The organism is Marivivens sp. ABH4_498 (assembly GCF_056160585.1).
Window position 1 is genome coordinate 504,669 of sequence record NZ_JBSWXL010000002.1, and the last position, 55,557, is coordinate 560,225.

Below are 55,557 nucleotides of genomic sequence, written 5' to 3' on the forward strand. Positions count from 1 at the left end.
GCAGTTCGTCGAAAATCGCCTGTTTCACGGTTTCGCGTTCTGTCGCGGCTTCGATGATCAGGTCACACGGGCCTAGGTCGGTCAGCGTTGTGGTGCAGGAAATACGGGCCAGTGCATCAGTTTTGTCAGCGTCGGAAATGGCGCCTTTGGACACCTGACGGGTCATGTTTTTGTCGATCAGTGCAATCGCAGCATCCAGCGCGTCCTGACTGATGTCGGTCATCATGACGGTATATCCAGCCAAAGCGCTGACATGAGCAATACCATTACCCATTTGGCCTGCGCCGACGACACCGATTTTTTCAATGGTCATGTTTCACTGGTCCTTTGCCTTTGCTGCCACACCATAGGGGTGACTAACCACATCATTCAAGGCGCGTTAATTGTTAAACATTGATTGAAATTCCGAGTTTCAGATTTCAGCAATCATTTAGGCCGAATCCTGCCCGAGGTGAGAAATTTTTGGGTGGGAAACATGAAATTCGAATCTTTGTCTGATTCTGCGATCGATTACACGCCATGTCGCTATGGGTCGTCGCGGTTGTTTTTTCGGGGACCGAAACGGGACCTGACCGAACCATACGCTGCCTTTATGGGCGGAACGGATGTGTATGGCCGTTATATGAAAACGCCCCTTTCGGATTTGGTCGAACGGGCGACTGGAATGACCTGCGTTAATTTTGGCGTGCCGAATGCATCAATTGATGCCTATTTCCGTGATGGGGTGGCCATGGGCCTGGGCCGCCGTGCAGAGGTCACGTTTTTTCATATCACGGGAGCGCATAACCTATCGAACCGGTTCTATCAGGTTCATCCGCGCCGCAATGACCGGTTCTTGCAGGCGTCTAGCGTTCTGCGCGCGCTATATGATGATGTGGATTTCATCGATTTCGCATTCACACGTCATCTGTTGCAGGCGCTATACGAAAACTCGGCTGCCAAGTTTGATATTGTCGTACATGAATTGCAGGCAGCGTGGGTGTCGCGGATGCGGTCGGTTATTGATCAACTGAACACCAAAGTTGTTTTGGTCTGGTGGAGCGAGCGTCCCCTGACGAACGATAGTTGGGACAGCGCCGATGATCCGTTTAAGGGCGATCAGCTGTTCATCACCAAAGAAATGGTTGATCAAGTGTCTCAAAAGGCGATCGAGGTCGTCGAGCTGCGGCCAAGTTTGCGTGCGCGGCAAAATCGGACGTCGGGGATGCAGATCCCGATGATGCAGGTCTCTGCTGCGGACGAACAGCTGTCATTTCTGGCTCACACCGAGGCGGCGCAAGCGTTGGCACCTGTTCTGGGGCGCAACATGAAAAAAGGGCCCGCCTAGGCGGACCCTTTCAAACCTTGGATCGCAGGTGCGATTACAGTTTTTCGGTCAACGCTGGAACAGCTTCGAACAGGTCAGCGACCAGACCAAAGTCCGCCACTTGGAAGATCGGAGCCTCTTCGTCTTTGTTGATTGCGACGATGATTTTCGAATCTTTCATACCTGCAAGGTGCTGAATCGCGCCCGAAATACCTGCAGCGATGTACAGTTCCGGTGCAACAACTTTGCCTGTCTGACCAACCTGCCAGTCGTTCGGAGCAAAGCCCGAATCGACCGCTGCACGGGACGCACCAACAGCAGCGCCCAGTTTGTCAGCCAGTTTTTCGATGATTGCGAAATCTTCTTCGGAACCAACACCGCGGCCGCCCGATACAACGATCTTAGCCGAGGTCAGTTCAGGACGATCGCTTTCGGCGACTTTGTCTTCGACCCATTCGGACAGGCCAGGGTTGTCGCTAGCTGCGATGGTTTCGACAGCAGCCGAACCGCCCATGCCAGCCGCGTCAAAGGTCGAGGTACGGAAGGTAATAACCTTTTTCGCGTCCGACGATTTAACGGTCTGGATTGCGTTGCCCGCGTAGATCGGACGTTCGAATGTGTCAGCGTCCACAACTGCGGTGACGTCCGACAGGACCATTACGTCCAGCAGGGCCGCAACGCGTGGCAGGATGTTTTTCGCGTCAGTGGTCGCAGGTGCAACGATGTGCGAATAATCTGCAGCCAGCGCAGCCATCAAGGTTGCAACTGGTTCAGCCAGACGGTGGCCGTACAGCGCGTCTTCGGCGACCAGAACTTTGGCAACGCCGTCGATTTTTGCAGCTTCTGCAGCGGCGTCAGCAGCGGTGGCACCAACGGCCAGAACAGTTACATCGCCCAGCGAAGCCGATGCGGATACAGCTTTGGCGGTTGCATCAACGGACAGAACACCGTCGTTGATTTCAGCAAGTAGAAGAACAGCCATTAGATTGCTCCTGCTTCTTTAAGTTTCGTCACCAGTTCGTCGACCGATTCAACTTTGATACCAGCCTGACGGACAGCAGGTTCAGCGGTTTTCACGATTTCCAGACGTGGGGACACGTCAACGCCGTAGTCAGCCGGTGTTTTTTCATCCAGCGGCTTTTTCTTGGCTTTCATGATGTTCGGCAGAGTCGCGTAACGTGGTTCGTTCAAACGCAGGTCTGCGGTCACGATGGCAGGCAGGTTGACCTTGATGGTCTGCAGGCCGCCGTCAACTTCGCGGGTTACAACAGCTTTGTCGCCGTCGATGTCCACTTCGGAAGCGAATGTTGCTTGGCTCCAGCCCAGCAGTGCCGACAGCATCTGGCCGGTTGCGTTCATGTCGTTGTCGATGGCTTGTTTGCCCGCAACAACCAGACCTGGCTGTTCTTCTTCGACCACTTTGGCCAGCAGTTTTGCAACTGCCAGTGGTTCGATGTCGGTGTTCACATCGTCAGCGGCTACGATCAGGATTGCGCGGTCAGCGCCCATTGCCAGCGCGGTGCGCAGCGTTTCCTGAGCCTGCTTTACGCCGATCGACACGACGACAACTTCGTCTGCCTTGCCGGCTTCTTTCAGGCGGATGGCCTCTTCGACTGCGATTTCGTCGAATGGGTTCATCGACATTTTTACGTTCGCTAGATCGACGCCCGTACCGTCCGCTTTGACGCGAACCTTTACGTTATAGTCGATCACGCGTTTTACCGGCACGAGTACCTTCATCGGCGTATCTCCCTCAAACTGTGCCACGTGGCACCTATTCCCGCATTTGTTAGCAAGCGCAGCACAGATAAAATAGTGCAAAATCGACGCGGAAAGCGCATAAGACGCCACGTTTTCATGTATTATGTGGCGCAATACGACTAAAGTTTTGCGACTGCTTTGCGAAATTTTGTTGCGAGGCGGATTTTTTCGCTGCGCTGCGACATGATTTTGCGACTGAAAGAATCAGGCGCAAAACCCTTTATCGGTTGGCCCCTGGCACCCACAGGATGTCATCCGCGCCATTGTTGTTGGCAACGCGCGAGGCCACAAAAAACCAGTCCGACAGACGATTTAGGTATTTCACGCCGATGTCGTTGACTGATTCCATGGATGCCAGTTCGACAGACAGGCGTTCAGCGCGGCGGGCAACGGTTCTGCACATGTGTAGATGCGCCGCCAATGCAGACCCACCTGGCAGGATAAAACTGCGCAGCGGTTCAAGGTTGGCGTTCATCGCGTCAATTTCGGATTCCAAACGGTCCACTTGTGATGCAATCATACGTAGAACGGGGTATGGCGCTTCGTCGTCTTTTTCCATGTCGGGGCGGCACAGGTCTGCGCCCAAATCGAACAGATCGTTCTGAATGGCGGCCAGCTGATCGGCCATGTCGCCGGTGGCGTGCAAACGGGCCAATCCGACGGTGGCGTTCAGTTCATCTACGGTGCCATAGGCTGTCACGCGGGCCGAATGTTTTGCAACGCGGCTGCCATTTCCCAATGCGGTTTCACCAGCATCACCCGTGCGGGTGTAGATTTTGTTCAAAACAACCATCAGAGCCTCGGATTATTTTTTAAAGTAGAACAAGACCGCAATCAGCGCGACGGCAAAGCCTTGGGCATAAATGCGATACCGCATGATTTTGTTCGACTGTTTGCCTGTGTCGGTGCCGAACCCAAACGTGCCAAGCCCCCACATCAAAATCACGGCGACCGCTAAAACGGCGACCATGATTGCAATATTCCACGGATCGTTAAACAGCATTGGCGTGTCCTTTGTATCGTTGGCTGCGATCTAACACGATTGGCGTCAAAGGAAAGGTTCAGCCTTTGGAAATGACCCAATCCAGCGCCCGCGTGGGCAGTATACGCCTTAGTAATCCCATCAGATATGTGGGTGTTGTGACATAGTAGCGCGGTTTTGGATTCTTCGCGGTCAGGGCCTTTAGAATTTTGCGCGTGACCTCGGATGGGGGCAGTTCAAATGCGTCTGGGCCGCTGTCCTGATACAGGCGTTTGGTCAGCACGCGGTATTCGTCCGCTCGCGCCGCGTTTTCCCAATCTATCCATTTTTCGAAATGAGGGATCGCGTTTTCGCGGATTTTCGACGTGATTGGGCCAGGTTCGATCAGGATGACCTTGATCGGGGTGTCGCGCATTTCGATACGCAAAACGTCGGTCAGACCTTCCAGTGCGAATTTCGTCGATACATATGCGCCGCGCCATGACAGACCAACCAGCCCCAAAACCGAACTACAGTTGATAATCCGCCCGTGACCTTGGGCGCGCATGATTTTGATGACTTCGCGGGTCAGATCGTGGGTGCCAAACACGTTGGTTTCGAATACCGACCGGAGCGCGTCCGGCGGCAAATCTTCGACGGCGCCGGGGCAGGCAAAGGCGGCGTTGTTGTATAACGCATCCAATGTGCCGTCCGTTTTTGACAAAACGTCAGCCAGGCCCGAACGGATGCTGTCCGCGTCTGCAAGATCAATCAAAGGTGAATCAAAACCTTGGGCAATCAGTCGATCACAATCGGCCTGTTTGCGGCAGCTGGCGAACACGCGCCAGCCTGCTTGTCGTAATCCATGGGCTGCATCATATCCAATGCCAGAAGAGCAACCCGTTATTAAAATGGTTTTTGCTGTCATAGCGCCTTTGTGGCGATGAAAGCGCGGCGGCTCAAGTCCCTGCTTGCGCCACGAAACGCGCCGACATCCAGCCAACTTGGCCGTTTTCCATAACCCGCAAACGTGCCCAGCCGTTCGATGCCATTTCCAGCACCTCAACTTCGGTGCCGCGGCGCAGGGTGCTAACGACGCCATATTGGGTGCTTGGCCCAAGGCGCATGTTCACAGCACTACCCGTGACGGTGGCCAATTCGATTTGTGGCGCAGGTTGCACCTGTGGCTCGGGTGCTTGGTCGATATTTTTGGACGAAATTTGAACGATGACAGCGTCGTTCGCATTCGCAGATCGTTGTGCATCCAACGCAACGGCCGTGACAACAGGTTCTATGACGCGCGAAGCCGGAGCAGATACCGCCTGCAACTGAACACTATTACCTTGATCGGCAAAGCTAACGTCAAAGACCTGTCGTTCGACCGGTTCAAAATCAGAACCGCCGGAAAGTTCATAGAAACCAACACCCAACAACACGAAACTTAGTAATATAAACGTACGCATGAACATTCCCCAAAATATACACACTGGTAACGCTTTGTAGGCAGGCAGAGTTCCGCCTATCAGGGGAAAAAACTGAAAAACATCTCGTTTCTGAGTTTTGTTAACGTTTCTTTGGAATGTGAAATCGGTCTGGAAAGCGCAGAGGCGAGTCGCTACAGATATGAAATGACCGACAGCACAGATGACGCCGCAACCGGCCTTCCAGAATTCAAAGAACCGCTTCGCCGTGCGATTGGCGAACGGTATCTGCAATATGCATTGTCCACGATTATGCACCGTGCGTTGCCGGATGCGCGGGACGGGTTGAAACCTGTTCACCGCCGCATTCTGTTTGCGATGCGCGAACTGAAACTGTCCCCCACGGGTGGTTTCCGTAAATCGGCAAAGATCAGCGGCGACGTGATGGGTAACTATCACCCCCACGGCGATATGGCGATTTATGACGCGATGGCGCGTTTGGCGCAGGATTTCAACGTGCGCTATCCACTGGTGGATGGTCAGGGTAACTTTGGCAACATTGACGGCGATAACCCTGCGGCCAGCCGTTATACCGAAGCCCGTATGACCGCCGCCGCCGAAGCATTGCTGGAGGGGCTGAACGAAAACGCTGTCGATTTCCGCCCGAACTATGACGGCACGCTAGAAGAACCCGTGGTTCTGCCTGCGGCGTTCCCGAACCTGCTGGCGAACGGGTCGTCCGGTATCGCTGTGGGTATGGCGACGAACATTCCGCCTCATAACATCCACGAATTGATCGATGCCTGTTTGCACCTGATCAAATCACCCGATGCCCATGATGAAACGCTGCTGAAATATGTGCCGGGTCCGGATTTCCCGACGGGCGGTGTGATCGTCGAATCGCGTGACAATATCGCGGACGCCTATCGCACGGGTCGCGGGTCCATCCGACTGCGCGCACGCTGGGAGAAAGAGGACCTAGGCCGCGGTCAATGGCAGATCGTTGTCACCGAAATTCCGTATCAGGTTCAGAAATCGAAACTGATCGAAAAACTGGCCGAAGTGATCCAGCTGAAAAAGGTGCCTTTGCTGGCGGACGTGCGTGACGAATCCGCCGATGACGTGCGTATCGTGCTGGAACCGCGCGCCAAAACGGTCGAACCTGACATCCTGATGGGCATGCTGTTCAAAAACACCGACCTAGAGGTGCGGTTCAGCCTGAACATGAACGTGCTGATCGATGGTCTGACGCCCAAAGTCTGTTCGATGAAGGAAGTGCTGCGTGCATTCCTTGATCACCGCCGCGACGTATTGCAGCGCCGCAGCCAGCACCGCATCGACAAGATCGACCACCGTTTAGAGGTGTTGCAGGGTCTGATCATCGCGTTCCTGAATCTGGACCGCGTGATCGACATCATCCGGTATGATGGCGACCCCAAGGCGGCGTTGATGGCCGAAGACTGGTCGCTGAAACGGGCACGCGCCACGGATGAAAGCGATTATGTATCGCCGCTGCCAGCCAAAGGCGCGGGCGAACTGACCGAGGTTCAGGCCGAAGCGATCCTGAACATGCGTCTGCGCAGCTTGCGCCGTCTAGAAGAGATGGAGCTGGTCCGCGAACGTGATGCGCTGATCGCCGAACGCGCGGAATTGGCTGAACTTTTGTCTGATGATGGTTTGCAATGGGCAAAAATCGCCGAACAACTGCGCGAAACCCGTAAACAGTTCGGTCATTCCGCACCGCGCGGCGAGCGCCTGACCACCTTTGCCGAAGCAGGCGAGGTCGAAGACGTCCCGATGGAGGCCATGATCGAACGCGAACCGATCACGGTCATCTGTTCGAAAATGGGCTGGATTCGCGCGATGAAGGGCCATCAGGCGCTGGACGGCGAATTCAAATTCAAAGACGGCGACGAAGGCCGCTTTGCCTTCCATGCGGAAACCACGGATAAATTGATCGTGGTCGGCAATAACGGTCGTTTCTATACGATCCTTGGCGCCAACCTGCCTGGTGGTCGCGGCATGGGCGAACCTGTGCGTCTGATGATCGACCTGCCGAACGAGGCCGAGATCATCGACATTCTGGTTCACCGCGCTGGGCGTAAACTGCTAGTCGCGTCGTCGGCTGGTGATGGTTTCATCGTCCCAGAGGAGGAAGTCATCGCCCAAACCCGCACCGGTAAACAGGTTCTGAACGTCAAAGGCGACGTGGTTGCCCGCGTTATCAAACCTGTAAACGGCGACCACGTGGCTGTTGTGGGCGAAAACCGCAAGGTTTTGGTATTCTCGATCGAAGAACTGCCCGAAATGGGCCGCGGCAAAGGTGTCCGCCTGCAGAAATACAAAGACGGCGGCATGTCCGATGCGACGACCTTTAATATCGCGGATGGCCTGACGTGGCTGGATCCAGCGGGCCGCACCCGCACAGAAAGCGATCTGGCGGAATGGCAGGGCAAACGCGCCGGAACGGGCCGCATGGCCCCACGCGGGTTCCCGCGCGATAACAGGTTCACGTCGTAAAACGATCGGGCGCCTAACGACGGGCGCCCGTTTCCTTTTAGAAAATGGAGCTTTCGATGCGTGCAATATTTGCGATGCTGGCCCTTGCTGTTTTGACCGCGTGTGGTGGTGTGCGGGATGATCTGAATGAACGTCCAGACCAGATCGGTCAATTCCAATTGGCGCATAACATCGTCGTTGCCAACGATCCGCAAAAGGGCCCGTTTTCCCGCGACGTCACGAATGATGAATGGAAAGACGCGATTAAAATAGCCGTTCAGGACCGTTTGGGCCGCTACGAAGGAGGCGCGTGGTATCACACGGCTGTTGTGGTGCAGGCCTATGTTGCCGCGATGCCGGGCGTGCCGCTGGTCTATTCGCCGACCTCGGTACTGATCGTAGACGTGACATTCTTTGAAGACGCAACGCAAACCAAACTGAACGAAGAGCCCATTCGCCTGACGGTGTTCGAACCGTGCTGCACCCCCGTTTTGGGATCTGGCATGTTGCGTACCAAAGAAGAGCAGGTCGAAGGCCTGTCGTTCAACGTCGCCCGCGCGATTGAACGGACCATGCGCGAAAACGCCGAATGGTTCGGCGGCATGCCCGAAACACTGCCCGAGGACCCGACAATCATGACCGGTGATGTCGATAATGACGCAATTGCGGGTTTGGGCGCTAATTCGACCAACTGACGCTTGATTTTTATGCCAATAGCCAATACATCGCCCGCGATGTTGAAACGGGCCGGATATTAAGGCCCCCAAACGACGAGGCGCCAAGAGATGGCTAAGGAAAAGTTTGAACGCTCTAAACCGCACGTCAACATTGGCACAATTGGCCACGTTGACCACGGTAAAACCACGCTGACCGCTGCGATCACCAAATACTTTGGTGACTTCAAAGCCTACGACCAGATCGACGGCGCACCAGAAGAAAAAGCACGCGGCATCACCATCTCGACCGCTCACGTTGAGTACGAGACCGAAAACCGTCACTACGCTCACGTTGACTGCCCAGGTCACGCTGACTACGTGAAAAACATGATCACCGGTGCGGCACAGATGGACGGCGGCATCTTGGTTGTTAACGCAGCTGACGGCCCTATGCCTCAGACTCGTGAACACATCCTGCTGGCACGTCAGGTTGGCGTTCCTGCACTGGTTGTTTTCATGAACAAAGTTGACCAGGTAGACGACGAAGAGCTGCTGGAACTGGTTGAAATGGAAATCCGCGAGCTGCTGTCCGAATACGACTTCCCAGGCGACGATATTCCAATCATCGCAGGTTCGGCACTGGCTGCTATGGAAGGCCGTGACGAAAACATCGGCGAAAACAAGATCAAAGAGCTGATGGAAGCGGTTGACTCGTACATCCCAGAGCCAGAGCGCGCGATCGACCAACCATTCCTGATGCCAATCGAAGACGTGTTCTCGATCTCGGGCCGTGGTACTGTTGTAACCGGTCGTGTTGAGCGCGGCGTGATCAACGTTGGCGACGAAATCGAAATCGTTGGTATTCGCGACACTTCGAAAACCACCTGTACCGGCGTTGAGATGTTCCGCAAACTGCTGGACCGCGGTGAAGCAGGCGACAACATCGGCGCTCTGCTGCGTGGTGTTGACCGTGAAGGCGTTGAGCGTGGCCAGGTTCTGTGTAAGCCAGGTTCGGTTAAGCCACACACCAAATTCGAAGCAGAGGTCTACATCCTGACCAAAGAAGAAGGCGGTCGTCACACCCCATTCTTCGCAAACTACCGTCCACAGTTCTACTTCCGTACAACTGACGTCACCGGTACTTGCATTCTGCCAGAAGGCACCGAAATGGTCATGCCAGGCGACAACCTGAAACTGTCGGCTGAACTGATTGCACCAATCGCAATGGAAGAAGGCCTGCGCTTCGCGATCCGCGAAGGTGGCCGTACCGTTGGTTCGGGCGTTGTGTCCAAAATCATCGAGTAATCTGATCTAACAATCAGACTACTGAAAGGGTCGCCAAAAGGCGGCCCTTTTGCTTTGGATCACGTGGGGATAGGGTGTGAACAACACGACCCCAAGGACCAGCCAGATGCCCCAGTTAGTCAAATTTTCGCGCATTTTGGACAATGGTAAATGGATTGATCCCACGGCCGAGGAAACGATTTCCATGGCGTTACGAGAGGATCGTCTGGCGTGGGCGCATTTGGATGGTAAGCATCCTGATGCGGCAGAGTGGGTTTCGGCCGAACTGGATTATTTGGACCTACAAGCCCGCGAAGCTTTGCTGGATGTGGACACGCGCCCCCGCATCAAGGTCGTAAAAGACGGCGTCATTCTGATTTTGCGCGGTATTAACTATAACGACGGCGAAGACCCCGAGGACATGGTGTCGATCCGGATTTATGTGGACGCACACCGCATCGTCACCGTTGCCCGTAAACGCATCATGGCCATTGAACGGATTGAAGCCGAGATGGACGCAGGACAAGGCCCGTCATCGGCAGGTGATTTTTTGGTCATCCTGATCGAAGATTTGGTCGGTCATATCGCCGAATTTCAGGCGGAATTGGATGCAATCGCCGAAGATCTGGAATTAAAAGTTGTCAGCGAAAAGGGCAGGGAGCTGCGCCATGACGTTGCAGCCTTGCGCCTGCAGGTTATCGCGGCACGGCGCTATGTTGGTCCGCAGCGTGATGCCCTGCGGTCGTTTGCCGATACGTCTGTTTCTTTCATAGATCCAGAAACGCGGCGCGAAATCGACGAAGAAGCGCAGAAAATGACGCGCATCGCCGAAGACATGGACGAGCTGCGCGATCAAGCTGTGGTGTTACGAGAAGAATTGTCAGGGCAGTTAAGCGATCAGGTCAACAAGAACACGTTTGTCCTGTCGGTGTTGTCGGCGATCTTTTTGCCGCTGGGATTTATCACCGGATTGTTTGGGGTGAATGTCGGGGGGATGCCAGGCGTGGACAGCCCGATTGCGTTCTGGCTGCTATCGATTTTATGCGCCGGTTTATTCGCCTTTCCTTTGCTTGGGTTGTGGATTTTCCGACGGATCAACAGAAAAGCACGTTAATGTTGGAAAACCACGCATTTCGCCCCTTGATTCCCCGCAATGCGTAGCTTAATCACCGCCGTCAGTAGGGGTATAGCTCAGTTGGTAGAGCGACGGTCTCCAAAACCGTAGGTCCCGGGTTCGAGCCCTGGTGCCCCTGCCACTCCGGCACGTTGACCGCGAGGATGTACCGATTGCCCAGACCTGTTGAACTGACACTCCACCTTGGTGCGCATAAAACAGCGTCGACGCATTTGCAGCAGTCGATTTTTTCCTACGAACAGCAGATTATCGACGCAGGCGTGCGGCCTTATGGGCCTGACTATTTGCGCAGCCGCGGTCGAAATATCCCCAGTTTGTTCGGGTTAAGCCGTTGGACAAACATCAAACTGTCGCAGCGCACCCCCGCAGAGCAGATTGAGTTTCTGTCAAAAGGCGATCGCCGCATTTTCCTGACCGAGGAAAATTTTCTAGGCGCATTGCACGAAGGCAATGGCAAGCTGGCGCTGCCGGTCTACCGCGAAGCGGCTGAAAGAATCAGTGATTTGGTCGGCGTTCTGGACGGTGTTGATGTGCGTATATTTCTGGCGATCCGTTCGCCCGATACGTTTTTGGAATCGGCCTATAGCCAGACCGTCTATAACGGTCACTTTTTGGATCCTGACGATTACATCGCGGCGCACCCCTTTTCGCAGGTCGAATGGGCGGATGTCGTTGGTCAAATCGCGGACGTGGACGGTGTTCAGTCAGTGCATGTCTGGCGGTACGAAGACTATGCATTGGTTTTTAAGACGTTGATCAGGCGTATGTTGCGCTGGAAATTGGGCGGCGTGGTCGAACCAATTGACCGGGTAATCCACGAAGGCCTAACCGATCGCGCGATGGCCGAAATTATGGCGGACAAAGCTGCGGGTCGCCCAGTGAATTCGGCACAGACGCGTCGTCAATTCCCGATGAAAGATGGCTATCAGAAATATCGGTTATATAACGATGGTGCGCGACAAGACGCGCAGGCGCTGTACGACGCGCAGGTAGAGGCCATTCAGTCGATGGATAAAGTAGAGTTCTACGCAGTCTGACACGCGAAGGGTTGAAAACCGCGCGATATCTGCGTACATCCCGCCCGTTACCGATAAGGAAAAGACGATGGCACGGACGAATCCCGTACAGTTCATTCAGCAAACCCGCGCGGAAATCGCCAAAGTTGTTTGGCCAACCCGCCGCGAAGTCATTTTGACGACCATCATGGTTTTCATCATGACCGTTCTGTTGGCGCTGTTTTTCTCTCTGACCGATTTGGTGATCCGTTTCGGATTGTATGATCTGATCCTGAACCGGTAATTGGCCGTTAGGTAAAAAACCGCCTAGCCCCCTTGTATTAAAGGGTTTTTGGCGGTAATAGCCAACCATTCCGGTATGGCGTGCGGCGAATCGCGTTGCGCGCCGATTTTATTTTTCCGGAGTCTGGTGCCGCAAGGTGCTGTATTAATTGGAATTCTGGTCCTTTGTGGCCAAAACGACAGGGTGTCGAAGACTATGGCGAAACGTTGGTATTCGGTAAGCGTGCTCTCGAACTTCGAGAAAAAGATTGCCGAGCAGATCCGCGCCAAAGCTGAAGAGCTGGGTCTCGAAAACCAAATTGACGAAGTTCTGGTCCCCACCGAAGAGGTGATCGAAGTTCGTCGCGGTAAAAAAGTGACCACTGAACGCCGGTTCATGCCGGGGTACGTTCTGGTCCACATGGAATTGTCGGACGAGGCTTATCACCTTGTTAACTCGATCAACCGGGTCACCGGTTTCCTAGGCCCGCAGGGTCGCCCAATGCCAATGCGTGACGCAGAGGTTCAGGCGATTCTGGGTCGCGTCGAAGAAGGTCAAGAAGCGCCGCGCGTCGAGATCAGCTTTGAAGTGGGCGAGAAGGTCAAGGTTAACGACGGTCCGTTCGAAGGCTTCGACGGTATGGTCGAAGAAGTTGATGACGTGAACCAGCGCCTGAAGGTGACGGTTTCGATCTTTGGCCGGGCTACCCCGGTCGAATTGGAATTTACTCAGGTCACCAAAGGCGCCTGAGTTTATCTGTGGGAGGTTCGGCGGGCGCGCCCGTTTCACCGGACCACACAACATTGTCCTGACGGCACGCGTGCCTGAGGGGTTGGAAAAAGGAGAGGCCAATGGCCAAGAAAGTAATGGGCTCGCTGAAGCTGCAGGTTCCTGCAGGTCAAGCAAACCCTTCGCCGCCCGTAGGTCCTGCGCTGGGTCAGCGCGGCATCAACATCATGGAATTCACCAAAGCGTTCAACGCGAAAACGGCTGATATGGAGCCGGGCGCACCTTGCCCGACCATCATCACCTACTACCAGGACAAGTCGTTCACTTTTGAAGTGAAAACGCCTCCTGCGTCGTACTACCTGAAAAAAGCTGCAAAGCTGAAATCGGGCGCGAACAACCCCGGTAAAGAAACCGTGGGCTCCGTTACCGCTGCTCAGGTTAAAGAAATCGCCGAGGCCAAAATGAAGGACCTCAACGCTAACACGGTAGAAGCCGCTATGCAGATCATTCTGGGTTCGGCACGCTCCATGGGCATCGAGGTGAAGTAAGATGGCTGGTAAGCGTTACACTGCGGCCGCTGAGGCCTTTGCTGGTAAAGAAAACCTGAACGTAGCTGATGCTGTTGCTCTGGTTAAAGGCAATGCAAAAGCGAAATTCGACGAAACCGTTGAAATCGCGATGAACTTGGGTGTCGACCCACGTCACGCTGACCAGATGGTTCGTGGCACTGTTACCCTGCCTAACGGCACAGGTAAAAACGTTCGCGTTGCTGTTTTCGCACGTGGCGACAAAGCAGAAGAAGCGAAAGCTGCTGGTGCTGACATCGTTGGTGCAGAAGACCTGATGGAAACTGTTCAGTCGGGCAAAATCGACTTTGAACGTTGCATCGCAACCCCTGACATGATGCCAATCGTCGGTCGTCTGGGTAAAGTTCTGGGCCCGCGTAACCTGATGCCGAACCCGAAAATCGGCACCGTTACTATGGACGTTGCAGAAGCTGTTAAAGCAGCTAAAGGCGGCCAGGTTCAGTTCAAAGTTGAAAAAGCTGGCGTTATCCACGCAGGTATCGGCAAAGCTTCTTTCGACGCAAAAGCACTGGAAGAAAACCTGCTGGCTTTCGTTGACGCAGTTCAAAAAGCAAAACCAGCTGGTGCTAAAGGCGCCTACATGAAGAAAGTATCGCTGTCCTCGACCATGGGTCCAGGCGTGTCGGTCAATGTAGAGTCCGCTACTGGCAACTAAGAATTTTCGCCGCCTTGCGCGGTGAAATGGCGGGGCCTTTATTGGCCCTGTCCTGTCCGAGACGGAGGGTTGGGGTTTCCCCAATAATTCCTTCCTGAGATGGGAAACGAGAATAGATATCCGTTCCGTTTGGATCGGGCGATCTGGCCTCGGGACCCTGAAAACGGACCCGAACGGCCCCTGACAAACAGGGGTCAAATTGAGCCGGGGGAAACCCCAAACTTGGAGTGAAACTGTGGATAGAGCCCAGAAAGAGAAGCTGGTCGACGAACTCGGCCAAATCTTTGACAGCTCTGGCGTCGTGGTGGTTGCACACTACGAAGGCATGACAGTTGCAGAGATGCAGGACCTGCGCGCGCAAATGCGTGAAGCTGGTGGTTCTGTACGCGTTGCCAAGAACAAGCTCGCCAAGATCGCCCTGCAAGGTAAAGCATGCGAATCCATCGCTGACTACCTGACGGGCATGACTGTGTTGTCCTATTCCGAAGACCCTGTCGCAGCTGCGAAGGTCGTGGATAAGTACGCCAAAGGTAACGAAAAACTCGTTATCTTGGGTGGTGCAATGGGCGACACTGCTCTGGACGTTGCCGGCGTGAAGGCCGTTGCACAGATGCCATCCCGCGAAGAGCTTATCGCTTCGATCGTTGGTTGCATTGGTGCACCTGCTTCGAACATCGCTGGTGCGATTGGCGCGCCTGCTTCGAACATCGCGAGCATTCTTTCGACTATCGAAGAGAACGCTGCTTAAGCAACTTAATTGCCCTCGTAGAGAATACCTCTCTCACGTTGGAATACACATCAAACGAACGGAAAGCATAAAATGGCTGATCTGAAAAAACTGGCAGAAGAGATCGTTGGTCTGACCCTGCTTGAAGCACAAGAACTGAAAACCATCCTGAAAGACGAGTACGGCATCGAGCCTGCTGCAGGTGGCGCAGTAATGATGGCAGGCCCAGCAGGCGACGCTGGTGCAGCTGCAGAAGAAAAGACCGACTTCGACGTCGTTCTGAAAGACGCTGGCGCACAGAAAATCAACGTCATCAAAGAAGTTCGCGGCATCACAGGCCTGGGCCTGAAAGAAGCCAAAGAACTGGTTGAAGCTGGCGGCAAAATCAAAGAAGCAGCTCCTAAAGCAGAAGCTGAAGAAATCAAAGCTAAGCTGGAAGCAGCTGGCGCAACGGTCGAACTGGCCTAATTGGTTTCTGGTCCCGATCGGGGCCACAAAGATATGGGCTGGATCCGCGATTTCGCGGGTCCAGCCGAACCTGTCTTAGCGGGTCGTTTTATAAGACGGCCGTCTTGGGTAGGTTTCAATGGTCGGGCGGCCCCCCTTGGGAAGGGGGTCAAGAATAGACCGGAACTCCCTTCTCAATGGGAAAATGTCGCGGCCCCGGCGACATGGCCCCGCAGAGATTGAAAGGTGACAAAGCACATGGCTCAGACCTTCCTTGGCCAGAAACGCCTGCGTAAATACTACGGTAAAATTGAAGAAGTTCTTCAGATGCCGAACCTTATCGAGGTTCAAAAATCGTCCTATGACCTGTTCCTGCGTTCGGGTGACAGCGAAATGCCATTGGACGGCGAAGGCATCAAAGGCGTTTTCCAGTCGGTATTCCCGATTAAGGATTTTAACGAAACCGCTGTTCTAGAGTTCGTAAAATACGAGCTGGAGAAGCCGAAATTCGACGTTGAAGAATGTATGCAACGCGACCTGACCTACAGCGCTCCGCTGAAGGTTACATTGCGTCTGATCGTATTCGATATCGACGAAGACACCGGCGCTCGCTCGGTTAAAGACATCAAAGAACAAGACGTGTTCATGGGCGACATGCCTTTGATGACGCCAAACGGTACCTTCGTTGTGAACGGCACCGAGCGCGTTATCGTGTCTCAGATGCACCGTTCGCCTGGTGTGTTCTTTGACCACGACAAAGGCAAAACCCATTCGTCGGGTAAACTTCTGTTCGCTTGCCGCATCATTCCCTACCGCGGTTCGTGGCTGGATTTCGAATTCGACGCCAAAGATCTGGTATTCGCACGTATCGACCGCCGTCGTAAGCTGCCTGTGACCACCCTGCTGTATGCACTGGGCATGGATCAGGAAAGCATCATGGATGCTTACTACGACACCGTTGATTATTCGCTGGATAAAAAAGCGCACGGCTGGGTTACCAAATTCTTCCCAGAGCGTGTACGCGGTACCCGTCCTGCATTTGATCTGGTTGACGCTGCAACTGGCGAAGTTATCGCCAAAGCAGGTGACAAAGTTACCCCGCGCGCAGTTAAGAAACTGATCGACGAAGGCGCAGTTAAGAACCTGTTGCTGCCATTCGATCAGCTGGTCGGTCGTTTTGTTGCCAAAGACATCATCAACGAAGAGACAGGGGCGATCTACGTTGAAGCTGGTGACGAACTGACACTAGAGATGGACAAAGACGGCGATATCATCGGCGGCACCATCAAAGAACTGATCGATGAAGGCATCACCGACATCCCAGTTCTGGACATCGACAACGTCAACGTTGGTCCATACATCCGCAACACGCTGGCATCGGACAAAAACATGAACCGCGACACCGCGCTCATGGATATTTACCGTGTGATGCGTCCGGGTGAACCACCGACCGTTGATGCGGCGTCCGCGCTGTTCGACACTCTGTTCTTTGATTCCGAACGTTACGACCTGTCCGCTGTTGGCCGCGTGAAAATGAACATGCGTCTGGCTTTGGACGCAGAGGACACCCAGCGTACCCTGCGCAACGAAGACATCGTTGCTTGTATCAAAGCGCTGGTTGAACTGCGTGACGGCAAAGGCGAAGTCGACGACATCGACCACTTGGGCAACCGTCGTGTGCGTTCCGTTGGCGAACTGATGGAAAACCAGTACCGTGTTGGTCTGCTGCGTATGGAACGCGCAATCAAAGAGCGTATGTCGTCGGTCGAAATCGACACCGTCATGCCTCAGGATCTGATCAACGCGAAACCAGCAGCGGCTGCTGTTCGTGAATTCTTTGGCTCGTCGCAGCTGTCGCAGTTCATGGACCAAACCAACCCGCTGTCCGAAGTGACGCACAAACGTCGTCTATCGGCGCTTGGACCAGGCGGTTTGACCCGCGAACGTGCAGGCTTTGAGGTCCGCGACGTTCACCCAACGCACTACGGTCGTATGTGTCCGATTGAAACGCCGGAAGGTCCGAACATTGGTCTGATCAACTCGCTGGCGACATTCGCACGCGTGAACAAATACGGTTTCATCGAAACGCCATACCGCAAGGTCATCGAGGGCAAGGTCACTGACGAAGTGTCCTATATGTCCGCGACCGAAGAAATGCGCCACACTGTTGCGCAGGCCAACGCGAACTTGGACGATGATGGCGTACTGGTGAACGAATTTGTATCGACCCGTCAGTCGGGCGAATACACTTTGGCACCAAAAGAAAACGTTGACCTGATCGACGTGTCGCCAAAACAGCTGGTATCGGTTGCTGCGGCGCTGATCCCGTTCCTGGAAAACGACGACGCTAACCGCGCTCTGATGGGTTCGAACATGCAACGTCAGGCTGTTCCGCTGCTGCAAGCAACGGCACCGCTGGTTGGTACCGGTATGGAAGGCAAAGTGGCGATCGACTCTGGCGCTGCGATCACTGCTGCACGTGCTGGTATCGTTGACCAAGTTGACGCAACCCGTATCGTTATCCGTGCGACCGAAGATCTGGAAGTTGGCGACCCTGGCGTTGACATCTACCGTCTGCGCAAATTCCAGCGTTCGAACCAGAACACCTGCATCAACCAGCGTCCGCAGGTTAAAGTAGGCTCGATTGTTACCAAAGGCGAAGTTATCGCTGATGGTCCATCGACGGATATGGGCGAACTGGCACTGGGTAAAAACGTGATCGTCGCGTTTATGCCTTGGAACGGTTACAACTACGAAGACTCGATCCTGATTTCTGAACGTATCGTAAAAGACGACGTATTCACTTCGGTTCACATCGAAGAATTCGAAGTCGCGGCACGTGACACGAAACTGGGGCCAGAAGAGATCACTCGCGACATTCCAAACGTCGGTGAAGAAGCGCTGCGCAACCTTGATGAGGCTGGTATCGTTTACATCGGTGCAGAGGTAGGTCCGGCTGACATTCTGGTTGGTAAGATCACACCAAAAGGCGAAAGCCCGATGACGCCAGAAGAAAAGCTTCTGCGCGCTATCTTTGGTGAGAAAGCATCCGACGTACGTGATACATCGCTGCGTCTACCACCAGGTGACTACGGTACTGTCGTAGAGGTTCGCGTCTTTAACCGTCACGGCGTCGAAAAAGACGAACGTGCGTTGCAGATCGAGCGTGAAGAAGTCGAACGTCTGTCGCGTGACCGTGACGACGAATTGGGCATTCTGGACCGCAACATCTATGCGCGTCTAAAAGACCTGATCCTGGGCAAAGAGGCCGTCAAAGGCCCACGTGGTTTTGCAGCGAATTCGGTTATCACCGAAGAAGCACTGGCAGAACTGTCGCGTGGTCAGTGGTGGCAGATCGCTCTGAAGGACGAAGACGATGCGAAAATCGTCGAAGCCCTGAACGAGCAGTACGAAGCCCAAAAGCGTCAGCTGGATGCACGTTTCGAAGACAAGGTCGAAAAAGTTCGCCGCGGCGACGACCTGCCTCCGGGCGTTATGAAGATGGTCAAAGTCTTTATCGCGGTGAAGCGTAAGCTGCAGCCAGGCGATAAAATGGCAGGCCGTCACGGCAACAAAGGTGTTATTTCCCGCGTTGTACCAATCGAAGACATGCCATTCCTTGCGGATGGTACGCCGGTCGATTTCGTACTGAACCCGCTGGGCGTTCCATCGCGTATGAACGTTGGTCAGATTCTGGAAACCCACATGGGTTGGGCATCGCGTGGTCTGGGTATCCAGATCGACGAAGCGATCCAGGAATACCGTCGTTCGGGCGATATGACCCCAGTACGTGACGCGCTGAAAATCACCTATGGTGACGCTGTATACGAAGAAGGCTTTGCTGATCTGGGCGAAGACGATCTGATCGAGCTGGCAGGCAATGCTACCTCGGGTGTTCCGATCGCGACCCCAGTATTCGACGGCGCAAAAGAAGCAGACGTGAACGATGCACTGGCGCGTGCTGGTTTCGACACGTCGGGTCAGTCGGTACTGTTCGACGGCCGTACGGGTGAACAATTCGCGCGTAAGGTTACCGTTGGCGTTAAATACCTGCTGAAACTGCACCACCTGGTGGATGACAAAATCCACGCGCGTTCGACCGGACCATACTCGCTTGTTACTCAGCAGCCGCTGGGTGGTAAGGCGCAGTTCGGTGGCCAGCGCTTTGGTGAGATGGAGGTCTGGGCTCTGGAAGCTTACGGCGCTGCATACACCTTGCAGGAAATGCTGACCGTCAAATCGGACGACGTTGCTGGACGTACCAAAGTCTACGAAAGCATCGTTAAAGGCGAGGACAACTTCGAAGCTGGTGTACCAGAATCGTTCAACGTTCTTGTCAAAGAAGTCCGCGGCCTCGGCCTTAATATGGAACTCCTGGATGCGGAGGACGACGAGTGAGGCGTTCGCGCCTCACCTCTAGTCTCCCACTGATATGTAAGGACATCCGATGAACCAGGAACTGACCAACAACCCGTTCAACCCACTGACACCTGCAAAGGCGTTCGACGAAATCAAAGTTTCGCTCGCATCGCCAGAGCGTATCCTGTCGTGGTCGTTCGGTGAAATTAAGAAACCAGAAACCATCAACTACCGTACGTTCAAACCAGAACGTGACGGTCTGTTCTGTGCGCGTATTTTTGGCCCGATCAAAGACTACGAATGTCTGTGCGGCAAATATAAGCGCATGAAGTACCGCGGCGTTGTCTGCGAAAAATGTGGTGTTGAAGTTACGCTGCAAAAAGTACGTCGTGAACGCATGGGCCACATCGAACTGGCTGCGCCTGTTGCGCACATCTGGTTCCTGAAATCCCTGCCATCCCGCATCGGTCTGATGCTGGACATGACTTTGCGTGATCTGGAACGCATCCTGTATTTCGAAAACTACGTTGTTATCGAACCAGGTCTGACCGATCTGACCTATGGTCAGCTGATGTCGGAAGAAGAGTATCTGGACGCTCAAGACACCTACGGCATGGACGCGTTCCAAGCCAACATCGGTGCAGAAGCGATCCGCGAGATGCTGTCGATGATCGATCTGGACGCAACTGCAGAGCAGCTGCGCGAAGAGCTGAAAGAAGCCACTGGCGAACTGAAGCCTAAAAAGATCATCAAACGTCTGAAGATCGTTGAATCCTTCTTGGAATCGGGCAACCGTCCTGAATGGATGATCCTGACCGTTGTTCCTGTGATCCCACCAGAACTGCGCCCACTGGTGCCGCTGGATGGTGGCCGCTTTGCGACGTCGGATCTGAACGATCTGTATCGCCGTGTGATCAACCGTAACAACCGTCTAAAGCGTCTGATCGAACTGCGCGCACCTGACATCATCGTACGTAACGAAAAACGTATGTTGCAGGAATCCGTTGACGCATTGTTCGACAACGGCCGTCGTGGTCGCGTGATCACCGGCGCCAACAAGCGTCCGCTGAAATCGCTGTCCGACATGCTGAAAGGTAAGCAGGGTCGTTTCCGTCAGAACCTTTTGGGTAAACGCGTCGACTTCTCGGGTCGTTCGGTTATTGTGACCGGCCCTGAATTGATGCTGCACCAGTGTGGTCTGCCGAAAAAGATGGCGCTAGAGCTGTTCAAGCCGTTCATCTATTCCCGTCTGGAAGCCAAAGGCCTGTCCTCGACTGTGAAACAGGCGAAGAAACTGGTCGAAAAAGAGCGTCCAGAGGTCTGGGATATTCTGGATGAGGTCATCCGCGAACACCCAGTCATGCTGAACCGTGCGCCTACGTTGCACCGTTTGGGCATTCAGGCGTTCGAACCGAAACTGATCGAAGGTAAAGCGATCCAGCTGCACCCACTGGTCTGTTCGGCATTCAACGCTGACTTTGACGGTGACCAGATGGCGGTTCACGTTCCACTGAGCCTTGAGGCACAGCTGGAAGCCCGCGTTCTGATGATGTCGACGAACAACGTTCTGTCGCCAGCAAACGGTGCGCCGATCATCGTTCCTTCGCAGGATATGATCTTGGGTCTGTACTACACCACGATCCAGCGTGACGGCATGAAGGGCGAAGGCATGTCCTTCTCTTCCTTGGAAGAAGTCGAACACGCGCTGGCCGCTGGCGAAGTGCACCTGCACGCCAAGGTAAACGCACGCATCAAGCAGATTGACGAAACCGGTCAAGAAGTGATCGTTCGTTGCGAAACCACCCCTGGCCGTCTGCGCCTGGGTAACCTGTTGCCATTGAACGCAAAGGCGCCATTCAGCTTGGTGAACCGTCTGCTGCGTAAGAAAGAAGTGCAGCAGGTCATTGACACCGTATATCGCTACTGTGGTCAAAAAGAGTCGGTCATTTTCTGTGACCAGATCATGACCATGGGCTTCCGCGAAGCGTTCAAGGCCGGTATTTCGTTCGGTAAGGATGACATGGTCATTCCTGACACCAAATGGGGTCTGGTCGAAGAAACTCGCGATCAGGTGAAAGACTTTGAACAGCAGTACATGGACGGTCTGATCACTCAGGGCGAAAAGTACAACAAAGTCGTCGATGCATGGTCGAAGTGTAACGACAAAGTCACCGACGCTATGATGGGCACCATCTCGGCTGAAAAACGTGACGACGCTGGCGCTGTTATGGAACCGAACTCGGTTTACATGATGGCTCACTCTGGTGCGCGTGGTTCGGTTACTCAGATGAAACAGCTGGGCGGTATGCGCGGCCTGATGGCGAAACCTTCGGGCGAGATTATCGAAACGCCGATTATCTCGAACTTTAAAGAAGGTCTGACCGTTCTTGAGTACTTCAACTCCACCCACGGTGCTCGTAAGGGTCTGTCGGATACGGCGTTGAAAACAGCGAACTCGGGTTACTTGACCCGTCGTCTGGTTGACGTGGCACAGGACTGCATCGTTCGTATGGACGACTGTGGCACCGACCGCGCGATCACTGCCGAAGCAGCTGTTAACGACGGCGAAGTCGTTGCATCGTTGGCTGAACGTGTTCTGGGTCGTGTTTCGGCTGATGACGTTCTGCGCCCTGGCACCGACGAAGTGCTGGTCAAAGCAGGCGAGCTGATTGACGAACGTCGTGCAGATATGATCGACAATGCGAATATCGCGAAAATGCGTATCCGCAGCCCGCTGACCTGTGAAGCAGACGATGGCGTTTGTGCACAGTGTTACGGTCGTGACCTTGCACGCGGTACCAAAGTGAACATCGGTGAAGCTGTCGGTATTATCGCTGCACAGTCGATCGGTGAACCTGGTACACAGCTGACCATGCGTACGTTCCACATTGGTGGTGTTGCGCAGGGTGGCCAGCAGTCGTTCCTAGAAGCGTCCGCAGCCGGTAAGGTTGAATTCCGCAACGCAAACATTCTGGAAAACGCCAACGGCGACCAGATCGTTGTGGGCCGCAACATGGTTCTGGCAATCATGAGCGAAGACGGCGAAGAGCGTGCCCAGCATAAAGTTGGCTACGGCTCCAAAGTCTTTGTGAAAGACGGCGCAGAAATCGCACGCGGCGACAAGATGTTCGAATGGGATCCATACACCCTGCCGATCATCGCGGAAAAAGCCGGTAAGGTGCGTATGGTTGACCTGATTTCGGGTATCTCTGTGCGCGAAGACACCGACGATGCGACCGGTATGACACAGAAAATCGTGTCCGACTGGCGCTCGGTTCCACGCGGCGGCGATCTGAAACCAGAGATCATCGTTGTTGGTGCTGACGGCGAACCAGTTCGCAAAGACGACGGCAACCCAGTGACCTACCCAATGTCTGTTGACGCAATTCTGTCGGCAGAAGACGGTCAGGACATCCAAGCTGGTGACGTTGTTGCGCGTATTCCGCGTGAAGGCGCTAAGACCAAGGACATTACCGGTGGTCTGCCGCGCGTTGCGGAACTGTTCGAAGCACGTCGTCCAAAAGACCACGCGATCATTGCCGAAATCGACGGCTATGTGCGCTTTGGTAAGGACTACAAGAACAAGCGTCGTATCGCGATCGAATCCGCATCGGATCCGGATCACAAAGTCGAATACATGGTACCAAAAGGGAAACACATCCCGGTCCAAGAAGGCGACTTTGTCCAGAAGGGCGATTACATCATGGACGGCAACCCAGCGCCGCATGACATCCTAGCAATTATGGGTGTCGAGGCTCTGGCTGACTACATGATCGACGAAGTTCAGGACGTTTACCGTCTGCAAGGTGTGAAGATTAACGATAAACACATCGAAGTTATCGTTCGTCAGATGCTGCAGAAATGGGAAATCTCTGACTCGGGTGACACCACTTTGCTGAAAGGCGAGACCGTTGATAAGGTCGAGTTCGACGAAGCAAACGCCAAAGCACTGGCACGTGGCGATCGTCCGGCACAGGGTGAACCAATCCTGCTGGGTATCACCAAAGCATCGCTGCAGACACGTTCGTTCATCTCGGCTGCGTCGTTCCAGGAAACCACCCGCGTTCTGACCGAATCTTCGGTACAGGGTAAACGCGACAAACTGGTTGGCCTGAAAGAGAACGTCATCGTCGGTCGTCTGATCCCTGCCGGTACCGGCGGTGCGACCAGCAAAGTCCGCCGTATCGCAGCAGACCGCGACAACGTTGTTCTAGAAGCACGTCGCGAAGAAGCAGAACAGGCACTGGCCCTGTCGGCTCCTTCGACCGAAGACAGCTTTGTTGCTGATGCACCAGAAAGCCGCGAAGAATAATTTCTTTGCATTTTAAACGAAAAGGCCCCTGCGAAAGCGGGGGCCTTTTTGCTTTGGGTTGGCAATCGCGTTCGGCAATTGCTATGCCAATGCTATGGTAAAAAGACTGTTCAAAAAAATCTGATGGCCAAACCAAAGATACAGATGCTGGGGTTGTGTCGGTTTTCGTATCCTGGCGAATTAGGGGCCTTTAAGCATAATTTCCAAACCGACGCTGAATTGCGTGATAATCTGTATGCCGATGACCGTATCAATCAGCGGTTCTGTTTTTTTGAACATCTGAGTGTCCCTTCGCTATCCGTCCAGACGGATACGGATTTTAAACTGATCGTTTTGGCCGGCGACCAAATGCCGGACCATCAAAAATCCAGACTGTTGGACATCTGTGCGCCTGTGCCCCAAATCGAGGTTCAGTTTCACCCCGAAGGACAAAAACCACGCGAGCTGTGCCGCGAAGTGATGATGGCTGCCCGCGATACAACTGCGGATGTGATCGGCGAATTCCGTCTGGACGATGATGATGCCGTCGCGACAGAGTTTATAGAACGCAGCCGCAAGGTCATATCGGCCAATATGCCGATATTCAAAGAACGCCAAATGATGTGCGTTGATTTTTGCCGCGGGTATGTCGTGGCATTCAGTCCCGATTGGGGCGTTCGGGCGGTGCAGGTCACTGAACGCCTATGGACGCCGGGGCAAGTGATTTGCCGCAACCCTGTTGATCCGTCCAGCCTGTTGGACATGAACCATACCCGTGTTTGGATGCACATGCCCGTGGTCAGCGTGCCAAACCGCCCGATGTTCCTGCGCGGTGCGCATTCTATGAATGACAGCAACCTGCTGAAACGCGTGATCAAAGAGGGGCAGGGCGGGCGCATGCGCGACCAAACGGCCTATCGGATCAAGACCCGTTTCAACGTTCAGCCGCCCGAACTCAAGGCGGCTTGGCGGGCATTGACCCAGCACTAAAGGGTTAGTGTTGACAGTATAGGCGACTCTGCCTATACGCCCACCATCCGGGTCATTAGGGGGATTCCCTTTTCACCCGAAATCAGAGCTGAAGTGGACAAGAACCGGACAATTTTGTCGTCCTGTTCCTCTGTAACTTTAACCGCTGCGAACCTCCGGTAAGGGTTCGGTGCGGGCTTTTTGTGCTGCGGCGTATGCGTCGCGCATTCGTCGTGAACCGCGGACCTAAGGGGCCGCTAAACAGTAGGATAGGGGATTTACCTTATGCCAACGATCCAACAGCTGATCCGCAAGCCGCGTCAGCCTAAAGTCGTCAAATCCAAGTCGCAGCACCTTGAGCGCTGCCCACAAAAGCGTGGCGTTTGCACCCGTGTTTACACCACCACGCCTAAGAAACCGAACTCCGCTATGCGTAAAGTTGCGAAGGTACGCCTGACCAACGGTTACGAAGTGATTTCGTATATCCCAGGTGAAAGCCACAACCTTCAGGAACACTCTGTGGTTCTGATCCGTGGCGGCCGTGTAAAAGACCTTCCGGGTGTCCGTTACCACATTCTGCGTGGTGTTTTGGATACCCAAGGCGTCAAAGACCGTAAACAACGCCGTTCGAAATACGGCGCGAAGCGTCCTAAGTAAGGAGATCACACTATGTCGCGTCGTCACGCTGCTGAAAAACGTGAAGTTCTGCCGGACGCAAAGTTCGGTGACCGCGTTGTCACTAAATTCATGAACAACCTGATGATCGATGGTAAGAAATCGGTCGCAGAAAAAATCGTTTACAACGCATTTGACCGCGTTGAAGCGAAACTGAAAAAAGCACCTGTCGAAGTGTTCCACGAAGCACTGGACAACGTAAAACCATCGGTCGAAGTTCGTTCGCGCCGTGTTGGTGGTGCAACCTACCAGGTTCCTGTCGAAGTTCGTCCAGAACGTCGTGAAGCCCTGGCAATTCGCTGGCTGATCTCGGCTTCGCGTTCGCGCAACGAAAACACCATGGAAGAGCGCCTGGCTGGTGAGCTTCTGGATGCTGTTAACGGTCGCGGTTCTGCCGTGAAAAAACGCGAAGACACCCACAAGATGGCAGACGCAAACAAAGCGTTCAGCCATTACCGCTGGTAATTTTAGTCTGAAGGACGAAGCCCAATGGCACGCGAATATCCTCTCGACCGGTACCGTAACTTTGGTATCATGGCGCACATCGACGCAGGTAAAACCACCTGTTCCGAACGCATCCTGTACTACACTGGTAAATCCCACAACATCGGTGAGGTGCACGACGGTGCAGCCACCATGGACTGGATGGAACAGGAACAGGAACGTGGTATCACCATCACTTCGGCTGCGACGACCACTTTCTGGGAACGCACCGAAGACGGCGAAACCGCTGACACTCCTAAACACCGCCTGAACATCATTGACACCCCTGGCCACGTTGACTTCACCATCGAAGTTGAACGTTCGCTGGCGGTTCTTGACGGTGCTGTTTGTGTTCTTGACGCAAACGCAGGTGTTGAGCCTCAGACTGAAACCGTATGGCGTCAGGCTGACCGCTACAAAGTTCCACGTATCGTGTTCGTTAACAAAATGGACAAGATCGGCGCAGACTTCTTTAACTGCGTGAACATGATCGAAGACCGTACCGGCGCGCGCGCTGTACCAGTTGGTATTCCAATCGGTGCAGAATCCGAACTGGAAGGCCTGATCGATCTGGTCACCATGAAAGAATGGCTGTGGAAAGGTGAAGATCTGGGCGCGTCCTGGGTTCAAGTCGACATCCGTGACGACCTGAAAGACATGGCCGACGAATGGCGTGGCAAAATGATCGAAGCTGCTGTTGAGCAGGACGATGATGCCATGATGGAATACCTGGAAGGCAACGAGCCTGACGTTCCAACTCTGCGCGCTCTGCTGCGTAAGGGTACCCTGGGTCTGCAGTTCGTTCCTGTTCTGGGCGGTTCGGCGTTCAAAAACAAAGGTGTTCAGCCTCTGTTGAACGCGGTTCTGGACTACCTGCCATCGCCGCTGGACGTTGTTGACTACATGGGCTTCGCACCTGGTGACGAAACCGAAGAACGTAACATTGCTCGTCGTGCAGACGACGACATGGCGTTCTCGGGTCTGGCGTTCAAAATCATGAACGACCCATTCGTTGGCTCGCTGACCTTTACCCGTATCTACTCGGGCGTCCTGAACAAAGGCGACACGCTTTTGAACTCGACCAAAGGTAAGAAAGAGCGCGTTGGTCGTATGATGATGATGCACTCGAACAACCGTGAGGAAATCGAGGAAGCATTCGCAGGCGACATCATCGCGCTGGCGGGTCTGAAAGACACCACCACCGGTGACACCTTGTGTGATCAGAAAGAGCCTGTCGTTCTGGAAACCATGACCTTCCCAGAGCCAGTGATCGAGATCGCGGTCGAGCCTAAAACCAAGGGTGACCAAGAGAAGATGTCCGCTGGTCTGGCACGTCTGGCAGCCGAAGACCCATCCTTCCGTGTGGAAACTGACCTGGAATCGGGCCAGACCATTATGAAGGGCATGGGCGAACTTCACCTCGACATTCTTGTTGACCGCCTAAAGCGTGAATTCAAGGTTGAGGCGAACATCGGTGCGCCACAGGTTGCTTACCGTGAAACCATTTCGCACGCTGTAGAACACACCTACACCCACAAGAAACAGTCGGGTGGTTCGGGTCAGTACGGTGAGGTTAAGCTGGAGATCACTCCAACCGAGCCAGGCGAAGGTTACTCGTTCGAAAGCCGCATCGTCGGTGGTGCTGTTCCTAAGGAATACATCCCAGGCGTTGAAAAAGGCATCAACTCGGTTATGGATAGCGGCCCTCTGGCAGGCTTCCCTGTGATCGACTTCAAAGTTGCTCTGGTCGACGGTAAATACCACGACGTTGACTCCAGCGTTCTGGCTTTCGAAATCGCAGCACGTATGTGTATGCGCGAAGGCATGAAAAAAGCTGGTGCGAAACTTCTGGAACCTACCATGAAGGTCGAAGTTATCACTCCTGAAGAGTACACCGGTGGCATCATCGGCGACCTGACTTCGCGTCGCGGTCAGGTAACTGGTCAGGAACCACGTGGTAATGCTGTTGCAATCAACGCGTTCGTCCCTCTGGCGAACATGTTCGGCTACATCAACACTCTGCGTTCGATGTCGTCGGGTCGTGCACAGTTCACCATGCAGTTCGACCACTACGAGCCAGTGCCATCGAACATCTCGGAAGAGATCCAAGCGAAATTCGCCTAATGGCGGTGTGGCGGGGGGCCTTGCTCTCCGCCGCTTCGAATTATCAAGCGGGTCATGACGTCCCGTTAGACAAAGACTAAGGAGGCCATTATGGCTAAGGAAAAGTTTGAACGTTCCAAACCACACGTCAACATCGGCACCATCGGCCACGTTGACCACGGTAAAACCACGCTGACCGCTGCGATCACCAAATACTTTGGTGACTTCAAAGCCTACGACCAGATCGACGGCGCACCAGAAGAAAAAGCACGCGGCATCACCATCTCGACCGCTCACGTTGAGTACGAGACCGAAAACCGTCACTACGCTCACGTTGACTGCCCAGGTCACGCTGACTACGTGAAAAACATGATCACCGGTGCGGCACAGATGGACGGCGGCATCCTGGTTGTTAACGCAGCTGACGGCCCTATGCCTCAGACTCGTGAACACATCCTGCTGGCACGTCAGGTTGGCGTCCCTGCACTGGTTGTTTTCATGAACAAAGTTGACCAGGTAGACGACGAAGAGCTGCTGGAACTGGTTGAAATGGAAATCCGCGAGCTGCTGTCCGAATACGACTTCCCAGGCGACGATATTCCAATCATCGCAGGTTCGGCACTGGCTGCTATGGAAGGCCGTGACGAAAACATCGGTGAAAACAAGATCAAAGAGCTGATGGAAGCGGTTGACTCGTACATCCCAGAGCCAGAGCGCGCGATCGACCAACCATTCCTGATGCCAATCGAAGACGTATTCTCGATCTCGGGCCGTGGTACTGTTGTAACCGGTCGTGTTGAGCGCGGCGTGATCAACGTTGGCGACGAAATCGAAATCGTTGGTATCCGCGACACTTCGAAAACCACCTGTACCGGCGTTGAAATGTTCCGCAAACTGCTGGACCGCGGTGAAGCAGGCGACAACATCGGCGCCCTGCTGCGCGGTGTTGACCGTGAAGGCGTTGAGCGTGGCCAGGTTCTGTGTAAGCCAGGTTCGGTTAAGCCACACACCAAATTCGAAGCAGAGGTCTACATCCTGACCAAAGAAGAAGGTGGTCGTCACACCCCATTCTTCGCAAACTACCGTCCACAGTTCTACTTCCGTACAACTGACGTCACCGGTACTTGCATTCTGCCAGAAGGCACCGAAATGGTCATGCCAGGCGACAACCTGAAACTGTCGGCTGAACTGATTGCACCAATCGCAATGGAAGAAGGCCTGCGCTTCGCGATCCGCGAAGGTGGCCGTACCGTTGGTTCGGGCGTTGTGTCCAAAATCATCGAGTAATCTGATCTAACAATCAGACTACTGAAAGGGTCGCCGAAAGGCGGCCCTTTTGCTTTGGTGGTGGGATGGTTCACAGGCGTTGTAAGGTTATTTTCGCATGGGCGCGCTTGCCAAGTTTAGTAGTAGAGGGTTCTGGATGCATGAGTTCCAACGGGTCGATTTTGATCGGACAGCTATTATGGGGAATACAGCGTCGGGTAAAAGCTGGCTCTCCAAACGTTTAGGCACAGCGCTTTCGTTGAATGTTGTGGACCTCGACCAGATACGCTGGATCGACGGCGACTTTAGCCGCAAGGAAACCGTGGCAAACGCAGTTACACAGACCTCGGACATATCGAAACAGGATCGTTGGGTTATAGAAGGGGTCTACGGTTGGCTAATCCGGCCCATTCTTGGACGAACGACATGTCTGATTTGGACGGACATCCCGTGGTCGGAAAGTCGCTCGAATTTATTCAAGCGAGAAACCGCGCGCGGCACCGCGGGGAATTTCAAAGAACTTGAGGCTTGGTCAAGTGAGTATTGGAGCAGGTCCTCGAATTCCTCATATGCCGCGCATCTTGAAATCTATGAAGACTTCGACGGACCGAAATATCGGCTGACCAGCATGGCGGAAACAAACGCCTTTATCGAAAGCATTGAGGTGTCTTGTTGACGGGAATACGGACATATTAGCCAAAGTGGGTAATGATTTCGGCCAATGTGGACGGGGATTTGATCGTTCTGTCGGAGACCAGAACTTTTTTGTTGATTACTACCCCGCGCACGTGTAGTTGGCGCTGGTTCGCTATTGGCGAACGACCGATAGGGGATTCGTTCCCTGTCTAGGTTCGACGTGGGGACGCAATGGTGCGATCTCGACCTCTCAACCGAAAAGAGCCGCGAAAGGCAAATGACATGGCACAAAGCCAAAACATTCGCATTCGGCTGAAGGCTTTCGATTACCGTGTACTGGACGCCAGCACTCAGGAAATCGTAAGCACTGCGAAACGTACTGGCGCATCCGTGCGCGGTCCGATTCCTCTGCCGAACAAGATCGAAAAATTCACCGTTCTGCGTGGTCCACACGTCGACAAAAAGTCGCGTGACCAGTTCGAAATCCGCACTCACAAGCGTCTGCTTGATATCGTGGATCCGACCCCGCAAACCGTAGACGCACTGATGAAGCTCGACCTCGCCGCTGGCGTAGACGTCGAGATCAAAGTATAAGGGGGCATTGATTATGCGCTCTGGCGTTATTGCAAAAAAAGTCGGCATGACCCGCTTGTTCATGGAAGACGGTAAACAGATCCCTGTAACCGTTCTGCAACTGGACAACCTGCAGGTCGTTTCGCAGCGTACCGTTGAAAAAGACGGCTACTCGGCTGTTCAGCTGGGTGCAGGTACTGCGAAAGCCAAAAACACCTCCAAAGCTATGCGTGGTCACTTTGCAGCTGCTAAAGTTGAACCAAAGCGTAAAGTTGCGGAATTCCGTGTTGCTCCTGAAAACATCCTGCCAGTTGGTGCGGAAATCGTTGCTGATCACTATTTCGAAGGTCAGTTCGTAGACGTTTCCGGTACCTCGATTGGTAAAGGTTTCGCAGGTGCGATGAAGCGTCACAACTTCGGCGGTCTGCGCGCGACACACGGTGTGTCGATCTCGCACCGTTCGCACGGTTCGACCGGTCAGTGTCAGGATCCAGGTCGCGTTTTCAAAGGCAAGAAAATGGCAGGTCACATGGGCGCAGCTCGTGTAACCACCCAGAACTTGCAAGTTGTACGCACCGATTCCGACCGTGGCCTGATCATGGTTAAAGGCGCTGTTCCTGGCTCCAAAGGTGGCTGGGTAACCATTAAGGATGCGGTTAAGAAACCAACTCCTGAAGGTCTGGTTCTGCCAGCTGGTCTGAAATCGGATGCTGCGCCTGTAGAGGCTGCTGCTGAAGGAGGCGAAAACAATGAAGGCTGAAGCTATCAAACTTGATGGTGCTGCCGCAGGTTCCGTCGAACTGAACGACGAAATCTTTGGTCTAGAGCCACGCGCAGACATTCTGCACCGCGTTGTTCGCTGGCAGCGTGCAAAAGCACAAGCTGGTACGCACAAAGTTCTGACGAAGTCGGAAGTTTCGTACTCGACCAAGAAGATCTACCGCCAAAAAGGCACCGGTGGCGCACGTCACGGTTCCAAAAAGGCACCGATCTTCCGTCACGGTGGTGTTTACAAAGGTCCAGTTGTACGTTCGCACGCACACGAGCTGACCAAAAAGTTCCGCAAGCTGGGTCTGCGCCACGCGCTGTCCGCGAAAGCAAAAGCTGGCGAACTGGTTGTGATCGAAAACACCGACCTGAACGATGCAAAAACTTCGGTTCTGGCAAAGCAGGTAGCTTCGCTGGGTTGGAAACGCGCACTAGTCATCGACGCAGCAGTCAACGAGAACTTCGCTCAGGCTGCTCGCAACATCGAAACCGTTAACGTTCTGCCTTCGATGGGCGCGAACGTTTACGACATCCTGCGCAGTGACACCTTGGTGCTCACCAAAGCAGGTGTTGAAGCTCTGGAGGCTCGTTTGAAATGAGCGCAAAAGCACAACACTACGACGTGATCCGCAAGCCGATCATCACCGAGAAAGCATCCATGGCGTCCGAAAACGGCGCAGTGGTTTTCGAAGTGGCAATGGGCGCAAACAAACCACAGATCAAAGAGGCTGTTGAAGCTCTGTTTGGTGTGAAAGTGAAAGCGGTCAACACCGTTATCACCAAAGGTAAAGTGAAGCGTTTCCGCGGCACCGTTGGTACCCGCAACGACGTTAAAAAAGCTTACGTTACCCTGGTTGAGGGCAACACCATCGACGTGACCACCGGTCTGTAAGTCGATAGGATAGCAATTTCGGAAAGGCCCTCGCAGTGCGGGGGCCTTTTTGTTTTTGGTAGCGGGTGGTCATTCTGCTTAAAGGCGACTAACGTGCAGCGTGCGAATTTTAAGGAGAGTTTGATGAAGAAAATCGCCTGTTTGCCCGTCGCGCTACTGCTGTCTGCATGCATGTCATCCGAAATGTCGCCAGAGCTGGAGGCCAACATCGCTCGCAACGCGGTTGTAGCTGAAAACGCAACCATGGTGGAAAGTGTAGCAGGGCCAATGCGTATCAACGTTAATAATTCGCGTGTCATCGCGATGGTCACAGGCGTGCCGGGCGTGACGACGGTTGCGCAGATGGAATCCGCGGCTGCAGCACACACAGGGTGCAGCGCACAGGCTCCGACAAACATTACTCAGTTGATGGGTATTGATAAAACGACCCCCGTGTCGGATGGTCATTATCGTCAATTTGGTGGTGCAATTCCGATCCGTCTGAGCTGTTAAGGCGCGCATCGGTTGGCCATCGGGCAGGCGATGTGCATCAGCGCTTGACCTTTGGTTCCCATCCACCTAAGAGACCACATCCGCAAACGCCCCGGATTCGTCCGGGGCTTTGTCTTTGTGCGTTTGCGGTGTTAGAATCGGGGACCTTCGGGGCCCTATAACGCAGGGATTTACCTCCCTCAAAGCTACGGAAGACAGAGAACATGGCACTCAAGTCGTATAAACCGACGACGCCAGGCCAGCGTGGACTGGTACTGATCGACCGTTCGGAGCTTTGGAAAGGTCGCCCAGTTAAAGCCCTGACCGAGGGTCTGACTGGTAACGGCGGCCGGAACAACACCGGACGGATTACTGCACGTCGTCGTGGTGGTGGTGTAAAGCGCCTCTACCGCATTGTTGATTTCAAACGTAACAAATTTGACGTCAGCGCAACTGTTGTTCGCATCGAATACGACCCTAACCGGACCGCATTCATTGCCCTGATTCAATACGAAGACGGCGAGCAGGCTTATATCCTGGCTCCTCAGCGTCTGGCGATTGGTGACAAGGTAATCGCGTCCGCTAAGGCAGACATCAAACCTGGTAACGCTATGCCGTTCTCGGGCATGCCTATCGGTACGATCGTTCACAACATCGAAATGAAGCCTGGCAAAGGCGGTCAGATCGCACGTGCTGCTGGTACCTACGCACAGTTCGTAGGTCGTGACGGCGGCTACGCACAGATCCGTCTGTCGTCCGGCGAACTGCGTCTGGTCCGTCAGGAATGTATCGCAACCGTTGGTGCGGTTTCGAACCCTGACAACTCGAACCAGAACTTTGGTAAAGCTGGCCGTATGCGCCACAAAGGTATTCGCCCAGCCGTTCGTGGTGTTGCGATGAACCCGATCGACCACCCTCACGGTGGTGGTGAAGGCCGTACCTCCGGTGGTCGTCACCCAGTGACTCCATGGGGTAAGCCAACCAAAGGTGCCCGTACCCGCAACAAGAAAAAAGCGTCGTCGAACCTCATTCTTCGTTCGCGTCACGCTAAGAAGAAAGGGCGCTAAGATATGTCTCGCTCTGTATGGAAAGGCCCATTCGTTGATGCTTATGTGCTTAAGAAAGCCGAAGCAGCTCGTGAAGGTGGCCGCAACGAAGTGATCAAAATCTGGTCGCGTCGTTCGACAATTCTGCCTCAGTTCGTTGGCCTGACGTTCGGCGTCTACAACGGTCAGAAGCACATCCCAGTTAACGTCACTGAAGACATGATCGGTCAGAAGTTTGGTGAATATGCACCAACTCGTACCTATTACGGTCACGCAGCTGACAAAAAAGCGAAGCGGAAGTAAGTCATGGGCAAGGCACAAAATCCCCGCCGCGTGGCAGACAACGAAGCAATGGCAAAACTGCGCATGCTTCGCACCAGCCCGCAGAAACTGAACTTGGTTGCAGCGATGATCCGCGGCAAGAAGGTAGACAAGGCACTGTCCGATCTGACCTTCTCGAAAAAGCGTATCGCAGTTGACGTGAAGAAATGTCTTCAGTCGGCAATCGCTAATGCTGAAAACAACCACAACCTAGACGTTGATGAACTGGTTGTTGCCGAAGCATACGTCGGTAAGAACCTGACCATGAAACGCGGTCGTCCTCGTGCACGTGGTCGTTTCGGTCGTATCATCAAGCCGTTTTCGGAGCTCACCATCAAGGTGCGTCAGATTGAGGAGCAAGCCTAATGGGTAACAAAGTAAATCCCGTCGGTATGCGTCTTCAGGTCAACCGCACCTGGGACAGCCGCTGGTACGCAGACACCAAAGACTATGGTGACCTTCTGCTTGAAGACCTGAAAATCAAGGACTTCATCAAGAAAGAAGCCAAGCAAGCCGGTATCGCTCGTGTTATCATCGAGCGCCCACACAAGAAATGCCGCGTGACGATCCACGCTGCACGTCCTGGTGTGATCATCGGTAAAAAAGGTGCTGACATCGAAGTTCTGCGCAAGAAACTGTCGAACCTGACCGACAGCGAACTGCACCTGAACATCGTAGAAGTACGCAAGCCTGAACTGGACGCTCAGCTGGTTGGTGAATCCATCGGTCAGCAGCTGGAACGCCGTGTGTCGTTCCGTCGCGCAATGAAGCGTGCTGTTCAGAACGCAATGCGTATGGGCGCACTGGGTATCCGTGTTAACGTAGCTGGCCGTCTGGGCGGCGCGGAAATCGCACGTACCGAATGGTACCGCGAAGGTCGCGTTCCTCTGCACACCCTGCGCGCTGACATCGACTATGCTCTGTACGAAGCTATGACACCTTATGGTATCATCGGCATCAAGGTCTGGATCTTCAAAGGCGAGATCATGGAGCATGACCCATCGGCACGTGAACGCCGTCAGGCAGAGCTGCAAGACGCACCCGCACCACGCGGCGGCGATCGTCGCGGCCGCTAAGGGAGTAAAGTAAGATGCTTCAACCAAAGCGTACAAAATTCCGCAAAATGCACAAAGGCCGTATCCACGGTCAAGCAAAAGGCGGTAGCGACCTGAACTTTGGCACCTACGGCCTGAAAGCTGTAGAACCTGAGCGTATCACGGCTCGTCAGATCGAGGCAGCACGCCGCGCGATGACCCGCCACATGAAACGTCAGGGCCGTGTATGGATCCGTATTTTCCCTGACCTGCCTGTAACTGCGAAACCAATCGAAGTTCGTATGGGTAAAGGTAAAGGTTCTGTGGACCGTTGGACCTGTAAGGTTAAACCAGGCCGCGTCATGTTCGAAATCGACGGTGTAAACGAAGAGATCGCACGTGAAGCCCTGCGTCTGGCTGCTATGAAGCTGCCAGTGAAAACCCGCACAGTGGTTCGCGAAGACTGGTAATCCCAGCCTTTTAGAAAATTTGAAAACCCCCGTGGCCCCGTGCTGCGGGGGTTTTTCTTTGGTCCGGCCGCGCTATCGTTCCTGTGTAGGGTTAGGAAATTCTGATTTTGGCTTTTTCGTTCGAAAATACCGAACGCAAGTGGCGCGCTGGTTTGGCGGCGTTACTGCTGGGCGGGCTGTTGATGGTGTTCGGCTATGCGGTTCGGCTGGAACGGGCGGATGATCGCTGTCTGTCTGGCGATCACAGTGATTACACGACGTTTGCCGCCTGTCGGACAGCGGTGGAAAATAACGTGTTCCGCAGGCGCGGCCGGCTATCTACGTCTGACTATATCTGGTTGCGCATCAGCTATGCCGAGGCTTTGTCCTATCGCAACGAATTTGCCCGCGCGGAAACGATGTTCGTGGCGGCGCTGGATCGTTTGTCGAATGGTGACGAACGGGTTCTGGTCGCGTCCGACGACCTGAGTAAAGTCATGAATATGTTCCAAACCTATGATGCATCTTCGGTCGAAGGCATGGCCTCTCTTGCGGCTCTGGCGCGGTTTGATCCGGTTCAGCCGTGAAATTGCCCTGCTAAACTTGCGCATCGGGGTCTGAGCCAACATATAGGCCCCATCGCTGACAGGGGACATTTTCATGCGCCAACAGATTTCCGACCTTCTGGATCTACAGATCACCCGTAATTTCATCATGGGGGTTATTCTGTTCAACGCGGTTGTGTTGGGGCTAGAGACGTCGGATCGCATTATGGCGACGGCGGGCGGCGTGATTTCGGCGCTGGATACCCTGTGTCTGACGATCTTTGTCGCGGAGCTGGCGTTGAAAATGTACGCTCAAGGCGGACGGTTTTTCCGGGACGGTTGGAACCTGTTCGATTTTGCGATTGTCGGTATTTCATTATCGCCAGCGGGGGCAGGGCTGTCTGTTCTGCGGGCGCTGCGCATTCTGCGTTTGTTGCGTGTTGTATCGACCGTTCCGTCGCTGCGCCGCGTTGTTGAAGCGTTCATTATGGCGCTACCGGGGATGGGGTCTGTGTTCCTGCTCACGGGGATCATTTTCTACATCGGCGGCGTGATCGCGACGAAACTATATGGCGATACGTTCCCTGAATGGTTCGGCAGCCTTGGCGCGTCGCTCTATTCGCTTTTTCAGGTCATGACGCTGGAAAGCTGGTCGATGGGCATCGTGCGCCCCGTGATGGAGGTGCACCCGACATCGTGGCTGTTCTTTATCCCGTTCATCCTGATCACAGCCTTTGCGGTGATGAACCTTGTCGTGGGTCTGATCGTCAGCACGATGCAAGACGCCCACGCCGAAGAAGAAAACGCCGCGACAGATACCTATCGCGACGATGTTTTGGCACGGCTAGAACGGATCGAACAACGGTTGTCCGAACGCGGCTAGGGTCATTCCCACTTATAGTTAAAGCTGACCGATACGCGGTCGTATTCGGATGTGTTGGCGGGCACTTCGTGGCGCAGCCAGCTTTCCCATAGCAGCACATCGCCGACCTCGGGTTTGCAATAGATAAACGCCTTTAGCTCTTTGCGGCAATCCTTGACGCGGGGCGGGGCGGCCATCATCATGGCGTGACGCGGGTCTTCTAGTTTCAGGGCAGAGGTCCCGTCGGGCATCGATACATAGGTGGTGCCAGAGATCACCGAATGCGGGTGGATGTGCGATCCGTGGTTGCCGCCTTCGGGCAGGATGTTGATCCACAGGTCCTCTAGCACCAGATTGCGGCCATCCAGATTGAATTCCAGATCCTTGGCAAAGGCCGCGACGTGTTTGTCCAGCGCCTCTTTCACGGCGGCGAAAACGGGAGAACGCCATGGCAGGTCGGTCAACGACGCATAGGATGTATAGCCCGGGTAACCGTTTTCTTCGCACCACTCCATGCCGGCATCGTCGTCTTCCATGATGGCATAGCAGTTGTCGTGTAGTTCTTCGGCGTCGATGTTTTCACCGAATTCGTTCAATTTGCCCTGATACAGGCGGGTGACAAACAATGTGTCGATTGCGGCCATGGTCGGCTCCTGCAGAAAATTCTTGATCCGTGATCTGATCCCCGTTTAGCATACCTGTAATGGAAGGCACCCCAAGTTTTATTGGGATATGCCCCCTTTTCCCTTGCCCCAACATAGTCAGTCACGTATACGGCGGCATCTCACGATTCCCGTCCGCGGGATTCGTGTGTTTTGATATTCGCCCACCAGGCACAGGGTAACCCGCATTTAAACATGAGCAGGGCCCTCTGGTGAAAGGAAAGGAAAAGGCTATGAACGCCAACGAACTTCGCGAGAAGACCCCGGAACAGCTTCGGGAAGACCTGACCGCCCTGAAAAAAGAGCAGTTCAACCTGCGCTTTCAACAGGCAACCGGTCAGCTGGAAAACACTGCACGTATGCGCGTTGTAAAGCGTGATGCTGCTCGTGTTTTGACCATCCTAAACGAAAAAGCTGCTTCGGAGGCCTAATCAGATGCCTAAGCGTATTCTTCAGGGTGTTGTCACCTCGAACCAGAACGAACAAACCGTAACCGTACTGGTCGAGCGTCGCTTCAAGCACCCTCTGCTGCAAAAAACCGTTCGTAAGTCGAAAAAATATCGCGCTCACGACGAGGCAAACCAATTCAACGTAGGCGACACCGTCCGTATTCAGGAATGTGCACCTAAGTCGAAGACCAAACGCTGGGAAGTGATCACTGCCTAATGGTAGTGTTTCCAGTTTAATCGAAACCCTGGGGATCAGGACGATACTGCAAGTCCCCCCAAAGGTCGGGAGTAACCCATGATCCAGATGCAGACTAACCTGGATGTTGCTGATAACTCTGGCGCTCGCCGTGTTCAGTGCATCAAGGTTCTCGGCGGTTCGCACCGTCGTTACGCGTCGGTAGGTGACATCATCGTTGTATCGGTGAAAGAAGCCATTCCGCGCGGCCGTGTGAAAAAAGGCGACGTCCGTAAGGCCGTTGTTGTTCGCACCGCTAAAGAAGTACGTCGTGAAGACGGCACCGCAATTCGTTTTGACCGCAACGCTGCTGTTATCTTGAATAACAACGGCGAGCCTGTAGGTACTCGTATCTTCGGCCCAGTGGTTCGTGAGCTGCGCGCTAAGAACTTCATGAAAATCATCTCGCTTGCTCCGGAGGTGCTGTAATGGCTGCGAAACTCCGTAAAGGTGACACCGTCATCGTGCTGGCTGGCAAAGACAAAGGCAAAACCGGTGAAATCACTTCGGTTGACCCTGTTGCTGGCAAAGCAATCGTTGATGGCGTGAACGTCGCTATCCGCCACACCCGCCAGAGCCAAAACAGCCAAGGTGGCCGCCTGCCAAAGGCAATGCCAATCCAGCTGTCGAACCTGGCGATCGTAGACGCAAACGGCAAAGCATCGCGCGTTGGCTTCCGTGAGGAAGACGGCAAAAAAGTGCGTTTTGCAAAAACCACAGGGGACGCAATCTAATGTTGGATACTGCAAACTACTCCCCGCGTCTGAAGGACCTGTACAAGTCGACTATCCGCGCTGCCATGAAGGAAGAGTTCGGATACAAAAACGACATGCAGATCCCTCGTCTGGACAAAATCGTTCTGAACATCGGCTGTGGTGCTGAAGCTGTCCGTGACAGCAAAAAAGCAAAATCCGCAGTTGAAGATCTGACTTCGATTGCAGGCCAAAAAGCTGTCACCACGAAAGCAAAGAAATCCATCGCTGGTTTCCGCGTTCGTGAAGACATGCCAATGGGCGCAAAAGTCACTCTTCGTGGCGACCGCATGTACGAATTCCTGGATCGTTTGATCACCATCGCAATGCCTCGTATCCGCGACTTCCGCGGCGTTTCTGGCACTTCGTTTGATGGTCGTGGCAACTACGCCACCGGTCTGAAGGAACACATCGTATTCCCAGAAATTAACTTTGATAAAGTTGATGAAGTTTGGGGTATGGACATCGTCATCGCGACCACCGCTAACACCGACGCTGAAGCAAAAGCGCTGTTGAAGCACTTCAACATGCCTTTCAACAGCTAAGCGCGGGAGAGAGAGAATTATGGCTAAAAAATCCATGATCGAACGCGAGAAAAAGCGTGAGCGTCTGGTAGCGAAATACGCTGCGAAACGCGCTGAGCTGAAAGAAATCGCGAACGACGAATCGAAATCGATGGAAGAGCGCTTCAAGGCTCGCCTGAAGCTGGCTGAACTGCCACGCAACAGCTCGCCCACTCGTCTTCACAACCGCTGCCAGCTGACCGGCCGTCCTCACGCTTACTACCGTAAGCTAAAGGTAAGCCGTATCGCACTGCGCGAACTAGGTTCGAACGGTGAGATTCCTGGCCTGGTTAAGTCCAGCTGGTAAGGAGGGTTAGATAATGAATGATCCTATTGGTGATATGCTGACCCGTATCCGCAACGCTCAACTGCGTGGTAAGTCGACCGTGTCGACCCCAGCATCGAAGCTGCGCGCGTGGGTTCTAGATGTACTGGCTGACGAAGGTTACATCCGTGGCTATGAAAAAGGCTCGGATGAACGTGGTCACCCAACCATCGAAATCGAACTGAAATACTACGAAGGCACTCCTGTCATTCGCGAACTGAAGCGGGTTTCGAAACCTGGCCGTCGCGTATACATGGGTGTTCAGGACATCCCTTCGGTCCGTCAGGGCCTGGGTGTGTCGATTGTCTCCACACCTAAGGGTGTGATGTCGGACGCAAACGCTCGCAGCCAGAATGTTGGCGGCGAAGTGCTTTGCACCGTCTTCTAAGGAGGGTCTGATGTCTCGTATTGGTAAAAAACCGGTCGAGCTGCCCAGCGGCGTAACTGCCACTGTGTCGGGTCAGACCATCGAAGTTAAGGGCCCTAAAGGCGCTCGTTCCTTCACCGCGACCGACGATGTGACCATTGCTGTTGAAGAAAACGCTGTAAAAGTGACCCCTCGCGGCACTTCGAAGCGCGCTCGCCAACAGTGGGGCATGTCCCGCTCGATGGTAGAAAACCTAGTAGTCGGTGTGACCGAAGGCTTCAAAAAAGAGCTGGAAATCACCGGTGTGGGTTACCGCGCAAACATGCAGGGCAACACCCTGAAGCTTGCTCTGGGTTACTCGCATGACGTTGACTTCGAAGTACCGGCTGGCGTTACCGTCACCGCTCCGAAGCAAACCGAAATCGTTGTGGAAGGCACTGACCAACAGCTGGTTGGCCAAGTTGCTGCTAACATCCGTGAATGGCGTAAGCCTGAGCCATACAAAGGCAAAGGTATTCGCTACAAGGGTGAGTACATCTTCCGCAAAGAAGGTAAGAAAAAGTAAGGATAGCGAAAATGGCAAAAAGCAAACGGGAACTGTTCCTAAAGCGCCGCCTGCGCGTCCGGAACAAACTTCGCAAAGTGAACGCTGGCCGCGTACGTCTGTCGGTTCATCGTTCGAGCAAAAACATCAGCGTCCAGCTGATCGACGACATCCAGGGCACCACCCTGGCTGCGGCTTCGACCTTGGAAAAGGATCTGGGCTTCGTCGGAAAGAACAACATCGAAGCCGCAACCAAAGTTGGTCAGGTTATCGCAGAGCGCGCGAAAGCAGCTGGCGTATCCGAAGCTTACTTCGACCGCGGTGGTTTCTTGTTCCACGGCAAAGTGAAGGCTCTGGCCGACGCTGCGCGTGAAGCTGGCCTGAAGATCTAAGGAGACGAGAGAATGGCAGAACGTGAAAAGCGCCGGGATCGCCGCGAACGCGACGAAGCTCCGGAATTCGCCGATCGTCTTGTTGCGATCAACCGTGTTTCGAAAACCGTTAAGGGTGGTAAGCGCTTTGGCTTCGCTGCTCTGGTGGTTGTCGGTGACCAGAAAGGCCGCGTAGGCTTTGGTAAAGGTAAAGCTAAGGAAGTCCCTGAGGCGATCCGTAAAGCAACCGAACAAGCCAAGCGCCAAATGATCCGCGTGCCTCTGCGCGACGGTCGTACGCTGCACCACGATATGGAAGGCCGTCACGGCGCAGGCCGCGTAGTAATGCGCACTGCACCTGAAGGTACTGGTATCATCGCTGGTGGTCCAATGCGTGCGGTTTTCGAAATGCTGGGCATCAAAGACGTTGTTTCGAAGTCGATCGGTTCGCAGAACCCATACAACATGATCCGCGCAACCCTAGACGGCCTGAAAAAAGAAGGCTCGCCTCGTTCGGTTGCAGCGCGTCGCGGCAAAAAAGTTGCTGACATCCTGCGCAAGGATGAACCAGCAGCCGAAGCTGAAGCGTAAGGAGACTGCACAATGGCAAAAACCATCGTCGTCAAACAGATCGGTTCCCCGATCCGTCGTCCTGCTAAACAGCGTGCTACGCTGGTTGGCCTGGGCCTGAACAAAATGCACAAAACCCGTGAGCTGGAGGATACTCCTTCGGTACGCGGCATGGTCGAAAGCATCCCGCACCTCGTTGAGATCATCGAAGAGCGCGGCTAATTCGCCAACGCATTCAAATTTCGAAAGGCCCTGCCATCTGGTGGGGCCTTTTGTTTTGCGCGGCAGGCGCGAGTCGCCTGTATGTCTGCTTTGCTGCAGTGCAGCGATATGCAGAAAATGCATATCGGGCAGATAAAACTGGAAATTGTTAGCGCAATCTTTTGGGCCTAAATAGGGATCAGGAAGAGGAAATAGAACATCTCCTGCTGAGGCAACTCGGCCTCACATCGCAAAAGGAATACAGACTATGGCTACCATGACCACCAACACCGTCCGCGCTTTCAACTTTGGCGCAGCAGTTCGCAACGTTGCCGCATCCATCGCTGATGCACGTGCACGCCGCGCAAAATACGTAGAATGCGTATCGGAACTGTCGGCACTGACTGATCGTGAACTGTCGGACATCGGCATCGCTCGCACAATGATCCCAGCGGTCGCACGCGAAGCTTCTCTGCAAGCCTAATCGCAGCCCAAATGACCTGACAAGGCCCTGGCATTCGCTGGGGCTTTTGTGTTTTTAGCTAGTGCTTGCAATCGCGGGGGCGGGGGACTATACGCCCCCAGTGGCCCGCAGTGGGGCAAGAATCATTTAACACGCCGTGTTTGGCCCACCGGTCGCTTGGGGGTCAGTTCCGGCAAGGAGAAGCGACATGAAACTGAACGAACTTCGCGATAACCCAGGTGCAGCCAAAAAACGCATGCGTGTTGGCCGTGGTCCAGGTTCCGGCAAAGGTAAAATGGGTGGCCGTGGTATCAAAGGTCAGAAATCCCGCTCGGGTGTAGCTATCAAAGGCTACGAAGGCGGCCAGATGCCATTGTACCAGCGTCTTCCTAAGCGTGGTTTCAACAAACCAAACGCAAAAGAATACGCGATCATCAACTTGGGCCTGATCCAAAAGTTCATCGACTTGGGCAAACTGGACGCAGCGAACATCACCGAAGACACTCTGGTTGATTCGGGCGTTATCCGTCGTAAACTGGACGGCATCCGCGTTCTGGCCAAAGGCGAACTGACTGCAGCAGCAACCATCACTGTTACCGGCGCATCCAAAGGCGCTGTCGAAGCAGTTGAAAAAGCTGGCGGCAAACTGAACGTCGCAGCTGCGGCGGAATAAGGGTTGTGAGCGGGCCTTTGGCCCCTTACTTATCCAACTGATTTCCTTACGCCGCCGTTCGGGATACCGAAGGGCGGCGTTATTCGTTAAAAGAGACACCGCAAAATGGCTTCAGCAGCAGAGCAAATGGCGGCAAACCTCAACTGGTCGACCATCGGGAAGGCCAAAGAGCTACGCCAGCGCATTTTCTACACCATCGGGCTTTTGATTGTTTACCGTCTGGGCACCTACATCCCAGTTCCTGGTATCGACGTCGAAGCACTTTCGAATTTCTTTGCATCCCAGAACACCGGTATCGGTGGCATGCTGGCAATGTTCACTGGCGGCGCGCTTAGCCGTATGGGTATCTTTGCCTTGGGCATTATGCCTTACATTTCGGCTTCGATTATCGTTCAGCTGATGGGTTCGATGTACGAACCATGGAAGCAGCTGAAGAAAGAGGGCGAAAAAGGCCGTCAAAAGCTGACCCAATACACACGTTACGGCACGGTCGTATTGGCGCTGTTCCAAGCCTACGGTCTGGCTGTGTCGCTGGAATCGGGCGATATGGCGCATGATCCGGGCCTATTCTTCCGTATTTCGACCATGATCACCATTTTGGGTGGCACCATGTTCCTACTGTGGTTGGGCGAACAGATCACCAGCCGCGGTATTGGTAACGGTATTTCGCTGATCATCTTTGTTGGTATCGTGGCAGAGCTGCCCGCTGCCGCTGCGCAATTCTTGACGACCGCTCAGCAGACGTCGAACTGGATGCTGGTTGTAGGCGTTGCTGTGATGCTGGCGGCGGTTCTGGCATTCGTTGTGTTCATGGAACGCTCGCTGCGCAAGATCCACATTCAGTACCCACGCCAACAGCGCGGTATGAAGGTCTATGACGGTGGTTCGTCGCACCTGCCGATCAAAGTGAACCCAGCTGGTGTGATTCCTGCGATTTTTGCCTCGGCTTTGCTGCTTTTGCCGACGACTATCGCGACTTTCACCGAACAGACGTCCAACGCGGCGCTTAGCTGGATCTTGGCTTATTTCGGTCCGGGTCAGCCTCTGTACCTGCTATTCTTCACGGCGATGATCGTGTTCTTCACCTACTTCTACACCAAAGAAGTCGCGTTCAAGACCGATGATGTTGCTGAAAACCTGAAGAATCAGAACGGTTTCGTTCCGGGCATCCGCCCTGGTAAACGTACCGCTGAATATCTGGACTACGTGGTCACCCGCGTGTTGGTTCTGGGTTCGGGCTACCTTGCGCTAGTTTGTCTCATGCCAGAGATTATTCGTAGCTTTTCCGGATTCACTTTCTATTTTGGCGGCACATCGGTGTTGATCATCGTGTCGGTCGGGATGGACACCATCCAGCAGATCCAATCGCATCTGCTAGCGCACCAATACGAAGGCCTCATCGAAAAATCGCAACTACGTGGTAAACGTGGTGCAAAGAAACGGAATAGGGGACCGGCTCGTCGATGAATATTATTCTGCTTGGACCGCCAGGTGCGGGTAAGGGAACACAGGCCAAACGGCTTGTGGAGGAGAGAAACATGGTGCAGCTGTCCACTGGTGACATGCTGCGCGAAGCACGCACAAGCGGCACCGAGATGGGCAAAAAGGTTGCGGCCGTCATGGACGCAGGCAACCTTGTCACGGACGAGATCGTTATCGGTCTGATCCGAGAAAAGCTCGAGCAAGGCGCAGAGGGTGGATTCATCTTTGATGGTTTCCCACGCACCTTGGCTCAGGCGGATGCCTTGGGTGAATTGCTGGCAGAAATGAACCAAACGCTGGACGCTGTTATCGAACTGCAAGTCGATGACGAAGTTCTGGTGGGCCGTATTGTTGGCCGCGCAGCCGAAGCCGCTGCTGCTGGTCAGCCAGTGCGCGCTGACGACAACGAAGACGCACTGCGCGTGCGTCTGACGGCCTATTACAAACAGACCAGTCCGCTGATCGGCTATTACCATGCCAAAGGCGAATTGAAGTCTGTTGATGGTTTGGCATCGATGGACGACGTTGCAGCGTCGATCGCTGCGATCCTAGGCTAAGGGCGCTAAGGTGCCTTTTTACAGCATTCTACGGCGCGGGTTATTCCTGCGCCGTAAATCGTTAGAGCTCGCCTCTGGCGCATTTGACCCGAACGATTGGCAGGCTTTGGCGCTGGGTGGCGATGATCCGAACGTCGTTTACATCCCGATACCCAAAGCTGCGAACACGTCGATCCGTCAGGCGTTTCGCCCGTGTTTCGGGTTAGAGAACGCAAAGGTCGACAACATCCATCAGGACAGCCGGATCGACAAACGCGACCTAAGCGCGGCGTTGCAATCCGCCACGGACGACGCGTTTGTGTTTACGGTGGTACGCCATCCTGCGCTGCGGGCGCGGTCGTGTTTTCAGAATAAACTGGGATGGTTTGATCAGCGCGGCAAACTAAAGAGCCGTTTTGGTCATGCGGCGCGGCTGGGTATGGCGCGCGGTATTTCGTTTGAACAGTACCTGCAAATTCTGGCGACGACGCCCGAATGGGCGATGGATTCGCATTTCAAACCGCAGGCGGCGTTGTTGGAATACGCGTTGGATGATCCGCGGCTGAAAGTGTTCAAAACCGAAACGATCAACGACGAATGGCCAGCCATCGCTGCGCAGATTTCGGCCCTCGTGCCCGTTGGTCCAACGCCGACCTTGGGGGCGTTTAACCGCACCAAACCGTCGATCAAACCGTTTGCGGATCGCGAAAAACGCCTGATCGATCAAATCTATGCAGACGATTTCGAAAAATTCGGGTATACATGGACGGAGTTGAAAGAGAATTCTTGACCATTCGGCGGAATTCCCATACTTCGACGCGACTTCCTATAGGGAGTCGATTCTTGATTTTTCTCGAATCATATCACCTCATAAACTTGCGCCTGTCGGATTGCTCGTCAGACGCTCGTTGTGAAAAAAGGTTCCGGTACTACGGAACCGCAACGAAAGGAACGCAATCGTGGCACGTATCGCCGGCGTAAACCTCCCGACTGGTAAGCGGGTTGTTATCGCACTTACTTATATTACCGGTATTGGTTCGCACACTGCTCAGCAGGTTTGCGAAGCAAACAACATCGATCTTACTCGCCGTGTAAACGAACTGTCGGACGCTGAAGTTCTGGCAATCCGTGAATACATCGACGCGAACATCACCGTAGAAGGTGACCTGCGCCGCGAGACCCAGATGAACATCAAACGTCTGATGGACCTGGGCTGCTACCGTGGTCTGCGCCACCGTCGTAACCTTCCTGTACGCGGTCAGCGTACTCACACCAACGCTCGTACCCGCAAAGGCCCTGCAAAGGCCATCGCTGGTAAGAAGAAGTAAGGGAGGGCATAGACAATGGCTCGTGATACCCGTCGTGGTGGTAAGAAAAAAGTTTCCAAGAACATCGCATCTGGCGTTGCTCACGTAAACTCCACCTTCAACAACACCAAAATCCTGATCTCTGACGTACAGGGCAACGCGATTTCCTGGTCGTCCGCTGGCACCATGGGTTTCCGCGGTTCGCGTAAATCGACCCCATACGCTGCTCAGATGGCTGCAGAAGACGCAGGCAAAAAAGCACAGGAACACGGTGTTAAGACGCTGGAAGTTGAAGTTCAGGGCCCAGGTTCGGGTCGTGAATCGGCTCTGCGCGCTCTGGCTGCTGCAGGTTTCAACATCACTTCGATCCGTGATGTGACCCCTCTGGCACACAACGGCTGCCGCCCACCAAAGCGTCGCCGCGTATAATCAAGATTTTCCCGCTGGGGCTGTGGTTTTTACCACGGCCCCAGTCCGTCATTTGAAACCTCGGGCGTTTGCCTTTTTGGACATGGAAGGCAGACAAGTATGGAGGGACGCATGATCCACAAGAACTGGGCCGAATTGATCAAGCCTACCCAGCTTGACGTGAAACCGGGCATTGACCCACAGCGTCAGGCAACTGTCGTCGCAGAACCTCTGGAGCGTGGCTTTGGCCTGACTCTGGGCAACGCTCTGCGCCGCATTCTGCTGTCGTCGTTGCAAGGTGCAGCTATCACTGCTGTTCACATTGACAACGTCCTGCACGAATTTTCGTCCGTCTCTGGCGTTCGCGAAGATGTCACCGACATCGTTCTGAACCTCAAAGGCGTTGCCATCCGTATGGACGTCGAAGGACCAAAGCGTCTTTCGGTTCAGGCCAAAGGCCCCGGTGTTGTTACCGCTGGTGACATTTCCGAATCGGCTGGCATCGAAGTGCTGAACAAGGATCACGTAATCTGTCACTTGGATGACGGCGCTGATCTGTACATGGAACTGACCGTTAACACCGGTAAGGGCTATGTTTCGGCAGACAAAAACAAACCAGAAGATGCGCCAATCGGCCTGATCTCGATCGATGCGATTTATTCGCCGGTCAAGAAAGTGTCGTACGACGTACAGCCGACCCGTGAAGGTCAGGTTCTGGACTACGACAAACTGACCATGAAAGTCGAAACCGACGGTTCGATCACTCCTGAGGACGCTGTTGCTTATGCTGCTCGCATCCTGCAGGACCAGCTGTCGATCTTCGTCAACTTCGACGAGCCAGAAGCAGCTTCGGCTGGTGCTGACGACGATGGTCTGGAGTTCAACCCGCTTCTGCTGAAGAAAGTGGACGAACTGGAACTGTCCGTACGTTCGGCAAACTGCCTGAAGAACGACAACATCGTTTACATCGGCGATCTGATCCAGAAAACCGAAGCAGAGATGCTGCGTACGCCAAACTTTGGCCGCAAGTCGCTGAACGAGATCAAAGAAGTGCTGTCCGGTATGGGTCTGCACCTTGGCATGGATGTCGAGGACTGGCCACCAGACAACATCGAAGATCTGGCAAAGAAATTCGAAGACCAGTTCTAAGGTTTTCGTACGACGGGGCGGGCAATACCGCCCCGTTACTACTCGGGCAATCCCGCCCCAAGGAGAGTGGCCAACACGCATAGGCCACCGGACAAAGCATAAAACGCTAGGAGAATTAAAATGCGTCACGCTCGCGGATACCGCCGTCTGAATCGTACTCACGAACACCGTAAGGCTCTGTTTGCCAACATGGCTGGTTCGTTGATCGAACACGAACAAATCAAAACCACCCTGCCTAAAGCAAAAGAACTGAAGCGCGTCATGGACAAGCTGATCACTCTGGGCAAACGTGGTGACCTGCACGCACGTCGTCAGGCTGTTGCGCAGCTGAAGCAAGACCAGCACGTTGCGAAACTGTTCGAAGTACTGGGCCCACGCTACGCAGAACGTCAGGGTGGCTACACTCGCGTCCTGAAAGCTGGCTTCCGTTACGGTGACATGGCGCCAATGGCGATCATCGAACTGGTTGACCGCGATGTTGACGCAAAAGGCGCCGCAGACCGCGCACGTCTGGAAGCTGAAGAAGCTCTGGCAGACGCCGAAGAATAAGACCTGATTTCAGGCAGACATTTCGAAACCCCGTTGGCTATGCCAGCGGGGTTTTTGTTTTTTGCGAAAAAATTAATGAAAACTTTTCATATTAGTAATTTGTAAACCACTCTGGCTGCACAACTTTAGCGCGACTAAAAATAATCAGGCTGGAGGGCTAAATGCATAGTACCGTTCTTTCATTTGCGAATATGCATAACCATGGTGAACTTTTTGCTAACGTCCTTCGGGCGCGCAGGGATTCGTTTATTGTCAAACGGGCGTGGGATTTGCCTGAAACGATGGGCATGGAATACGACCAATACGACACGCCCGCATCGCGCTGGGTTGCAGTGCATGATGACACGGGGCGCGTGCTGGCGGGCGCGCGGCTGACGCCAACGACGGCGCAATGCGGCATTTACAGCTATATGGTGCGCGACGCGCAGCGGGGTATTCTGGACACCATTCCCCAAGATTTGCTGTACGAAGATGCACCCGTTGATCCCGCCATCTGGGAAGTAACGCGCGGCTTTATTGGCCACGATATCCCCAATAGCATTCGCTTGCGTGTGCGGCTTTTGTTGACCGGTCAAATTGTCAAAGCAGGCCGCGAATTGAACGCACGTAAAATGGTGGCCTTGCTGCCTGCGAATTGGAATCGCTGGTCGAAACGGGCCAAATTGGACATCACCCCAGCGGGGCGCGTTATGGATATGGGCGGCATTGAATATCAGGCCGTGTGGTTCGATTTGGCGGACAAACTGCACTGACGCTTTCCAAAAGGTGGGGCTGGGCGTAGGTTGCGCTCATGCCTGACCTGTTCGACTCTGAAACTCCTGTTGAAACCAACGCTCCGCGGCCATTGGCGGATCGATTGCGTCCAAAAGCCTTGTCCGAGGTGATCGGCCAGTCCCATATTCTGGGCGCGGACGGGCCGTTGGGCATAATGCTGGCGTCTGGGTCGTTGTCGTCGCTGATTTTGTGGGGGCCACCCGGGGTCGGCAAAACGACCATCGCGCGCCTTTTGGCGAATGAAACGGATCTGCATTTCGAACAGATCAGCGCTATTTTCACAGGCGTTCCCGACCTGCGCAAAGTGTTCGATGCCGCGAAATTGCGCCGCCAGAATAGACGCGGAACGCTGTTGTTTGTGGACGAAATTCACCGTTTTAACAAAGCGCAGCAGGACAGTTTCCTGCCCCACATGGAGGACGGCACCATCGTTCTGGTGGGGGCGACTACGGAAATCCCTTCGTTCGAATTGAATGCCGCGATCATGTCGCGTGCGCAGGTTCTGGTTTTGAACCGTTTGACGATCGAAGAGCTGGAAAAACTAACGGCGCGTGCCGAAACCGAAGTCGGCCGCACCCTAAACCTGACCGATCAGGCGCGGCGCGCTTTGGTGGAAATGGCAGATGGCGATGGGCGGACGTTACTGAACCTGATTGAACAGGTTCTCGCGTGGAAAACTGGGGCGCCTTTGGACGTGGATGCCCTGACCAAACGGTTGATGCGGCGCGCGGCGAAATACGACAAATCCGGCGAAGAGCATTACAACCTGATCTCTGCCTTGCATAAATCGGTGCGCGGGTCGGATCCTGATGCGGCGCTGTATTGGTATTCGCGGATGTTAGAGGGCGGCGAAGATCCCCGTTACCTTGCTCGCCGTTTGCTGCGTATGGCGGTCGAAGATATCGCGCTGGCGGACCCTCAGGCGCAGTCGATTTGCCTGCATGCGTGGGAAACTTACGAACGTTTGGGCAGCCCCGAGGGTGAATTGGCGCTCGCGCAGGCGGTGATTTATCTGGCTTTGGCCCCGAAAACCAACGCGGGCTATGTCGCGTACAAAGCCGCGCGAAATGCAGCGCGCCAGTCGGGCAGCGAACCGCCCCCCAAACATATCCTGAATGCGCCAACATCAATGATGAAGGATCAGGGATACGGCGCGGGCTACGCCTATGATCATGACGCCGAAGACGGATTTTCGGGCCAGAATTATTTCCCTGATACGATGCAGCGCCCGACCTTTTACAAACCCGTTGATCGCGGGTTTGAACGTGATTTGAAAAAACGAACCGAATATTTCGCTGGACTGCGGGCAAAACGAAACGCGGGCCAGAATTGACTCTTTTAACGCAAACCGCCAAGGAACGCAGATGATTTCGAATGTATTGATGGTGGCAGTCGGCGGCGCGGTGGGCGCTTCTATGCGGTATCTGACCAATGTGGGCGCGGGGCGTCTGTTTGGGGCGGGATTTCCGGCAGGAACTGTGATCGTGAATATATTGGGTTCGTTCCTGATGGGGCTGTTGGTTGTCGTGTTGGCCGAAAAAGGCGGCACGCGATATGCGCCACTGATTATGACGGGCTTTTTAGGTGGCTTTACGACGTTTTCGGCGTTTTCGCTGGATGCAGTCACCTTGTACGAACGTGGAGAGGTCGTGGTCGCCGCACTGTATGTTGCGGGCACGGTCATCGTTGGAATCGCGGCATTGGTCGCGGGAATGGCCATAGGCCGAATGGTATTACAATGAGCGGTGTTCAAACTGTAACCGTGACAGAAGACGATGCAGAGCAGCGGGTCGACCGTTGGCTGCGCAAACAATTTCCGATGCTGACCCAAGGGCGCATCGAAAAGATGTGCCGCAAGGGCGAATTGCGTGTGGATGGCGGACGGGTCAAACCGAACAGCCGTCTAGAGGCTGGGCAAAAGGTCCGCATCCCGCCGATGGGCGATGCGGCTGTGAAACCTGCGCCAAAGGTGAACCGCAAACTGACGCGCAATGATGTGCAGATGATTCAGGATGCGGTCATCTGGAAAGACGAACATATCATCGCGCTGAACAAACCGTCGGGCCTGCCGTCGCAGGGTGGTTCGGGGCAGGGGGATCGCCATGTTGATGCTCTGTCCGAGGCGCTGATGTTTGGCTACAAAGACAAACCCAAATTGGTGCACCGTCTGGATAAGGACACCTCTGGCCTGTTGTTGCTGGCGCGGACCGACCGTATCGCCCGCCGCCTGTCCGAAGCTTTGCGTCACCGCAATGTGCGCAAGGTGTATTGGGCCGCTGTCGCAGGCGTACCGCACCCTCGGGCTGGCACAATCAAATACGGCCTGATGAAAGCCCCCGGTCGCGGTCGCGGCGGTGAAGGCGAAAAGATGGTCTGCGTGCACCCCGCGCGTCTGGACGAATTCGAAGGCGCAAAGCGCGCTCACACCGAATTTGTGACCCTGTCTGCGCTTGCCAACCGAATGGCGTGGGTCGCGATGACCCCGATCACGGGCCGTACCCACCAGCTGCGCGCGCATATCGCCGAATTGGGTCACCCGATTTTGGGCGACGGTAAATACGGCGGGTCGGGCACGGAAAACATGGGCGATGGCTGGGGCGCCGGCGTCGGCGGTGACGGTATTAGCCGCCGTTTGCACCTGCACGCGCGGATGCTGTCGTTCGAACACCCGATCACCAAAAAAATCATCACGCTAGAGGCCCCTTTGCCCGATCACATGCAAAACACATGGGATTTCGTTGGTTGGGACCCAAAAGACGCGCCGATCGACCCGTTCGATCCTGATGCCGAAGATTATTGATAAGAGACTGACATGAGCGCTTGGACTGCAAAACGTTTCTGGAAAGAAGCGTCGATCGCCGCAGATGAAAACGGATTCCGTGTAGAGCTGGATGGCCGCCCCGTGCGGACGCCCGCCAAAACGCTGGTGGTTGTGCCAACGCGGGCGATGGCTGCGGAAATTGCGGCGGAATGGGACGCGCAGGTCGACCAAATCAATCCCGAATCTATGCCAGTGACACGTAGTGCAAACGCCGCTTTGGACAAAGTCGCGACCCAATTCGACGAAGTCGCCGAGATGCTTTCTGCTTACGGCGGTAGCGATCTGCTATGTTATCGTGCAGATCACCCTGATGCGTTGATCGAACGGCAGGCAAAAAGCTGGGACCCTTTGTTGAACTGGTTGGATGATACTTTTGGGGTCCGTCTGGTCCTGCAAGCAGGCGTTATGCCTGTCGCTCAGGATGAAAAAGGGCTGGCTATTCTGCACGATCGCGTCCGACAGCTAACGCCTTTCGAAATGGCGGCTTTTCACGATCTAGTGTCGCTTTCAGGCTCTTTAGTGATCGCTCTGGCTGTAATCGAAGGCCGGATTTCCCCAGAGGATGGATGGGATTTGTCGCGTATTGACGAACGCTGGCAGGAAGAACAGTGGGGCGAAGACGACGAAGCGACCGCCCTTGCCACCCGTAAAAAAGGCGAATTTCTGACGGCCGCCAAAATCTGGCAGCATCTTCAAAGCGCTTAGCGTCAGTCGACTGTCCTGCAGGTCTGCAGAACTGCGGGAAAATCGACTGCGCAAAAATGCAAAAGTAATTTTGCTCACCTCTTGACCAATTGCTCAGAATACGACCAATCTAGAGTAGCACGGCCACGGGTAACTGTGGCTGAGCCAAAACCGCTAATACAAAGCGATAAAATCCGGCAGGACTGTCGGAGACTCAGGAAGAGGTAAAAATGAAAAAATCCGTATTTCTCGGCGCGCTGACCGTTGCTGGTCTGGCTGCAGCTGGTGCATCGGCAGCGACGCTGGATGATGTAAAAGCACGCGGCTCGTTGAACTGTGGCGTGTCGTCCGGCCTGACCGGTTTCTCGCAGCCTGACGCGAACGGCGTTTGGCAAGGTTTCGACGTTGCAGTTTGCCGCGCTCTGGCTGCTGCTGTTCTGGGCGATCCAACCGCTGTTGAATTCGTGCCGCTGACCACTCAGGTACGTTTCACCGCGCTGGCGTCGGGCGAAATCGACATTCTGGCACGTAACACCACCTGGACCTTCTCGCGTGATACCGACCTGAAACTGGATTTCATCGGCGTGAACTACTACGATGGTCAAGGCTTCATGGTTCCAAAAGAACTGGGTGTGACCTCGGCAAAAGATCTGGACGGTGCAACCGTTTGTATCCAAACCGGCACCACCACCGAGCTGAACCTGGCGGACTTCTTCCGCACCAACAACATCAGCTACGAGCCGATCCCAATCGAAACCAACGCAGAAGCACAGCAGCAGTATCTGGCTGGCGCTTGTGACGTTTTCACCACCGACGCATCGGGTCTGGCATCGACTCGCGCATCGTTTGAAAACCCAGGCGATCACGTGATCCTGCCTGAAATCATCTCCAAAGAGCCTCTGGGCCCTGCAGTACGTCACGGCGACAACGACTGGGCAGACATTGCTCGTTGGACCCTGAACGCACTGATCGCAGCAGAAGAGCTGGGCGTAACCTCGGCAAACGTTGCTGAACTGGGCGCTGCTCCGACCTCGAACCCAGAAGTTAACCGTCTGCTGGGCACCGAAGGTGAACTGGGCGCAATGATCGGTCTGGACGCTGACTGGGCGGCTCGTGCGATTGCTGCTGGCGGCAACTACGGCGAACTGTTCGAGAAAAACATCGGTGTGAACACCCCAATCGGTCTGGCACGCGGTCTGAACGCACAGTGGACCGAAGGCGGCCTGATCTACGCACCACCTTTCCGTTAAGTTTCACAAACCTAAAAGGGCGCGGTCTATCCGCGCCCTTTTTCCAATTATCGCAGCCCTACAATTTCGATAACCAACAGCCGGAAAACTGGCGACTAATCGGTTTGTAGGAGCCGGGGAGACATCATGACCATTTCCACCGACCCGCCGACCCAAGGGTTTCGGCTCAGTCAGCTTATCTATGATACGCGTTATCGGTCTTACACAATTCAGGTTATCGCAGCGATTTTGATCGTTTTGGGCCTGTCTTGGTTGGCATCGAACACGGTCGAAAACCTGACCGCTCTTGGCAAATCCTTTAGCTTGGATTTCTTGGGCAAACGGTCTGGGTACGATATTAACCAAAGACTTATTGAATATGATTCCAACTCGACGCACGGACGTGCGGCGCTGGTTGGTATCCTGAACACTTTGCTGGTGGCCGTATTAGGCTGTGTAACCGCATTGGTGCTGGGCGTTATTTTTGGCGTTCTGCGTTTGTCGAATAACTGGATCGTGTCGCGTTTGGCATCGGTCTACGTCGAAGGTTTCCGTAACGTTCCACTGCTGCTGTGGATCATCGCGATTTTCGCGGTGATGACCGAAGCAACACCGTCGCCACGGGATTTCCGCGGTGATGATCCCGCAGCGTCCATGCTGCTGGGCGATACTGTGGCGATTACGAACCGCGGCACCTATGTTCCCGAACCTTTGTTCGCGAATGGTTTGGGTGATGTGGCTGTGAACCCGCCAGGTGTATTTTCCGATCTATATTTCGAAATCAGCCTTGATCTGGTCGTGATCGTACTGACCCTGATCGCCAGCTTTTTGGTCGTGAAACTGGTGAATGGTCGTGCGGCGCGGATCCAGAATGCGACGGGTGATCGCCCGAACACGTTCTGGGCAAACCTAGCTATTATCGTCGTGCCAACGGGTCTGTTGCTATGGTTGCTGGGTTTCTACCTAGGCTACCCAGAGCTGAAGGGCTTTAACTTCCAAGGCGGCACACACATCCGTAACTCGTTGCTTGCGCTTTGGTTGTCGCTGTCGCTGTACACGGGTGCGTTCATCGCTGAAATCGTACGAGGCGGCATTCAGTCCGTTTCCAAAGGCCAAAGCGAAGCTGCCTTTGCATTGGGCATGCGTCCAAACCGCACGATGAGCCTGATCATTCTGCCGCAAGCGATGCGCGTGATCATTCCACCGCTGATTTCGCAGTTCCTGAACCTGACGAAAAACTCGTCGCTGGCGATT

At 54.3% G+C, this 55,557-nt stretch carries 67 protein-coding genes and 1 tRNA gene (2 of these 68 running past the window's edge); 60 read left to right on the forward strand and 8 right to left on the reverse strand.

What is annotated here, in order from left to right:
- Positions 1 to 313, reverse strand: partial view of a 3-hydroxybutyryl-CoA dehydrogenase gene (locus ACXAGA_RS06600; RefSeq protein WP_475116698.1) — the 5' portion only. It extends 563 nt beyond the left edge of the window; only the first 313 of its 876 coding nucleotides appear in the window; its start codon is at positions 311 to 313; its stop codon lies off the left edge, out of view.
- Between the two features lie 162 nt (positions 314 to 475).
- Here ACXAGA_RS06600 and ACXAGA_RS06605 point away from each other — a divergent pair, with 162 nt between their 5' ends.
- A complete protein-coding gene (locus ACXAGA_RS06605) occupies positions 476 to 1,327 on the forward strand; it encodes a DUF6473 family protein (RefSeq protein WP_475116699.1) in 852 nt (283 codons plus the stop codon).
- 34 nt (positions 1,328 to 1,361) lie between these two features.
- Here ACXAGA_RS06605 and ACXAGA_RS06610 read toward each other — a convergent pair whose 3' ends face one another.
- The 6 genes from ACXAGA_RS06610 to ACXAGA_RS06635 form a co-directional block, all read right to left on the reverse strand.
- Positions 1,362 to 2,288, reverse strand: a complete 927-nt coding sequence (locus ACXAGA_RS06610) for an electron transfer flavoprotein subunit alpha/FixB family protein (RefSeq protein WP_475116700.1) — start codon at positions 2,286 to 2,288, stop codon at positions 1,362 to 1,364.
- On the reverse strand, positions 2,288 to 3,046 hold the full coding sequence (locus ACXAGA_RS06615; RefSeq protein ID WP_475116701.1) for an electron transfer flavoprotein subunit beta/FixA family protein: 759 nt from the start codon (positions 3,044 to 3,046) through the stop codon (positions 2,288 to 2,290). Before ACXAGA_RS06615 ends, ACXAGA_RS06610 begins: the two co-directional genes overlap by 1 nt.
- A 241-nt stretch (positions 3,047 to 3,287) precedes the next feature.
- Positions 3,288 to 3,860: a cob(I)yrinic acid a,c-diamide adenosyltransferase gene (locus ACXAGA_RS06620; protein WP_475116702.1), complete on the reverse strand. Its 573-nt coding sequence runs from the start codon at positions 3,858 to 3,860 to the stop codon at positions 3,288 to 3,290.
- 12 nt (positions 3,861 to 3,872) lie between these two features.
- Entirely contained in the window at positions 3,873 to 4,070 is a 198-nt protein-coding gene (locus ACXAGA_RS06625; protein WP_475116703.1) for a twin transmembrane helix small protein, read from the reverse strand.
- Positions 4,071 to 4,128: 58 nt separating this feature from the next.
- Positions 4,129 to 4,956 carry an SDR family NAD(P)-dependent oxidoreductase gene (locus ACXAGA_RS06630; RefSeq protein ID WP_475116704.1) on the reverse strand — a complete coding sequence of 276 codons (828 nt, stop codon included), beginning with the start codon at positions 4,954 to 4,956 and terminating at the stop codon, positions 4,129 to 4,131.
- A gap of 31 nt (positions 4,957 to 4,987) precedes the next feature.
- Positions 4,988 to 5,491 (reverse strand): SH3 domain-containing protein, encoded by a 504-nt coding sequence (locus ACXAGA_RS06635; RefSeq protein WP_475116705.1) that lies wholly within the window; start codon positions 5,489 to 5,491, stop codon positions 4,988 to 4,990.
- A 165-nt stretch (positions 5,492 to 5,656) separates the two neighbouring features.
- Here ACXAGA_RS06635 and ACXAGA_RS06640 point away from each other — a divergent pair, with 165 nt between their 5' ends.
- From ACXAGA_RS06640 to ACXAGA_RS06795, 32 genes are all read left to right on the forward strand, one after another.
- Entirely contained in the window at positions 5,657 to 7,969 is a 2,313-nt protein-coding gene (locus ACXAGA_RS06640) for a DNA topoisomerase IV subunit A (protein ID WP_475116706.1), read from the forward strand.
- Between the two features lie 56 nt (positions 7,970 to 8,025).
- On the forward strand, positions 8,026 to 8,643 hold the full coding sequence (locus tag ACXAGA_RS06645) for a hypothetical protein (protein WP_475116707.1): 618 nt from the start codon (positions 8,026 to 8,028) through the stop codon (positions 8,641 to 8,643).
- 90 nt (positions 8,644 to 8,733) lie between these two features.
- The gene (gene tuf, locus ACXAGA_RS06650; protein ID WP_086450775.1) at positions 8,734 to 9,909 is read left to right on the forward strand and encodes an elongation factor Tu; all 1,176 of its coding nucleotides are present in this window, start codon (positions 8,734 to 8,736) and stop codon (positions 9,907 to 9,909) included.
- Between the two features lie 106 nt (positions 9,910 to 10,015).
- A complete protein-coding gene (locus ACXAGA_RS06655) occupies positions 10,016 to 11,002 on the forward strand; it encodes a zinc transporter ZntB (RefSeq protein ID WP_475116708.1) in 987 nt (328 codons plus the stop codon).
- Positions 11,003 to 11,068: 66 nt separating this feature from the next.
- Positions 11,069 to 11,144 (forward strand) — tRNA-Trp (locus ACXAGA_RS06660).
- Positions 11,145 to 11,175: 31 nt separating this feature from the next.
- Positions 11,176 to 12,060, forward strand: coding sequence for a hypothetical protein (locus ACXAGA_RS06665; RefSeq protein WP_475116709.1), 885 nt, complete (start codon positions 11,176 to 11,178; stop codon positions 12,058 to 12,060).
- A gap of 67 nt (positions 12,061 to 12,127) precedes the next feature.
- The gene (gene secE / locus ACXAGA_RS06670) at positions 12,128 to 12,322 is read left to right on the forward strand and encodes a preprotein translocase subunit SecE (protein WP_086450787.1); all 195 of its coding nucleotides are present in this window, start codon (positions 12,128 to 12,130) and stop codon (positions 12,320 to 12,322) included.
- Positions 12,323 to 12,517: 195 nt separating this feature from the next.
- Positions 12,518 to 13,051 (forward strand): transcription termination/antitermination protein NusG, encoded by a 534-nt coding sequence (nusG, locus tag ACXAGA_RS06675; RefSeq protein WP_475116710.1) that lies wholly within the window; start codon positions 12,518 to 12,520, stop codon positions 13,049 to 13,051.
- A 101-nt stretch (positions 13,052 to 13,152) separates the two neighbouring features.
- A complete protein-coding gene (rplK, locus tag ACXAGA_RS06680; protein WP_475116711.1) occupies positions 13,153 to 13,578 on the forward strand; it encodes a 50S ribosomal protein L11 in 426 nt (141 codons plus the stop codon).
- 1 nt (position 13,579) lies between these two features.
- A complete protein-coding gene (gene rplA / locus ACXAGA_RS06685) occupies positions 13,580 to 14,272 on the forward strand; it encodes a 50S ribosomal protein L1 (RefSeq protein WP_475116712.1) in 693 nt (230 codons plus the stop codon).
- A gap of 235 nt (positions 14,273 to 14,507) precedes the next feature.
- On the forward strand, positions 14,508 to 15,020 hold the full coding sequence (gene rplJ / locus ACXAGA_RS06690) for a 50S ribosomal protein L10 (protein WP_475116713.1): 513 nt from the start codon (positions 14,508 to 14,510) through the stop codon (positions 15,018 to 15,020).
- A 72-nt stretch (positions 15,021 to 15,092) separates the two neighbouring features.
- A complete protein-coding gene (gene rplL / locus ACXAGA_RS06695; RefSeq protein WP_475116714.1) occupies positions 15,093 to 15,467 on the forward strand; it encodes a 50S ribosomal protein L7/L12 in 375 nt (124 codons plus the stop codon).
- Between the two features lie 237 nt (positions 15,468 to 15,704).
- A complete protein-coding gene (gene rpoB, locus ACXAGA_RS06700) occupies positions 15,705 to 19,844 on the forward strand; it encodes a DNA-directed RNA polymerase subunit beta (RefSeq protein WP_475116715.1) in 4,140 nt (1,379 codons plus the stop codon).
- A gap of 49 nt (positions 19,845 to 19,893) precedes the next feature.
- The gene (gene rpoC, locus ACXAGA_RS06705; protein ID WP_475116716.1) at positions 19,894 to 24,117 is read left to right on the forward strand and encodes a DNA-directed RNA polymerase subunit beta'; all 4,224 of its coding nucleotides are present in this window, start codon (positions 19,894 to 19,896) and stop codon (positions 24,115 to 24,117) included.
- 123 nt (positions 24,118 to 24,240) lie between these two features.
- Entirely contained in the window at positions 24,241 to 25,086 is an 846-nt protein-coding gene (locus tag ACXAGA_RS06710) for a glycosyltransferase (protein WP_475116717.1), read from the forward strand.
- Positions 25,087 to 25,350: 264 nt separating this feature from the next.
- The gene (gene rpsL / locus ACXAGA_RS06715; RefSeq protein WP_086450778.1) at positions 25,351 to 25,722 is read left to right on the forward strand and encodes a 30S ribosomal protein S12; all 372 of its coding nucleotides are present in this window, start codon (positions 25,351 to 25,353) and stop codon (positions 25,720 to 25,722) included.
- A gap of 12 nt (positions 25,723 to 25,734) precedes the next feature.
- Entirely contained in the window at positions 25,735 to 26,205 is a 471-nt protein-coding gene (rpsG, locus tag ACXAGA_RS06720) for a 30S ribosomal protein S7 (protein WP_086450777.1), read from the forward strand.
- A 24-nt stretch (positions 26,206 to 26,229) separates the two neighbouring features.
- A complete protein-coding gene (fusA, locus tag ACXAGA_RS06725; RefSeq protein WP_475116718.1) occupies positions 26,230 to 28,347 on the forward strand; it encodes an elongation factor G in 2,118 nt (705 codons plus the stop codon).
- Positions 28,348 to 28,437: 90 nt separating this feature from the next.
- A complete protein-coding gene (gene tuf / locus ACXAGA_RS06730; protein WP_086450775.1) occupies positions 28,438 to 29,613 on the forward strand; it encodes an elongation factor Tu in 1,176 nt (391 codons plus the stop codon).
- A 97-nt stretch (positions 29,614 to 29,710) separates the two neighbouring features.
- Positions 29,711 to 30,268, forward strand: coding sequence for a P-loop NTPase family protein (locus tag ACXAGA_RS06735; RefSeq protein ID WP_475116719.1), 558 nt, complete (start codon positions 29,711 to 29,713; stop codon positions 30,266 to 30,268).
- A gap of 242 nt (positions 30,269 to 30,510) precedes the next feature.
- Positions 30,511 to 30,822 (forward strand): 30S ribosomal protein S10, encoded by a 312-nt coding sequence (gene rpsJ, locus ACXAGA_RS06740; RefSeq protein ID WP_086450773.1) that lies wholly within the window; start codon positions 30,511 to 30,513, stop codon positions 30,820 to 30,822.
- A gap of 10 nt (positions 30,823 to 30,832) precedes the next feature.
- A complete protein-coding gene (rplC, locus tag ACXAGA_RS06745; protein ID WP_475116826.1) occupies positions 30,833 to 31,561 on the forward strand; it encodes a 50S ribosomal protein L3 in 729 nt (242 codons plus the stop codon).
- Positions 31,551 to 32,168 (forward strand): 50S ribosomal protein L4, encoded by a 618-nt coding sequence (gene rplD, locus ACXAGA_RS06750; RefSeq protein ID WP_475116720.1) that lies wholly within the window; start codon positions 31,551 to 31,553, stop codon positions 32,166 to 32,168. Before rplC ends, rplD begins: the two co-directional genes overlap by 11 nt.
- Positions 32,165 to 32,461 (forward strand): 50S ribosomal protein L23, encoded by a 297-nt coding sequence (locus ACXAGA_RS06755; RefSeq protein ID WP_086450771.1) that lies wholly within the window; start codon positions 32,165 to 32,167, stop codon positions 32,459 to 32,461. Before rplD ends, ACXAGA_RS06755 begins: the two co-directional genes overlap by 4 nt.
- 123 nt (positions 32,462 to 32,584) lie before the next feature.
- Positions 32,585 to 32,953 carry a hypothetical protein gene (locus ACXAGA_RS06760; RefSeq protein ID WP_475116721.1) on the forward strand — a complete coding sequence of 123 codons (369 nt, stop codon included), beginning with the start codon at positions 32,585 to 32,587 and terminating at the stop codon, positions 32,951 to 32,953.
- 203 nt (positions 32,954 to 33,156) lie between these two features.
- Positions 33,157 to 33,999 carry a 50S ribosomal protein L2 gene (gene rplB, locus ACXAGA_RS06765; RefSeq protein WP_475116722.1) on the forward strand — a complete coding sequence of 281 codons (843 nt, stop codon included), beginning with the start codon at positions 33,157 to 33,159 and terminating at the stop codon, positions 33,997 to 33,999.
- A 3-nt stretch (positions 34,000 to 34,002) separates the two neighbouring features.
- A complete protein-coding gene (gene rpsS / locus ACXAGA_RS06770; RefSeq protein WP_086450768.1) occupies positions 34,003 to 34,281 on the forward strand; it encodes a 30S ribosomal protein S19 in 279 nt (92 codons plus the stop codon).
- Between the two features lie 3 nt (positions 34,282 to 34,284).
- A complete protein-coding gene (rplV, locus tag ACXAGA_RS06775; protein WP_086450767.1) occupies positions 34,285 to 34,665 on the forward strand; it encodes a 50S ribosomal protein L22 in 381 nt (126 codons plus the stop codon).
- Entirely contained in the window at positions 34,665 to 35,375 is a 711-nt protein-coding gene (gene rpsC / locus ACXAGA_RS06780; RefSeq protein WP_475116723.1) for a 30S ribosomal protein S3, read from the forward strand. Before rplV ends, rpsC begins: the two co-directional genes overlap by 1 nt.
- 14 nt (positions 35,376 to 35,389) lie before the next feature.
- Complete coding sequence (rplP, locus tag ACXAGA_RS06785) at positions 35,390 to 35,803, forward strand: 50S ribosomal protein L16 (protein ID WP_475116724.1); 414 nt, start codon at positions 35,390 to 35,392, stop codon at positions 35,801 to 35,803.
- Between the two features lie 107 nt (positions 35,804 to 35,910).
- A complete protein-coding gene (locus ACXAGA_RS06790; RefSeq protein WP_475116725.1) occupies positions 35,911 to 36,369 on the forward strand; it encodes a hypothetical protein in 459 nt (152 codons plus the stop codon).
- 73 nt (positions 36,370 to 36,442) lie between these two features.
- On the forward strand, positions 36,443 to 37,210 hold the full coding sequence (locus ACXAGA_RS06795; protein ID WP_475116726.1) for an ion transporter: 768 nt from the start codon (positions 36,443 to 36,445) through the stop codon (positions 37,208 to 37,210).
- 2 nt (positions 37,211 to 37,212) lie between these two features.
- On the opposite strand, the gene ACXAGA_RS06800 is transcribed toward ACXAGA_RS06795, so the two are convergent.
- Positions 37,213 to 37,833, reverse strand: coding sequence for a TIGR02466 family protein (locus ACXAGA_RS06800; protein ID WP_475116727.1), 621 nt, complete (start codon positions 37,831 to 37,833; stop codon positions 37,213 to 37,215).
- Positions 37,834 to 38,084: 251 nt separating this feature from the next.
- Between ACXAGA_RS06800 and rpmC the strand changes: the two genes are divergently transcribed.
- The 27 genes from rpmC to ACXAGA_RS06935 all read left to right on the forward strand — a co-directional run.
- A complete protein-coding gene (rpmC, locus tag ACXAGA_RS06805; RefSeq protein ID WP_475116728.1) occupies positions 38,085 to 38,282 on the forward strand; it encodes a 50S ribosomal protein L29 in 198 nt (65 codons plus the stop codon).
- Between the two features lie 4 nt (positions 38,283 to 38,286).
- On the forward strand, positions 38,287 to 38,517 hold the full coding sequence (gene rpsQ / locus ACXAGA_RS06810) for a 30S ribosomal protein S17 (RefSeq protein ID WP_086450760.1): 231 nt from the start codon (positions 38,287 to 38,289) through the stop codon (positions 38,515 to 38,517).
- A 78-nt stretch (positions 38,518 to 38,595) separates the two neighbouring features.
- Entirely contained in the window at positions 38,596 to 38,964 is a 369-nt protein-coding gene (gene rplN, locus ACXAGA_RS06815) for a 50S ribosomal protein L14 (RefSeq protein ID WP_067550492.1), read from the forward strand.
- Positions 38,964 to 39,269: a 50S ribosomal protein L24 gene (rplX, locus tag ACXAGA_RS06820; protein WP_475116729.1), complete on the forward strand. Its 306-nt coding sequence runs from the start codon at positions 38,964 to 38,966 to the stop codon at positions 39,267 to 39,269. Before rplN ends, rplX begins: the two co-directional genes overlap by 1 nt.
- A complete protein-coding gene (rplE, locus tag ACXAGA_RS06825) occupies positions 39,269 to 39,832 on the forward strand; it encodes a 50S ribosomal protein L5 (RefSeq protein ID WP_475116730.1) in 564 nt (187 codons plus the stop codon). The genes rplX and rplE overlap by 1 nt, the downstream gene beginning before the upstream one ends.
- 19 nt (positions 39,833 to 39,851) lie before the next feature.
- Positions 39,852 to 40,157: a 30S ribosomal protein S14 gene (rpsN, locus tag ACXAGA_RS06830; RefSeq protein WP_086450757.1), complete on the forward strand. Its 306-nt coding sequence runs from the start codon at positions 39,852 to 39,854 to the stop codon at positions 40,155 to 40,157.
- 13 nt (positions 40,158 to 40,170) lie between these two features.
- Entirely contained in the window at positions 40,171 to 40,563 is a 393-nt protein-coding gene (rpsH, locus tag ACXAGA_RS06835; protein ID WP_475116731.1) for a 30S ribosomal protein S8, read from the forward strand.
- 10 nt (positions 40,564 to 40,573) lie between these two features.
- Positions 40,574 to 41,107 (forward strand): 50S ribosomal protein L6, encoded by a 534-nt coding sequence (gene rplF, locus ACXAGA_RS06840; RefSeq protein ID WP_475116732.1) that lies wholly within the window; start codon positions 40,574 to 40,576, stop codon positions 41,105 to 41,107.
- An 11-nt stretch (positions 41,108 to 41,118) separates the two neighbouring features.
- Positions 41,119 to 41,478, forward strand: coding sequence for a 50S ribosomal protein L18 (gene rplR, locus ACXAGA_RS06845; protein ID WP_086450754.1), 360 nt, complete (start codon positions 41,119 to 41,121; stop codon positions 41,476 to 41,478).
- Positions 41,479 to 41,490: 12 nt separating this feature from the next.
- Complete coding sequence (rpsE, locus tag ACXAGA_RS06850) at positions 41,491 to 42,048, forward strand: 30S ribosomal protein S5 (RefSeq protein WP_475116733.1); 558 nt, start codon at positions 41,491 to 41,493, stop codon at positions 42,046 to 42,048.
- 12 nt (positions 42,049 to 42,060) lie between these two features.
- Positions 42,061 to 42,249: a 50S ribosomal protein L30 gene (gene rpmD, locus ACXAGA_RS06855; RefSeq protein WP_086450752.1), complete on the forward strand. Its 189-nt coding sequence runs from the start codon at positions 42,061 to 42,063 to the stop codon at positions 42,247 to 42,249.
- Between the two features lie 247 nt (positions 42,250 to 42,496).
- Positions 42,497 to 42,712: a DUF1127 domain-containing protein gene (locus ACXAGA_RS06860; protein WP_475116734.1), complete on the forward strand. Its 216-nt coding sequence runs from the start codon at positions 42,497 to 42,499 to the stop codon at positions 42,710 to 42,712.
- Between the two features lie 187 nt (positions 42,713 to 42,899).
- Positions 42,900 to 43,364 carry a 50S ribosomal protein L15 gene (gene rplO, locus ACXAGA_RS06865; RefSeq protein ID WP_475116735.1) on the forward strand — a complete coding sequence of 155 codons (465 nt, stop codon included), beginning with the start codon at positions 42,900 to 42,902 and terminating at the stop codon, positions 43,362 to 43,364.
- Positions 43,365 to 43,469: 105 nt separating this feature from the next.
- On the forward strand, positions 43,470 to 44,831 hold the full coding sequence (gene secY / locus ACXAGA_RS06870) for a preprotein translocase subunit SecY (protein WP_475116736.1): 1,362 nt from the start codon (positions 43,470 to 43,472) through the stop codon (positions 44,829 to 44,831).
- Positions 44,828 to 45,403, forward strand: a complete 576-nt coding sequence (locus tag ACXAGA_RS06875; RefSeq protein WP_475116737.1) for an adenylate kinase — start codon at positions 44,828 to 44,830, stop codon at positions 45,401 to 45,403. Before secY ends, ACXAGA_RS06875 begins: the two co-directional genes overlap by 4 nt.
- Positions 45,404 to 45,413: 10 nt before the next feature.
- Entirely contained in the window at positions 45,414 to 46,172 is a 759-nt protein-coding gene (locus ACXAGA_RS06880) for a sulfotransferase family 2 domain-containing protein (RefSeq protein WP_475116738.1), read from the forward strand.
- A 169-nt stretch (positions 46,173 to 46,341) separates the two neighbouring features.
- Positions 46,342 to 46,710 (forward strand): 30S ribosomal protein S13, encoded by a 369-nt coding sequence (rpsM, locus tag ACXAGA_RS06885; protein WP_086450748.1) that lies wholly within the window; start codon positions 46,342 to 46,344, stop codon positions 46,708 to 46,710.
- A 15-nt stretch (positions 46,711 to 46,725) separates the two neighbouring features.
- Positions 46,726 to 47,118 carry a 30S ribosomal protein S11 gene (gene rpsK, locus ACXAGA_RS06890; protein WP_086450747.1) on the forward strand — a complete coding sequence of 131 codons (393 nt, stop codon included), beginning with the start codon at positions 46,726 to 46,728 and terminating at the stop codon, positions 47,116 to 47,118.
- A 111-nt stretch (positions 47,119 to 47,229) separates the two neighbouring features.
- Positions 47,230 to 48,246: a DNA-directed RNA polymerase subunit alpha gene (locus ACXAGA_RS06895; protein WP_475116739.1), complete on the forward strand. Its 1,017-nt coding sequence runs from the start codon at positions 47,230 to 47,232 to the stop codon at positions 48,244 to 48,246.
- 120 nt (positions 48,247 to 48,366) lie between these two features.
- Complete coding sequence (gene rplQ, locus ACXAGA_RS06900; protein WP_086450745.1) at positions 48,367 to 48,795, forward strand: 50S ribosomal protein L17; 429 nt, start codon at positions 48,367 to 48,369, stop codon at positions 48,793 to 48,795.
- Between the two features lie 161 nt (positions 48,796 to 48,956).
- The gene (locus ACXAGA_RS06905; RefSeq protein WP_475116740.1) at positions 48,957 to 49,547 is read left to right on the forward strand and encodes an acyl-homoserine-lactone synthase; all 591 of its coding nucleotides are present in this window, start codon (positions 48,957 to 48,959) and stop codon (positions 49,545 to 49,547) included.
- A 38-nt stretch (positions 49,548 to 49,585) separates the two neighbouring features.
- Positions 49,586 to 50,902 (forward strand): replication-associated recombination protein A, encoded by a 1,317-nt coding sequence (locus ACXAGA_RS06910; protein WP_475116741.1) that lies wholly within the window; start codon positions 49,586 to 49,588, stop codon positions 50,900 to 50,902.
- A 31-nt stretch (positions 50,903 to 50,933) separates the two neighbouring features.
- On the forward strand, positions 50,934 to 51,311 hold the full coding sequence (gene crcB, locus ACXAGA_RS06915; RefSeq protein ID WP_475116742.1) for a fluoride efflux transporter CrcB: 378 nt from the start codon (positions 50,934 to 50,936) through the stop codon (positions 51,309 to 51,311).
- Complete coding sequence (locus ACXAGA_RS06920) at positions 51,308 to 52,369, forward strand: RluA family pseudouridine synthase (protein ID WP_475116743.1); 1,062 nt, start codon at positions 51,308 to 51,310, stop codon at positions 52,367 to 52,369. Before crcB ends, ACXAGA_RS06920 begins: the two co-directional genes overlap by 4 nt.
- Positions 52,370 to 52,381: 12 nt before the next feature.
- A complete protein-coding gene (locus ACXAGA_RS06925) occupies positions 52,382 to 53,095 on the forward strand; it encodes an ATP12 family chaperone protein (RefSeq protein WP_475116744.1) in 714 nt (237 codons plus the stop codon).
- 209 nt (positions 53,096 to 53,304) lie between these two features.
- Positions 53,305 to 54,324 carry an amino acid ABC transporter substrate-binding protein gene (locus ACXAGA_RS06930; RefSeq protein ID WP_475116745.1) on the forward strand — a complete coding sequence of 340 codons (1,020 nt, stop codon included), beginning with the start codon at positions 53,305 to 53,307 and terminating at the stop codon, positions 54,322 to 54,324.
- Positions 54,325 to 54,450: 126 nt separating this feature from the next.
- Positions 54,451 to 55,557, forward strand: partial view of an amino acid ABC transporter permease gene (locus ACXAGA_RS06935; protein ID WP_475116746.1) — the 5' portion only. 171 nt of this gene lie beyond the right edge of the window; the window shows 1,107 of its 1,278 coding nt (coding positions 1-1,107); the start codon lies at positions 54,451 to 54,453; its stop codon lies off the right edge, out of view.

Coding starts and splice junctions, on each gene's coding strand:
- ACXAGA_RS06605 (WP_475116699.1), top strand. CDS start 476: ATGAAATTCGAATCTTTGTCTGATTCTGCGATCGATTACACGCCATGT.
- ACXAGA_RS06610 (WP_475116700.1), bottom strand. CDS start 2,288: ATGGCTGTTCTTCTACTTGCTGAAATCAACGACGGTGTTCTGTCCGTT.
- ACXAGA_RS06615 (WP_475116701.1), bottom strand. CDS start 3,046: ATGAAGGTACTCGTGCCGGTAAAACGCGTGATCGACTATAACGTAAAG.
- ACXAGA_RS06620 (WP_475116702.1), bottom strand. CDS start 3,860: ATGGTTGTTTTGAACAAAATCTACACCCGCACGGGTGATGCTGGTGAA.
- ACXAGA_RS06625 (WP_475116703.1), bottom strand. CDS start 4,070: ATGCTGTTTAACGATCCGTGGAATATTGCAATCATGGTCGCCGTTTTA.
- ACXAGA_RS06630 (WP_475116704.1), bottom strand. CDS start 4,956: ATGACAGCAAAAACCATTTTAATAACGGGTTGCTCTTCTGGCATTGGA.
- ACXAGA_RS06635 (WP_475116705.1), bottom strand. CDS start 5,491: ATGCGTACGTTTATATTACTAAGTTTCGTGTTGTTGGGTGTTGGTTTC.
- ACXAGA_RS06640 (WP_475116706.1), top strand. CDS start 5,657: ATGACCGACAGCACAGATGACGCCGCAACCGGCCTTCCAGAATTCAAA.
- ACXAGA_RS06645 (WP_475116707.1), top strand. CDS start 8,026: ATGCGTGCAATATTTGCGATGCTGGCCCTTGCTGTTTTGACCGCGTGT.
- tuf (WP_086450775.1), top strand. CDS start 8,734: ATGGCTAAGGAAAAGTTTGAACGCTCTAAACCGCACGTCAACATTGGC.
- ACXAGA_RS06655 (WP_475116708.1), top strand. CDS start 10,016: ATGCCCCAGTTAGTCAAATTTTCGCGCATTTTGGACAATGGTAAATGG.
- secE (WP_086450787.1), top strand. CDS start 12,128: ATGGCACGGACGAATCCCGTACAGTTCATTCAGCAAACCCGCGCGGAA.
- nusG (WP_475116710.1), top strand. CDS start 12,518: ATGGCGAAACGTTGGTATTCGGTAAGCGTGCTCTCGAACTTCGAGAAA.
- rplK (WP_475116711.1), top strand. CDS start 13,153: ATGGCCAAGAAAGTAATGGGCTCGCTGAAGCTGCAGGTTCCTGCAGGT.
- rplA (WP_475116712.1), top strand. CDS start 13,580: ATGGCTGGTAAGCGTTACACTGCGGCCGCTGAGGCCTTTGCTGGTAAA.
- rplL (WP_475116714.1), top strand. CDS start 15,093: ATGGCTGATCTGAAAAAACTGGCAGAAGAGATCGTTGGTCTGACCCTG.
- rpoB (WP_475116715.1), top strand. CDS start 15,705: ATGGCTCAGACCTTCCTTGGCCAGAAACGCCTGCGTAAATACTACGGT.
- rpoC (WP_475116716.1), top strand. CDS start 19,894: ATGAACCAGGAACTGACCAACAACCCGTTCAACCCACTGACACCTGCA.
- ACXAGA_RS06710 (WP_475116717.1), top strand. CDS start 24,241: ATGGCCAAACCAAAGATACAGATGCTGGGGTTGTGTCGGTTTTCGTAT.
- rpsL (WP_086450778.1), top strand. CDS start 25,351: ATGCCAACGATCCAACAGCTGATCCGCAAGCCGCGTCAGCCTAAAGTC.
- rpsG (WP_086450777.1), top strand. CDS start 25,735: ATGTCGCGTCGTCACGCTGCTGAAAAACGTGAAGTTCTGCCGGACGCA.
- fusA (WP_475116718.1), top strand. CDS start 26,230: ATGGCACGCGAATATCCTCTCGACCGGTACCGTAACTTTGGTATCATG.
- tuf (WP_086450775.1), top strand. CDS start 28,438: ATGGCTAAGGAAAAGTTTGAACGTTCCAAACCACACGTCAACATCGGC.
- ACXAGA_RS06735 (WP_475116719.1), top strand. CDS start 29,711: ATGGGCGCGCTTGCCAAGTTTAGTAGTAGAGGGTTCTGGATGCATGAG.
- rpsJ (WP_086450773.1), top strand. CDS start 30,511: ATGGCACAAAGCCAAAACATTCGCATTCGGCTGAAGGCTTTCGATTAC.
- rplD (WP_475116720.1), top strand. CDS start 31,551: ATGAAGGCTGAAGCTATCAAACTTGATGGTGCTGCCGCAGGTTCCGTC.
- ACXAGA_RS06755 (WP_086450771.1), top strand. CDS start 32,165: ATGAGCGCAAAAGCACAACACTACGACGTGATCCGCAAGCCGATCATC.
- ACXAGA_RS06760 (WP_475116721.1), top strand. CDS start 32,585: ATGAAGAAAATCGCCTGTTTGCCCGTCGCGCTACTGCTGTCTGCATGC.
- rplB (WP_475116722.1), top strand. CDS start 33,157: ATGGCACTCAAGTCGTATAAACCGACGACGCCAGGCCAGCGTGGACTG.
- rpsS (WP_086450768.1), top strand. CDS start 34,003: ATGTCTCGCTCTGTATGGAAAGGCCCATTCGTTGATGCTTATGTGCTT.
- rplV (WP_086450767.1), top strand. CDS start 34,285: ATGGGCAAGGCACAAAATCCCCGCCGCGTGGCAGACAACGAAGCAATG.
- rpsC (WP_475116723.1), top strand. CDS start 34,665: ATGGGTAACAAAGTAAATCCCGTCGGTATGCGTCTTCAGGTCAACCGC.
- rplP (WP_475116724.1), top strand. CDS start 35,390: ATGCTTCAACCAAAGCGTACAAAATTCCGCAAAATGCACAAAGGCCGT.
- ACXAGA_RS06795 (WP_475116726.1), top strand. CDS start 36,443: ATGCGCCAACAGATTTCCGACCTTCTGGATCTACAGATCACCCGTAAT.
- ACXAGA_RS06800 (WP_475116727.1), bottom strand. CDS start 37,833: ATGGCCGCAATCGACACATTGTTTGTCACCCGCCTGTATCAGGGCAAA.
- rpmC (WP_475116728.1), top strand. CDS start 38,085: ATGAACGCCAACGAACTTCGCGAGAAGACCCCGGAACAGCTTCGGGAA.
- rpsQ (WP_086450760.1), top strand. CDS start 38,287: ATGCCTAAGCGTATTCTTCAGGGTGTTGTCACCTCGAACCAGAACGAA.
- rplN (WP_067550492.1), top strand. CDS start 38,596: ATGATCCAGATGCAGACTAACCTGGATGTTGCTGATAACTCTGGCGCT.
- rplX (WP_475116729.1), top strand. CDS start 38,964: ATGGCTGCGAAACTCCGTAAAGGTGACACCGTCATCGTGCTGGCTGGC.
- rplE (WP_475116730.1), top strand. CDS start 39,269: ATGTTGGATACTGCAAACTACTCCCCGCGTCTGAAGGACCTGTACAAG.
- rpsN (WP_086450757.1), top strand. CDS start 39,852: ATGGCTAAAAAATCCATGATCGAACGCGAGAAAAAGCGTGAGCGTCTG.
- rpsH (WP_475116731.1), top strand. CDS start 40,171: ATGAATGATCCTATTGGTGATATGCTGACCCGTATCCGCAACGCTCAA.
- rplF (WP_475116732.1), top strand. CDS start 40,574: ATGTCTCGTATTGGTAAAAAACCGGTCGAGCTGCCCAGCGGCGTAACT.
- rplR (WP_086450754.1), top strand. CDS start 41,119: ATGGCAAAAAGCAAACGGGAACTGTTCCTAAAGCGCCGCCTGCGCGTC.
- rpsE (WP_475116733.1), top strand. CDS start 41,491: ATGGCAGAACGTGAAAAGCGCCGGGATCGCCGCGAACGCGACGAAGCT.
- rpmD (WP_086450752.1), top strand. CDS start 42,061: ATGGCAAAAACCATCGTCGTCAAACAGATCGGTTCCCCGATCCGTCGT.
- ACXAGA_RS06860 (WP_475116734.1), top strand. CDS start 42,497: ATGGCTACCATGACCACCAACACCGTCCGCGCTTTCAACTTTGGCGCA.
- rplO (WP_475116735.1), top strand. CDS start 42,900: ATGAAACTGAACGAACTTCGCGATAACCCAGGTGCAGCCAAAAAACGC.
- secY (WP_475116736.1), top strand. CDS start 43,470: ATGGCTTCAGCAGCAGAGCAAATGGCGGCAAACCTCAACTGGTCGACC.
- ACXAGA_RS06875 (WP_475116737.1), top strand. CDS start 44,828: ATGAATATTATTCTGCTTGGACCGCCAGGTGCGGGTAAGGGAACACAG.
- rpsK (WP_086450747.1), top strand. CDS start 46,726: ATGGCTCGTGATACCCGTCGTGGTGGTAAGAAAAAAGTTTCCAAGAAC.
- ACXAGA_RS06895 (WP_475116739.1), top strand. CDS start 47,230: ATGATCCACAAGAACTGGGCCGAATTGATCAAGCCTACCCAGCTTGAC.
- rplQ (WP_086450745.1), top strand. CDS start 48,367: ATGCGTCACGCTCGCGGATACCGCCGTCTGAATCGTACTCACGAACAC.
- ACXAGA_RS06905 (WP_475116740.1), top strand. CDS start 48,957: ATGCATAGTACCGTTCTTTCATTTGCGAATATGCATAACCATGGTGAA.
- ACXAGA_RS06910 (WP_475116741.1), top strand. CDS start 49,586: ATGCCTGACCTGTTCGACTCTGAAACTCCTGTTGAAACCAACGCTCCG.
- crcB (WP_475116742.1), top strand. CDS start 50,934: ATGATTTCGAATGTATTGATGGTGGCAGTCGGCGGCGCGGTGGGCGCT.
- ACXAGA_RS06920 (WP_475116743.1), top strand. CDS start 51,308: ATGAGCGGTGTTCAAACTGTAACCGTGACAGAAGACGATGCAGAGCAG.
- ACXAGA_RS06925 (WP_475116744.1), top strand. CDS start 52,382: ATGAGCGCTTGGACTGCAAAACGTTTCTGGAAAGAAGCGTCGATCGCC.
- ACXAGA_RS06930 (WP_475116745.1), top strand. CDS start 53,305: ATGAAAAAATCCGTATTTCTCGGCGCGCTGACCGTTGCTGGTCTGGCT.